This window comes from Collinsella aerofaciens, assembly GCF_001405375.1.
Taxonomy (GTDB): Bacteria; Actinomycetota; Coriobacteriia; order Coriobacteriales; family Coriobacteriaceae; genus Collinsella; species Collinsella aerofaciens_F.
Window position 1 is genome coordinate 200527 of record NZ_CYYP01000001.1, and the last position, 41946, is coordinate 242472.

Genomic DNA, 41946 nt, shown 5'->3' on the forward strand with positions numbered 1-41946 from the left:
CAACACCCCCATCATCACCACGAGTGACTGCGAGGGCGCCGGCGAGATGTTCCGCGTGACCACGCTCGACCCCAAAAATCCGCCCCTCACCGAGTCTGGCGAGGTCGACTGGAGCCAGGACTTCTTTGGCAAGCATGCAAGCCTCACCGTGTCCGGCCAGCTCAACGCCGAGAACTTTGCCATGGCCTTTGGCGACGTGTACACCTTTGGCCCCACCTTCCGCGCCGAAAACTCCAACACCACGCGCCACGCCGCCGAGTTTTGGATGATCGAGCCCGAGATGGCCTTCGCCGACCTCAACGACTACATGGACAACGCCGAGGCCATGCTCAAGTACGTCCTCAAGGACGTTATGGCCACCTGCCCCGACGAGCTCAATATGCTCAACAAGTTTGTGGACAAGGGTCTGCTCGAGCGCCTGGACCATGTCGCCAACTCCGACTTCGCCCGCGTCACCTATACCGAGGCCGTCGAAATCTTGGAGCAGGCCGTCGCCGCCGGTCACAAGTTTGACTATCCCGTGAGCTGGGGCATCGACCTGCAGACCGAGCACGAGCGCTTCCTGACCGAGGAGCACTTTAAGCGCCCGACCTTCGTGACCGACTACCCGGCCGAGATCAAGGCGTTCTACATGCGCATGAACGAAGACGGCAAGACCGTCGCCGCCGCCGACTGCCTGGTTCCCGGTATCGGCGAGATTATCGGCGGCTCCCAGCGCGAGGAGCGCCTGGATCTGCTCGAGGCCCGCATCAAGGACCTGGGCATGAATCCCGAGCAGTACAAGTACTACCTTGACCTGCGCCGCTACGGTTCCTGCAAGCACGCCGGCTACGGTCTGGGCTTCGAGCGCTTGGTCATGTATCTGACCGGCGTGGGCAACATCCGCGACGTCCTGCCGCACCCGCGCACCGTGGGCAACGCCGACTTCTAATCGTCGGACGCTAGCTCGCGTCGCCACACGCCAACGCTCATCGCACAAGCGCCTCTCGACATCGGTCGAGAGGCGCTTTTTTCAACAGCATCCGTCAAGCTTTTGGCAAGGTTTTGGTCAGTTGAGCAGGGCTGTTGAAAACTCGACCCGCCGTTTGCCGACGACTACCGACCGCCCAGAGCGCCCTGCGCCCCTGAGAAAGCCCCGCGTCCTAGGCTCCATACCGTCGCCACCCAAAACGGAAAGGACGTGGGCACCATGACCGAAGCCGCTGTTGAAACCTACGACACCACGACGAGAGGCGCCGCCTCGATGGCAGCCTATCGCGCCGTTCGCATCCTGCAACTATTAAGCGAAAACACCGGCGAGGACAAGGCCATGCTTTCCGATGAGTTGATCCGGCGCCTCGCCCATCCCGACGACCCCGCCCGCATGCCCATCTCGGCGGCGCGGCGCAGCATCTACACCGCCATCTCCGCGCTTCGCCATGCCGGATACGAAATTGAGTACAAACGCGGCGTGGGCTACAAACTTCTTACCCGCCCGCTCACCGATGAAGAGATCATCCGGCTCCACGGTATGGTCATGCGCAACCGCTCCACGCCTATCGCTATCCGCAAGAGCATGGCGCAGCACTTAGTTGCCATGGCGAGTGCCGACGTTCGCGGCTACCTCGATACACCCGAACCCGCTCCAAGCGCAGGCAGCAAGGCTACCAAGGCAACGCGCGCGCCCATCAAGCGCATCGACACGTGCGAGCTCGTCGAGCAGGCCATCGACCACGGAACCACGGTGAGTTTTGATATTTCGAGCGTCACGACACGCGGCGAAACCGAAGCAGCACGGATGACACTCCGTCCCTTTGCCATCAGGCAGCGCGATGGCATCTCGTATCTGCTGGGAACGGTCTACGACGCCCGAGGCACCGACGATACGCTGCGCACCGTCGAGATCGCCCGTATGAGAAACGTCAGCACGCGCCTGCTCGACGGCAAGAAGCTCTTCGCCGCCCTAGACGAAGACGACGCCTCCTCCGCCGCATAAGACCCTCCGCCGCCCATTCGACTACCCGTACCGCCCATCCGATTCTGTATTAAAAAACCCGCCAGGCTGTTGTAAAAATGGACATCAGCGCTACTATAGTTCCACTTGCACTTTGTCCCAGTGCAGTGTTTCCAGCCATTTTTATACTGGGGGTAATGATATGAAGGACATCACCATCAGCCGCAGGAGCCTTCTGGTCTCCGCCGGCCTGCTCGCACTCGCCCCGCTCGCCGGATGCAGCGGCAACTCTGGTTCCGGCTCTGCTGCCGCCGGTTCCGACTACACCATCGGCGTTCTGCAGCTCACCGAGCACTCCGCACTCGATGCCGCCAACGACGGCTTCGTCAAGGCCATCAAGAAGAACGGCCTTAAGGTCAAGATCGACCAGAAGAACGCCCAGAACGACCAGTCCACGTGTAAGTCCATTGCCGACAAGTTTGTGGGCGACAACGTCAACCTGATTTATGCCATCGCCACGCCCGCCGCGCAGGCTGCCGCCGGCGCCACGGCCGATATCCCCATCGTGGGCTGCGCCATCACCGACTACGCCGCCTCCGGCCTGGTCCAGGACAACGACAAGCCCGGCACCAACGTCACGGGCGCTTCCGACCTCACCCCGGTCGCCGAGCAGCTCGAGATGATGCAGAAGGTCCTGCCCGACGTTAAAAAGGTCGGCCTGCTCTACTGCACCGCCGAGTCCAACTCCGACGTCCAGATCAAGGCCGCCAAGAAGGAGCTCGACAAGCTGGGCCTCGAGTACACCGACTTCACCGTCTCGAGCTCCAACGAGATTCAGTCCGTCGTCGAGTCTGCCGTGGGCAAGGTCGACGCGCTGTACTCCCCCACCGACAACACCATCGCCGCGGGTGCCTCGCAGGTCGGCCAGATCTGCAAGGAAAACAAGCTTCCCTTCGTGACTGGCGAGGAGGGTATGTGCATGGCCGGCGGCCTGTTCACCCTCTCCATCAACTATGAGGACCTGGGCTACGCCGCGGGCGAGATGGCCGTTAAGATCCTGAAGGGCGAGGCCAAGCCCGAAGATATGCCGATCAAGCACCTCTCGAGCAAGGACCTGGTCGTCGTCAAGAACGACGAAATGGCCGAGGCCCTGGGCATCGACCTTTCCGCCCTGGACGCGTAATGCCATACGCGGCATGCGTCTAGAGCCCGTGCTCGCGCTTTAGCCGCGTTATTCAATATCTGAGCCACAGGGGCGGGCGCTGTAGACCGGCGTCCGCCCTGCTTGTTTCAGGTAAAACAAAACGTCTGTCCGTAACTCTTCTATGCATTGTTACCGCTATTATGGAAAATCACGTATCCACCCTATTCTAGGAGGTATGAAGCATGCTCATTGCATTGCAGGGCGCCGTTTCGCAGGGCGTCCTCTGGGGCATTATGGTGCTTGGCGTGTTTATCACGTTCCGCCTGCTCGACATTCCCGATATGACCTGCGACGGCAGCTTTGCCCTCGGCGGCTGTGTCTGCGCCGTACTCATCGTCAATAACAACGTCGATCCGCTGCTCGCCGTGCTGGCCGGCATGTGCGCCGGCGCCATCGCGGGCGCCGTCACGGGCATTTTGACCACCGTCTTCGAGATTCCCGCGATCCTCGCCGGAATCCTCACCCAGATCAGCCTGTGGTCCATCAACCTGCGCATCATGGGCAAGTCCAACACGCCCATCCTTGCCAAGGGCACCATCTTCTCGGCCGTCAGCAATATGACCGGTCTGCCGCAGTCCACCGTTGCCATCATCCTGGGCATCGTGTTGGCCGTGGCGATCGTTGTCATCCTGTACTGGTTCTTTGGTACCGAGATCGGCTCCGCACTGCGCGCCACCGGCAACAACGAGTACATGATCCGCGCCCTGGGCGTCAACACCAACTCCACCAAGATGATCGCCCTTGTGCTCTCCAACGCCCTCATCGGCCTTTCGGGCGCGCTCATCTGCCAGAGCCAGAAGTATGCCGACATTGGCATGGGCACCGGCGCCATCGTCATCGGCCTTGCCGCCATTGTAATCGGTGAGGTGCTCGGCCGCCTGCTGCCCGGCGGTCTGACGCAGTTCTCCGTCCGCCTGGCCTCTGCCGTCTTTGGCTCCGTGGTTTACTTCCTGATCCGCGCCATCGTGCTGCAGCTGGGCATGGATGCCAACGACATGAAGCTGCTCTCCGCCGTGATCGTTGCCGTGGCCCTGTGCGTGCCCGTGGTTTGGGAGCGCTACAAGCTCCGCAGCTCCTATACGAGGGGAGATGAGGCAGATGCTTAAGCTCTCGCACGTCAAGAAGACCTTTAACAAGGGCACCGTCACCGAGAAGCGCGCACTCACCGGCGTCGACCTCACCCTGAATGACGGCGACTTTGTAACCGTGATCGGCGGCAACGGCGCCGGCAAGTCCACGCTGCTCAACATGATCGCCGGCGTGTACCCGCTCGATTCGGGCGTTATTGAGCTCGACGGCACCGACATCTCGCGCCTGAGCGAGTCGCAGCGCGCCAAGTACCTGGGCCGCGTGTTTCAGGACCCCATGCGCGGTACCGCTGCCGACATGCAGATCGCCGAGAACCTGGCCCTCGCCAAGCGTCGTGGCCAGCGTCGCGGCCTTTCGTGGGGCGTCACCAAGGCCGAGAAAGATGAGTACGTCGAGCTGCTCAAGCGCCTGGACCTTGGTCTGGACACGCGTCTCAACGCCAAGGTCGGCCTGCTCTCGGGTGGCCAGCGCCAGGCACTCACCCTGCTGATGGCCACGCTCACCAGGCCGCGCCTGCTGCTGCTCGACGAGCACACCGCGGCCCTCGACCCCAAGACGGCCTCTAAGGTGCTTAACCTGACCGAGGAGATCGTCGACGAGAACCACCTGACCACGCTCATGGTCACGCATAACATGAACGACGCCATCCGTCTGGGCAACCGTCTGATCATGATGCACGAGGGCCATGTGATCTACGACGTGGCCGGCGACGAGAAAAAGTCACTCACCGTCGCCGACCTGCTCCAGAAGTTCGAGGAGGTCTCGGGCGGCGGGCTCGCCAACGACCGCATGCTGCTAAGCTAAACCTACCAAAAAGGGACAGGTTTATTTTGGCAGGTTTTATCCTCGCAAACGTCAAAACCGCCGCTAAGGGACAGGCGCCCTTGCGGCGGTTTTCGCATATTATGTCGATAATCCAGCGTCAGCAGGAACTACTGGTTAAGGACTAAGGAAACTGCCACGAGAAGCTCTCTTCCCCGTCTCGCCTTGACCGCCGCACTCCTTGCCGGCGTGCTCGCCGGCGCCCCAGCTTACGCCACCGCGGCCACCCCATCTCAAGTTATCGGCCCGTCCGAATTTGATCGGACGGGCTTCTTGGTGGGTATCATGGTTGGACGATCATAAGGAGGTTTTCCCTACATGGAATTGTTTGAGCCGATTCTTCATTTCTTTGAGCAACGGTGGGTCCACAACATCATCTGGGCCGTCATCTTGGCGATAGGCACCGCCGTCGCCGCCAAGGTCGTATCCAAGACCCTGAACCATCTGCTTAACCGAGACGATAACCCGCTTCCGGCATCGAGTATCTTCATCAACATCGCGCGCGCCGTCATCTGGATGATTGGCGGCAGCTTTATCCTCGATAACTGCTTTGGCATTAACACAAACGCGCTCGTCGCCGCCCTTGGCGTCGGCGGCATCGCCATCTCGCTCGGCTTTCAGGACACGCTCTCAAACCTTATCGGCGGCATGCAAGTGACCTTTATGGGCATCATCAAGCCCGGCGACAATATCGAGGTCGGCGGTGTGTCGGGCGTGGTCCAAGACATCACTTGGCGCCATACAACGATTGAGGATGCCTGTGGACAGACCATCATTGTGCCCAACTCCAACATCTCCAAGAACACGCTCGTGCATTTGATGCCCTTTGGACGCGTGGCCGTGCCCGTTGCCGTAAAGGACACGTCTAAGTGGGCTTCCCTTGACGCGCTGGCAGACGAGCTCACGAGCGCAACCAAAACGGCCGTCTCGCCCATCTCGGGCTTTGACAAAGAGCCCTACGTGCTCTTTAGCGAAATCGGCGACTTTGGCATCAAAGGAAAGATCATCTTTATCGTCAGCGACGACAGCACCACTTTCACCGCTGCCGACGCCTGCATCCGCGCCATCGCCCCCATCATCGCCTAAACCACCACAAAGGGGACAGGCACCTTTGTGGTGGTTTTCATTCGTGGTACCATGGTTTATATAGTTGTTTAAACGACTAAGGGAGCAACATCATGGAAGAGGCCTATCGTCAAGCACGCAAGCGCGGCGAGCAGGGACGCCGTCGCGCCATCAGCCAAAGCGAGCATCCATACCTTACGGACCTCGATAGCCTGGTTGCCCAGCTCCCCTTAGGTCAGCGAGAGAATGTCGGCCTAAGGGATATTCCGCTCGAAATGGTCGTCGGCACGGTCACCAAGGGCCGTCAGTCCGCCTTTTCGTGTAACTTTATGCCCCTGCTTCCGTTTAGCACCGAGTTCGCCCGCAAGTGGTCCAACCTCTACGATATCCAGGTAACCGAGGGCTATCGCGACCCCATCATCGTCACCGAGTTCATGCATCGGTTCTATGTCCAGGAAGGCAACAAACGCGTCAGTGTCCTCAAATTCCTAGACGCCCCGACGGTTTCGGCCAAGGTCACCCGTCTCTACCCCGGCAAATGGGATTCCGTCGAAAGCCGCCTGTACGGCGAGTTCTGCGCGTTTTGGCGCGTCTGCCCCCTATACGAGATCGAGTTCTCGCGTGAGGGAAGCTACGAAACGCTCGCGAAGATGCTCGGTAAGAACCTTATCGAAAAATGGCCGCAGAAAAAGGTCGACTACCTGCGCCACACTTTCCTGCTCTTTAAGCGTGCCTACCTTCGCGCAGGCGGCGATCACCTGGACATTACGCCCGCCGACGCCATGCTCGTCTACCTCAATGTGTACAACCAGGACCGCCTGCTGGATACGCCGACGGATATCGTCGTAAACCGCCTGTGCAAGATCTGGCGCGAGCTGGTCATTGCCGGCAAAAATGACGAGGACAAGGTCGATCTTGTCGAAGCACCGAGCGTCGACGAGGAGGAGACGCCCGCCAAGTCCACCTCTGGCGTGCTCAACTTCTTTATGGGCAAGACCGTCTACTCGACGGCCAACCCCCTGCGCATCGCCTTTATCCATGAGTTCCCCTGTGCGACGTCGAGCTGGGACAGCCTGCACGACCAAGGGCGTCAGTATCTCGATGAGCACTTTGGCGGTATCGTGCGCACCGAGGCGTTCGAGGACTGTCACGATCCGGATGTGTTCTACGCCGCCGTGGAAACGGCTGTCAAACATGGAGCAAACGTCATCTTCTCGACCTCGCACCGCCTGATGGAATACACGCTCAGGGCTGCCGTTGAGTATCCCCGGGTTCGGTTCCTCAACTGCTCTATCGGCCTTCCCCATCAAAGCGTCCGCTCGTACTTTGGCAAGATGTACGAGGCCAAGTTTCTGCTGGGCGCCCTTGCGGCCAGCATGGCGGACAACCACCGCATCGGTTACCACGCGTCGGTCTTCGCCTCGGGCGCACTCAGCGAGATCAACGCCTTTGCGATTGGCGCCTCGCTGCTCGACCCGCGCGCGCAGGTCATCCTCACCTGGGGCGATGTTCCCGCCGGTGGTCTTGCCGAAGCCATGTGCCGCGAAGGCGTAAGCGTCATGACCGGCGCTGACATGTCAAAGTCGCTCGAAGACCCAACGGCCTACGGGCTTCACCGCTTGGTCGACGGCAAAGTCACCGGCATCGCCATGCCCGTATGGAACTGGGGCCGTTACTACGAGCTCATCGTTCGCAGCCTTCTTCACGGCACGTGGGACGAGACCAGCGACGACAACCAAGTGCGCGCTGTCAACTACTGGTATGGCATGAGCTCCGGCGTTATCGACATCCGTTACGCTCCGGGCCTACCCTACCAAACGCGCAAACTCGTGCAGTTGCTCCGCAACGGCATTGTTGAGGGATCCATCAACCCCTTTGGCGGCGAGCTCCATAGCCAGAACGGCGTGGTACAGATTGAAGGCTTCCCTCCGCTGCCGAGCACACAGATTGTCGAGATGAATTGGCTGGCGGACAACGTGGTAGGCACCATTCCGCAGCTCGACGATGAGCCGAAAGTCCCTGCCCTATGAAAATCCTTGCCATAGCCGATACCGAAGAACGATGCCTTTGGGAGTGCTTTCGCAAGGAACGCTTTGAGGGTGTCGACCTGATTTTGTCCGCCGGCGATCTGGACCCGGACTATCTTGAATTTTTGGTTACGGTCATCAACAAGCCGCTCATCTACGTTCGCGGCAATCACGATGACCGCTACGCGCGTCATGCACCAGGCGGATGTATCTGCGTGGAAGACAGCGTGTACACGTACCGAGGGATTCGCATTGCGGGCCTTGGCGGGTCCATGCGTTATCGCGACGGCGCCAACATGTACACCGAACGCGAGATGTCCAAGCGTATGCGTAAGCTGTCGCGTAAGGTTAGGATGGTCGGCGGGTGCGACATTCTGCTTACCCATGCGCCCGCCGCCGGTATGGGTGATCTGGACGATCTACCGCATCGAGGGTTTGAGTGCTTTAACACGGCGCTTGAGTCCTGGGGAGCCGACTACATGGTACATGGGCATGTACACCAAAGCTACGGTTACGATTTTCAGCGCGAGCGGCAGCATGTGTGTGGAACGACGATCATCAACGCCTGCGGCTATACGCAGTTTGAGCTCGACCAGACGCGCTACCCCATCCGTGGCTGGCAGGCAGCCTGGCTCAATTCGCAAACCATGCGCCGCGAGCTCAAGCGCCACGATGCCATCGAGTCATCAACAGCCAGAACACCCTGGTAACCACCATAAAGGGGACACCGTCCCCTTTATGGTGCTTTTGAAGCGATAGCAAGAAACCCGGTCCTGCACGAGGCAGAACCAGGTTTCTTTAGCAATGCTTGCTTTGCTCAGGCAGTAACTAGCAGTTACTCAGCCAAGAAGTCACGCTGGACAGCGGGATCGACCTTGACGCCAGGGCCCATGGTGGAAGACACGGAGATGGACTTGACGTACTTGCCCTTAGCAGAAGAGGGCTTGACGCGCAGGATCTCGGTGTACAGGGCAGCGTAGTTCTCGACGAGCTGCTGCTCAGAGAAGGACTTCTTGCCCAGGGGCACGTGGCAGATGCCGTAGCGGTCGGCGCGGTACTCAACGCGGCCAGCCTTGAGCTCGGAGACCATCTTGGCGACGTCCATGGTCACGGTGCCGAGCTTGGGGTTCGGCATGAGGCCACGGGGACCAAGGATCTTACCGATGCGGCCAACCTTGGCCATCATGTTCGGCGTAGCGATAGCGGCGTCGAAGTTGATCTCGCCCTTCTGAATCTGGGCGACGAGCTCGTCGGAACCGATGATGTCGGCGCCGGCAGCCTCAGCCTCACGGGCCTTCTCGCCCTCGGCGAAGACGGCAACACGAACGGTCTTGCCGGTGCCGTGGGGCAGGGAGATGGAACCACGGATGTTCTGGTCAGCCTTACGAGTATCGATGCCCAGACGGAAGTGAGCCTCGACGGTCTCGTCGAACTTGGCGGTGTCGAGCTCCTTGATGAGCTTGGCAGCCTGAAGGGGGGTGTAGAGCGTGGCGCGGTCGATCTTCTCGGCAGCGGCGTTATAGCTCTTACCATGCTTAGCCATGTGCATTACCTCCTGTGGTTAAACGGGCGTGAGCCCTCCCACATCGTATCGTGTGCCCTATTGCACACATTTAACGGGCGCCCCGGTCGGAGCACCCGCCGTTACCATAAGAAATCGCTACTCAGCGATGGTGACGCCCATGGAACGGGCGGTACCGGCGATGATCTTCTTGGCGGCGTCAATGTCGTTGGCATTGAGGTCCGGCATCTTGATCTCGGCGATCTTGGTGAGCTGCTCCTGGGAGAGCTGACCAACCTTGTCGGCCTGGGGCTTAGCGGAACCAGACTTGAGGTTCAGCTCCTTCTTGATGAGGTGAGCCGCCGGCGGGGTCTTGGTGATGAAGGAGAAGGACTTATCCTCGTAGACAGTGATCTCAACGGGGATGATGTCGCCCTTCTTGTCCTGCGTCTCGGCGTTAAAGGCCTGGCAGAACTGCATGATGTTCACGCCAGCAGCGCCCAGGGCGGGGCCGACGGGAGGAGCGGGGTTTGCTGCACCAGCAGGAATCTGGAGCTTAATGACGTTGGCAACCTTCTTCTCAGCCATGGTCATTCCTTTCGAATCACGAGTGTGAAGTACTTGCTATATCGTAAGCACGCACGTGTTAGAAGCACTCCTGAGATGAGCAGTCACAGAAGAAGCACGCTCGCGCGAACGGACGAAAACTTAAGCGATGACAGCGACCTGGTTAAAGTCGAGCTCGACCGGCGTCTCGCGGCCAAAGATCATCAGCGTGACCTTGAGCTTGCCAGCCTCGGTGTTAACCTCGGAGACCTTGCCATCAAAGTCGGTAAGCGGGCCATCGGTGACGCGGACGGACGTGCCGACCTGAATATCAACCGAGGTGCGCTTGGGCGAATCGCCCTTACCGGGACGACGAGTCATCTTGTTGTACTCGTCGCGGGAAAGCGGAGCGGGCTTGCCGTTGCCGCCTAGGAAACCGGTGACGCCGGGCGTGTTGCGAACACACGTCCAAGCATCGTCATCCATCTCCATGCGGACCAGGACATAACCCGGGAAAATCTTGGAATCCTTGGTCTCGCGCTTGCCACCCTCTTTAATCTCGGTGACGCGCTCCATAGGAATCTCGATATCAAAGATACGGTCCTGCATGCCCATGGTCTCGATACGATGCTCGAGATCGGACTTTACGCGGTTCTCGTATCCGGAGTAAGTGTGAACGACGTACCAACGCTTAGACATGGTTTAGCCCCTCAATCCAGAGAACAGAGCAAGAGCCTCGCCAAAGCCAGCATCGAGCAGAGCGATGACGACGCCGACGACGACCAGAGAAGCGCAAACGACGACCGAGTAGTTCACGAGCTCCTTCTTATCGGGCCACGTGACACGCTTCATCTCGGACTTGACCGAAGCGAAATACTTCTTGGTGCGGGCGAAGAAACCAGGCTTCTCGTTCTTCTTGGACTTCGCAGCCTTCTCGTTCTTCTTGGCAACGGCCTTCTTGGCCTCAACCTTGGAGTTGGCGGCAGCTTTGTTGGCAGGTGCCGGCTGCTGAGCCTTCTTCTTGTTCTTCTTGTTGGCCATTTGGGTTACCTCCGCGCAATGCGCTTATACATGAGTAAACCGTAAGCCCCCAAGTGGGAGCTTACGGAATAATGACTGGCACGCCAGGAAGGACTCGAACCCTCAACACTCGGTTTTGGAGACCGATGCTCTACCAATTGAACTACTGGCGTATGTGACTAGAGACTAGCGAGTCTCTTTGTGCAGCGTGTGGTGACGGCACCAGGGGCAATACTTCTTGATCTCCATACGATCAGGCATGGTCGACTTGTTCTTGGTGGTCGTATAGTTGCGGCGCTTGCACTCAGTGCACGCAAGAGTAACTAGAGTACGCATGTATCCTGAACCTTTCATTTCCGCCCCGTACGGGCACGAGTTGTTACTTTATCAGCTCCACGTAAGTGCTGTCAATGAAAACCTCGAGTCAATTGGTTCTCGGTGGATCCATTCATATTTGGAACACATCAATGAAGCCATCGAGATCTAATCGACGGTGCATCCAGGACCATTATCGATCCTCTCGACACCAGCAACGGCTCAATATCCATTGCAGAAAAGAACCCGGCACCCATATAAGTGCCGGGTTCTCTAAGTCAGCTATATCAAAGAGCTAATTTACTCAATGATCGTGGAGACGATGCCCGAACCGACGGTGTGGCCACCCTCGCGGATAGCGAAGCGCAGGCCCTCCTCCATGGCGATCGGGTGGATGAGGTCGCCCTCGATGGTGATGTGGTCACCAGGCATAGCCATCTCGGTGCCCTCGGGGAGCTTGACCGTACCGGTAACGTCGGTGGTACGGAAGTAGAACTGAGGACGATAACCATCGAAGAACGGGGTGTGACGGCCGCCCTCCTCCTTGGTCAGAACGTAGATCTCGCCGGTGAACTTGGTGTGCGGGGTAACCGAACCGGGCTTGCAGAGAACCTGGCCGCGCTCGATGTCCTCGCGCTTGATGCCGCGGAGCAGCAGACCGACGTTGTCGCCAGCCTCGCAGAAGTCCATGGACTTACGGAACATCTCGATACCGGTAACGACGGTGTTCTGGGTATCCTTGATGCCGACGATCTCGACGGGCTCGTTGAGCTTGAGCTCACCGCGCTCGACACGGCCGGTAGCAACGGTACCACGGCCGGAGATGGTCATAACGTCCTCAACGGCCATCAGGAACGGGAGGTCGTTGTTACGAGCAGGCGTCGGGATGTACTCGTCGACGGCCTTCATGAGCTCGCGAATGGCGTCCATCCACTTGGCGTCGCCCTCGAGAGCGCCCAGAGCGGAACCACGGATGACGGGGATGTCGTCGCCGGGGAAATCGTACTCGGAGAGGAGCTCACGGGTCTCCATCTCGACGAGGTCGATGAGCTCGTCATCGTCGACCATGTCGCACTTGTTCAGGAAGACGACGATGTAGGGAACGCCGACCTGACGGGCGAGCAGGATGTGCTCGCGGGTCTGAGCCATGGGGCCGTCGGTAGCGGCGATGACCAGGATAGCGCCGTCCATCTGAGCAGCACCGGAGATCATGTTCTTGACGTAGTCAGCGTGGCCCGGGCAGTCAACGTGAGCGTAGTGACGGGCAGCGGTCTCGTACTCGACGTGGGAGACGGAGATCGTAATGCCGCGCTCGCGCTCCTCGGGAGCCTTGTCGATGTTCTCGAACGCAGTGAAGTCAGCCTTGCAGCCCTCGGTCTCGGAGAGAACCTTGGTGATGGCGGCGGTCAGCGTGGTCTTGCCGTGGTCGACGTGACCAATGGTGCCGATGTTAACATGCGGCTTAGTGCGCTCAAACTTCTCTTTGGCCATAAAGCCCTCCTCTTAACAGGTCGTCCCCGGACGGGACTTTGCCTTTATACCATAGTGGCCTCTCAACATACTATTGAGAAGCCACCGTGTTACCTATGGTAGCGGTGACTGGATTCGAACCAGTGACGCCACGGGTATGAACCGTGTGCTCTAACCAACTGAGCTACACCGCCGGATGGAGCCTGCAACCAGACTTGAACTGGTGACCTCTTCGTTACCAACGAAGTGCTCTACCGACTGAGCTATACAGGCACTTGACGGGTGGGAGCTATAGGATTCGAACCTATGTAGGCAGAGCCAACGGGTTTACAGCCCGTCCCCATTAACCACTCGGGCAAACTCCCAATCGTTCAAGTATCCGCAGGTTCTTTGGTCTTTTGGACCGCCGCCCCCGCGAACGAAAAAGATAATACGATGCAACCTTGGGGGCTGTCAACGAAAACCTCTAGATACACGGTTCCGGGCGTATCTATATACCTTTGACCTGCTGTTTTGTTGAGTTGGGATATGAGGGACGGTGGTTTTGGATACTGAGGTGACGTTTCCCAAGGTAACACTTTGCTGTAGTGGAGTACACCTTCAGTATCGAACTTCGATAACAGCCTATTTGCACCTATATATAGGTCGAGATCGGGCTTCCCAGACAGAAGATTGCTCTTCCCAGCAAAATCGAGCGTGGATATTCTCTCACTTTGCCGTGCCATCAAGTCCAAAGTGGCAGATTATCCACGTTCATTCTCCAGGCGAGAGAACTGTAAAGCCGCAACTACTCGGGCCAGGCCAAAGTAGACCCATAGAGCGGCTCCCCCTTGGTGCAGGGGTAGCGACTCAAGTAACACGACGATAGCAAGTCGAAAAAATAAGTCATGGCGTATTTCGAATAAACGCCGAGTCGGTCAATTCCGTTTCCCGCATTACCAAGACGATATACACGGTCAAAAGACCTCGATTTGTCATCGTTGCTAAACGCAGTAATTAGAATCTTCCTGCCCGAACGGCAATCAAGATACTCACGCGCCTGTGACGCAAATAGCCCGGAGACCGATACGAGAATTATCAATGACTGCGAAGCGTCTCCCATGTTTTTCAATTCCGCGACGTTAGCCCCAGCAACTATGCGAACTATCTTGCCCGCATAAAACATTTCCTGCTGAAATCGTACGAGATTGGCGCTCACATTATTGGTGCACCAGATTTCAACGTTTTTATGTCCATCAATTTCGTCGACAAGATGCTTAATAGCGATATCGGACACGCCGCTTTCAACCTCAGCGAACATCTCGATCATGCGAACGTCGAGCTCTGCCCTGTACTCCTCGTAGCCAAATTCCTCCTCTCGATGGCTTAAGTCGCTTGGAAAGACTGACTGAGTAAATGATTCTTTCAAATCGCTAAGAGACTGGTAGCCCAATCGATTGCAGAAACGACGAACAGCGGAACGGGTCACGAATGCATCGCGGGTTATTGCGGCAACATTGATTTCGCTCGAACGCCTAATGTGAGCGATGAGATATCGAGCGATGGCGGCATCGTTTGACCCAAACTCGCTGTTGATGATGGAGCTAATGCGATTGAGCACATCGAAGTCATTGATATTCACGTGATCTCTCTTTCCGCTCTCCTCGAAATCATAGTTCATTTATTGAATCAAACAGCTTTGGTCGTTCTCTTATGATTCAAATCAGTTGACGTCATCTTAATCGTAATTCCGCCACACGTATCCACCGTGTTGAATGATGGAAAGGGGATTCATGGGCAACGTGAACAACATCCCGTTTCTCTGGGGTTCCGCCACGGCGTCTTATCAGTGCGAGGGTGCCTGGAACGAAGACGGCAAAGGCCTTGGCGAGTGGGATTTCTTTAACCACACAAGCAATAAGAACATCAACCATGTTGACGGTGATGTATCTTGCGACTTCTACCATCGCTATGAAGAAGATATCCGCATGATGAAAGAAGGCGGACAAAACACCTATCGTTTCTCTCTTTCATGGAGTCGAATCATCCCCACGGGTATCGGCGAAGTGAATGAAAAGGGTATCGATTTTTATAATCGGGTCATTGATTGCTGCCTCGAAAATGGCATAGAGCCCAACGTTACGCTGTTCCATTACGATCTGCCATTCACGCTTGCTTGCAAAGGCGGATGGCTGAACAACGACATGGCAGAGTGGTTCTGCAAATACGCCAAGATTTGCTTTGAGCGCTTTGGAGACCGCGTCAAAATCTGGGCTACCGTTAACGAGCCGCATTTCTACAGCTACTGCGTAAACATGTTGGGCAACTATCCCCCCAATCGATCGCTCGACGTTCAGTCGTACATGCAGTTTCAGTACAACCTGATGCGCGCAAGCGCACTCGCAGTCCGAGCATATCGTCAAATGGGCTACGACGGCATCATCGGTGCCGTCCACGATGGCGGCGTTGTCGAACTCGACCCGGCAACCGAGCACCCCGATGACGTATTTCGATACGCAGACTTTTTCGCCAATCGCATGATTCTGGCACCAGCACTTCAGGGTCAACTGCCGCCAGAAATGGACGAAATCCTTGAAAAACTTGGCGTCACGCTCTATCGATCCCCAAATGACGTAGAAGAATTCAGAGACGGTAAAGTCGATTTTATTGGACTCAACGTGTATTGCCGAGAGTATGTAACCGACTGGCACGGTGGAGAGCTTGCCGTTTCGGCGAACAATAAGGGCGGTTCGAGCAAAAAGGTCGAAGGAAAATGCATTGCGCCCTTGTTTGAAAGCGCCCGCGACAGCAATGTTCCCCGCAATAAATGGGGCCGCGAAATACTCCCAAGTTGCATGTATTCAACCATCATGGATGTCCACGAGCGCTATGACGCGCCCCGCATCTTTATTACGGAAAACGGACATGGCGCCTATGAGCAACCAGACGCAGACGGAATGATCCACGATGATGACCGCATCGAGCTTCTGGGCCAGTTCATCGAGCACATGATGAGGGCTAAGCGCGACGGCGCGCGCGTTGAGGGCTACTACCTCTGGTCGACGATGGATCTGTATAGCTGGATCAACGGCTACGAAAAACGATACGGACTTGTCCATATCGACTTCGAGAACAATCTGGAGCGCACCCCCAAAAAGAGCTGGTATTGGTACCGAGACCTTATCTCGAAGTATCAGGAGCAGGAAGGTTAGGAGAAAGAGATGAAATATCAGGCAATGTCCGAAACAGTCCTAAAGGCTGTTGGCGGCAAAGAGAACATTACATCGGTAACTCATTGTGCGACGCGCCTTCGCATCGACGCACGAGACACCTCGATCATCGATCTCCAGCTCGCCAAATCGGCCGACCAGGCGCTCGGGGCAGTAGTCAGCGGTGGCCAGCTTCAGGTGATCATCGGCCCCAACGTCACCGAGGCTTACAACGACTTCCTCGACTTCGCTGGAATCGAAGTCGGCGGTGGCACGGTTGCCGACGATGCCCAAACCGCCAAAGACCTTGCAGAAGGCATTAAAAGCGGTAACACCGCCATGGGCTTGATTGAGAAATTCGGGAACGTCTCTGCACAGGTATTCATGCCCATCGTCCCGGCGCTCATCGTTGGCGGACTCATTCTTTCGATCAAGAATCTCCTGGTCAATTATTGTGGATTGAGCACCGATAGCGGAACCGCCCAGGTTCTGCTGGCGATCTTCAGCGCCTCATTTAGCTTCCTGCCCGTTTACCTCGGCTATCAGCTCGCCACCGTCATGAAGATGCAGCCTATCATGGGCGCACTGCTGGGCGCAATCATGATTAGCTCGTCTATTAGCGGTGCTGAGGGCCTCGACTTTCTTGGCATCCCCATCCCGACGAATGACTACTCGAGCACGGTGGTGCCAATCGTACTGGGCGTTGTGTTCATGTACTTTGTTGATCGCGGTCTTCAGAAAATCATCCCCGACATTACCAAACTGTTCTTGAAGCCGCTGCTCACCATGTTCATCGTCGTGCCTGTTGAGCTGATTATCCTCGGCCCCGCCGGCAGCATGATGGGCTACGCGCTGAGTGATGCCGCCACGTGGCTCATGGATAACGTGGCATTTATCGCTACTCCAATCCTTGCAGCCCTTAACCCCTATTTTGTCATGCTCGGTCTTGATAAGGCCTACATCGCGATCGAAGTTACGAGCTTGGCGCAGCTCGGCTGGGCGCCCATCATCTTTGGCTTCATCTCAAACCTCTGCATTGGCGGCACGAGTCTCGCCTTGGCAACTGCAATGGAAGGCAACAAGGAGAAGAGAGGTATGGTCACCACGGTTGCCGTCACCGCACTCTGTGGCGTAACCGAGCCCGCGTTTTACGGCTGCCTCATCGAGCGTCCCCGCCTGCTTGTCGGCACGGCAATCGGCGCCCTCTGCGCGGGACTCCCTGCAGGTATCTTCGTCCTGAAGGAGTATGTTGCGGGAGCATGCCCCGGTCTTCTTTCTGCGCTGATCTTTATCGCTCCCGATGGATCCATGGGCAACTTCGTACTGGCGTGCGTTGTCGCCGTCATCGCCATCGTCGTCTCGTTCATCGCTGCACGCGTGATCATCAAGAAGAATCCCAACTATATTGAGTAGATGCCCGCTGCTTGCATTGGGGACATCCTCGGCAGACCATTAGCAAGAACCCAAGAAGTCCCTTAGGAGCTCGATTAATCCATTCGGATTCCTCAGGCACAAACGACCCCGATTCCACAATGAAATCGGGGTCGTTGTTTCTAAAGCCTTCGATAGACAATCGGTGTTTACCTTAGCTCCCTATCCAAGTTAATTATCCACGCTCGTTCTCCGGTCGGAAGATTTTCTTCTCTCGCGTGTCCAGAAATCCACGCTCGAGCAGTACATCCAGGTCCGCACCCGCCCTTGTCTCGATCTGTAACAGCAAGAGGCCTATTCCGCTTCTACATGTTACAGATCAAGATATTCCTAAAACACCCTAAGTTTCATCTCAATCTGTAACAGTTAGATGCCAAATATCGGTCTTGGTGTTACAGATTTAGACAAACTGGAGGACGAGACAAACCAAAAACGGGATGGGCGCTAACCCGATGGCGCACCACCCAAATAGAAACGGGCCCTGTCCCACAAGGAACAGAGCCCGAAACTCTCATGGAGCCAGTGACAGGAATCGAACCTGCAACCCACTGATTACAAATCAGTTGCGCTACCGTTGCGCCACACTGGCACACTTGGCGCTTTCGCGCGAAGCCTGTTAAGAATAAAGGAATTACGGACGGGGCGCAACAGGCCACACGGCGTTATATAAATATGCAAAAACCAGCAACAACAGGTACCAGGCCCGTTCATTTCTGTCGGTTCGCCCTCAATCTCAAAACTATTCGTCAGAACGAATAGTTTTAATTACAATTGCTATATATAAAACTATTCGTTTTGACGAAGGGTTTCGTGATGCTTACTACCAAGGAAGCCGCCGAGCTGCTCGGCATCACTCCGCGCAGGGTGCAGGAGCTCATAAAAAACGGAGCACTTGATGCCCGCAAGGCTTCTGGTGTATGGCTCATCGACAAAGACAGCGTCGACACGCGACTCCGCTCCGTGACCAAAACGGGGGGACGTCCCCGCCGCGGCCACGGTAAGAGCGAGATCGCGTTCACCCTCATGAATCGCACGCACGAGGTCGCTCAGCTGGTCTACAGCACATCGCAAAAAGACTTTACCCACATCGGTGCCGACATCGATTACGCCCACGCCCCTATTGGAGTATTTGGCCCTAATAGCCCCATATCGCTCGACTCCTTCCGCATCTGGTGGCGCGGCCGCGGTATCCCGCTCGCACGCATTGGGCTTGCCTCCCTGCTTGCAAAAGCCGCAGTCGATGTTCCCGATGAACTCGTACAGCGAAATCTTGGCCTCTCCTTATCCGACCAGTATTGGATTAGGCCCCAAGACTCCGGCCTCGCGTGGGAAGATATCAATTTCTTCAATAATGCCTTTGATGACGTCTCGCTAACCATTGCACCCTTCGCCCCAGAGGGAAAAGTGGCTGCCGCAAAGCCCGACAACACCTCGGACGGCAATCTTCAAAAGTACTGGACATGCGAGGGCGGGCGTCGAATTCTGCATAAGGCAGGAGCGCACCTGAACCAGGAACCTTATAACGAGCTGGTGGCGACCACGCTCCACCGTCGCATCCTAAACACCTGCGATTATGTGCCTTACTCGCTCGAGGGCACGGGCACTTCCGCCCTGAGCATATGCGATGTCTTCTTAACTGATGAAGAAGAGTATGTCCCTGCGTTCTATGTAAACCAGTACGCGAACGCAGGTGAACGGCTAACCGACTACGAGCGATACGTAGCAAACTGCGAGGAGCTCGGGGTGACAGGCGTCAAGGATGCCCTTGACCGCATGATCGTGTGCGACGGCATCATCGCCAACTACGATCGTCATTGGCGTAACTTTGGCCTTGTGCGAAACGTAAACACGCTAGCCTGCAGACCTGCCCCCATCTTCGATTCGGGCTCATCGCTCTGGTGCAACATTTCTCTTGAGGAGCTTCGGGCAGGAGAGCACAGTTTTACCAGCGCACAATTTCATTCAAGCCCCGCCAAACAGATGTTGCTCGTCGAGGACATGGGCTGGTTTGACGGCGACAAACTCGAAGGCTTCGTTGACGAGGCAATCGAGATTCTGTCTAAAAACGATGCTCTAACAGCGAGACTGCCTTATCTAAAAGAGGCGCTAACGTGGCGCCTCAAAAGAATGATCGACATCGCTGAATGGAGTTAGCGAGACAGCATCGCCCCGCCAACTCCCCTACCTCCCGCGGAGGGCCTTGAGCTTTGCCAGCGCCTCGGGGCTCAGGCGACTGCCCAGAGTCATCTTGATCTGCGGGGCCTCTTCGGCCTCGTGAACGTCGTTATCGATCTGTTTGATCTCGTCCACCAGCATACGGCTCGAGATGCGCGTAACGCCCTTGCCCATGACGACGGCCTGGATCGTGCCGTCGCTCGATACCACGGAGCACGCGCGACCTTCCTCGCGTGCCTCGATGCAGAGCTTCTGTACCACGGTATCGGCAGAGACGCCCGTCGGCGAAAACTCGATGCGCACGCCGCGGGCCGGCAGGTTGGGGCGCTCGCTGGAGATGTTGCCCGCGCCGTCAAACACGATCACGGCCTCGTAGCGGCCCTGGGCAAACGCGGCGACGTCGTTGATGAGTGCAGTTCGCGCCATATCGTGGACGTCGCTGGAATACGGATCGTCGGAATGGTCGTAGACGAGCTTTTCGTAGCGCGGCGTGCAGTGAATCACGTTGTAACCGTCGACCACCAGCAGCTCGGGCTTGTTGGAGTGCACCGTCGAGACTGGGTCGGCGATAGCCTGCGCAAACGCATTGCCGCCCACGCCATAGGTCGCGGCCGAAACAATCGGCTTGGCCGAGCCCTCGCCAAAGCGCTTGGCCTTGGACTTGGCACGGTTCTTTTTGGACATGCGCTACTCCTCCCCCATCAGCTCGCCGGCGTTGCGGCGCAGCCACTCAAAGCACAGCGCCGTGGTCGCCTGGGCAACATTGAGGCTCTCGGTCATACCGCGCTGGGGAAGCTTGGTCAAAAAGTCGCATTTCTCGAGCACCAGACGCGAGATGCCGTCGCCCTCGGAGCCCATGACGAGCGCCACGCGGCCCTCGAAAGGAGCATCCCAGCAACTGCCTTCGGCGTGCTCGGAAGCACCGCCCACCCAAAAACCAGCGGCCTTAAAATCGTCGAGCGCACGGGCGATATTGGGAACCTGCGCGATAGGCAGATGCATGACGGCACCGGCTGAGGTCTTATAGCTGCCCACGGTCACGCCGGCGGCACGCTTATTGGCAATGACGACGCCCGCCGCGCCCACAACCTCGGCGGAGCGCACGATGGCGCCAAAGTTGCCGTCGTCAGTCACGTGGTCGAGCACCACGACAAGTGCCGGGCCCTCGCCTGCGCGGTCGAGAATATCGGCGACATCGGCATAGGGGAAGTTGCCAACCTCGAGCGCGATGCCCTGGTGAGCGCCGTGGCTCGACAGTGCGTCGAGCTGCGCGCGCGGCACATACTTAATGCGGACACCCACGGCGTTGAGGTCGTCGACCAGGCGCGACAAGGCGGCATCGCGCTCCCCGCCCTCGGCAATGAGCGCGCACTTGATGGGAAAACCAGTGCGCAGCGCCTCGGCGGCTGCACGACGACCTTCGATAAACTCGCCCTTGGGAGCCTGGACAGCGTCGCGGTTGCGATCGCGCTGCGGACGTGCGGCCTGGGTGCGATCGCGCTGGCCCTTGGGAGCGGCAGCGCGGTCATTGCGGCGAATCGGACGCGAGCCAGAAGCAGCCTGCTTGCCGCCACGAGGCGCACGCTTGCGATTGTCGGCCATAAAGTGACCTCCTAAATACAACTATCAAACGAAACAAAATAAACGACCGCCCATGAATATTAATTCGGGCGGTCGGTACGGGTTTTCCAAGTGCCCGAGATTGCCGTGAAAGAGGAGCGACGCGTACTTGAGTACGCGAGCGACGGTTTGAACGGCAAGGTCGGGTGCTTGGGAAACCCGCGGGGATTAGAGAGATTTGATACGAGTGCCGGCGGCGGTATCTTCAATCGTCAGGCCCAGGTCCTTGAGCTGATCACGGATGGCATCTGCCAGATCCCAGTTCTTGGCGGCACGAGCCTCGGCACGAGCCTCGAGAATCTTGGCAGCGGCCTCGTCCACGTCGTCGCCCGTGTAGGCAACCAAACCGGCGGCAACGCCCAGCAGGCCCAGCGGCAACTCGACCTTGGGCTCGGGAAGCTCAACGCCAAACGTATCGAGCAGCTCGGCCAGCGTATCGGCGGCAGCCAGGGCTGCGGCCTTGTCGGCAGCATCGCCCGCCTGCTCCAGATACTGATTGCACTCGGTGACAAAGCCAAAGACAGCACCCATGGCACCGGCGGTGTTAAAGTCGTCGTCCATGCACTCCTTAAAGGCGGCGCGGGTCTCGGCGGCCTTGGCGGAAAACGCCTCGGCGGCACCCGCATCGGCATCGGCCGTCGCATGGTTCGCAGCCCAACGAAGGTTCTCGACCGTACCGGCAATACGCGTGAGTGAGTTCTCGGCACCCTCCAGGCGCTCCCAGGAGAAGTCGAGCGGCGAGCGATAGCTCGTCTGCAGCATCAACAGGCGCAGGGCCGCGGCAGAGTGCTGCTCGAGCACCTCGGCCAGCGTAAAGAAGTTTCCGAGCGACTTGGACATCTTCTCGCCGTCAACCAGCAGCATGCCCGTGTGCATCCAGGTGTTGGAGAAGCCCTGGTGCCAGGCGCAGGTGGCCTGGGCGCACTCGTTCTCGTGATGCGGGAAGGCAAGGTCGGAGCCGCCGCCGTGGATGTCAATCGGGGTGCCCAGGTAGCGGTGTACCATGGCGGCGCACTCGGTGTGCCAACCGGGACGGCCCTCGCCCCAGGGGCTCGGCCAGCTGGGCTCGCCGGGCTTGGCGGCCTTCCACAGGGCAAAGTCGAGCGGGTCGTTCTTGTCCTCGTTCTCCTCGATGCGCGCACCCACCATAAGGTCATCGATGTTGCGGCCCGAGACCTGACCATAGTTGGGATCGCTGCGCACGGCAAAGTACACGTCGCCGTTATCGGCGGCGTAAGCGTGGCCCTGCTCGATGAGCGTCTTGATCATGGCGATCATGGGACCGATCTCCTTGGTGGCGCGGGGGCGCACATCGGGATCGAGCACGTTGGCGGCGCGCATGACGCCGATGAACTTGTCGGAGAACTCCGTCGCGACCTCGGCGGCAGTGCGGCCCTGCTCGTTGGCGCGCTTGATGATCTTGTCATCGACATCGGTGAGGTTCTGGGCGAACGTGACCTCGTAGCCGCTCGCGATGAGCCAGCGACGAATCACGTCAAAGCTGATGAACGTGCGGGCATTGCCGATGTGGATGTTGTCGTAGACCGTGGGGCCGCACACATACATGCGGACCTTGCCGGACTCGATGGGCTGGAACTCTTCCTTTTTATGGGTAGCGCTGTTGTAGATACGCATTCGTTACTCCTTAACGGTTTTCTGTAGCAGGCAAACGGCCCAGGCGCCGATTCCCTCGCCCTGGCCTTCCCAACCGAGCTTTTCGGTCGTAGTGGCGGCGACGCCCACGTTTTCGACGTCAACGCCCAGGGCATGGGCAAGGTTGGCGCGCATGGCATCGCGATGCGGGGTGATCTTAGGCTGCTGGCAGGCAATGGTGCAGTCGGCATCGACAAACTCAAAGCCCAGCTCACGCGCATAGTCCATTACGCGGGCAAGCAGCACCATCGAGTCGGCGCCCTCGTAGGCAGGGTCGGTATCGGGGAATAGCTTGCCGATGTCTCCCCCGCGGCAGGCGCCCAGAATGGCGTCGGCCAAGGCGTGCGCGAGCACATCAGCATCCGAGTGGCCCAGCAGGCCGCGCTCGTAGGGAATGTCGACACCGCCGATGATACATCGACGCCCCTCCACCAGACGGTGAACGTCGTAGCCATGGCCAATGCGCAGGTTACTGAACATGGGGAAGGTCCTCTCCCTCGGCCATGCGGCCAAGCAGAATCGCGGTTACGGGACGCAGGTCCTCGGGCACCGTCACCTTAAGGTTATCGCGTGGGCTCTGGACGCAGCGGACGCGCCCACCCATGCGCTCGACCAGCGACGAATCATCGGTACCGATAAAGCCCTCGGCAATGGCTGCAGCGTGGGCGCGCTTCATAGCATCGACGCTAAAGATCTGCGGCGTCTGCGCTGCCCAGTAGAACTCACGCGGCGGCGTCTCGACGATATTATCGCCGTCAACGATCTTGAGCGTGTCGATCGCGGGCTGACCGCACACGACACCGTCGAGGGCACGGTCGCTCACGAGCACGTCGATAGCGTGGTCGATGGCCTCGGTCGTAATGAGCGGACGAGCGCCGTCGTGGATGGCGACATATTCGAAACCCGCCGGAACCGCATGCACGCCGGCACGGGTGGAATCCTGACGGGTATCGCCGGCATCGGCAAAGCTGATGGGCGTGTCATAGTCAAACGGGTCGATGGCCAGGCGGCGCATCTCGGCACGGCGCTCGGCAGGGCAAACCACGACGATATGGCCGACCTTATCGCTACGATCGAACGCGCGGATGGACCAGCTCATGAGCGGACGGCCCGCCACATTAACGAGCTGCTTGCCGCCGGGATTTCCAAAGCGCTGGCCGCTGCCGCCGGCAACGACCACGGCGCATACGGGCGCCATTATGCGTTCCCCTGTTTGGTGCCCTTCATGCGGTACAGCGAGTCCGCAAGAATGGCAGGGTTGTTGACGCCAAAGTCGCCCAAGCGCTCCGGATCCTCGCTGATGTCGTCCATGAGCTCCTGCAGCGAGCCGTACTCGTCGACGATCTTCTCGGCCACGCCGTCGCGCACGACGGACACGCGCGAAAGCGTGCGCAGGCCCAGCGGCGTCATGACGGAGTCCTCGTCCAGGTCGTCGTAACCCAGAACTGCCGCCACGTGCTGCGGGTCGGATAGGTCCTTAGGCGTCATACGGGCAAGCTCGGCGCGGATCTTCTCGGCGTTTGCCTCGGAGGAATCGCTTGCGTAGTCGCGGATCATCAAGTCGTATTCGGTATCCATGCTGGAGCCCGCGAGCTGCTCGAGCTGCATCTGCACGAGCTTGCCCTGGTTGCCCAGCTTGACAATGCAATCCTTAAGCTCGGTCTTTGCCTGCTGCATGATCTCGAAGCTCGAGAAAATACCGGTAATGTCGGCGAGCGTGACGTAGTCGTCGAGCTCGAGGGCCGTCAGGCGCAGCAGGGAGCGGTCGAGCGACTGACGGGTAGTCTGGAGCGTGGCGACGAGCTGGTTGACCGAGCTCATGATGGTGGTGACGGGCTGGATCTCGTAGCTCTTGCCGTGAACGTACACGTTAACGACGGCGCGACGAGCCGAAACCGAGATCACGATGGCGTCGGTGAGCACCGACATGCGAGCGGCAGTACGGTGACGCATGCCCGTCTCACTCGTGGCAAGCGAGGGATCGGGATTGAGGTGGAAGTTGGCGCGCAGGATCTGGGTGAGGTCGCCATCGATAACGATGGCACCGTCCATCTTGGAAAGCTCGAACAGGCGGTTCGAGGTAAACGAAATGTTGAGCGGGAAGCCGTCGTTACCGGCAGCGAGCACGTTTTCGGTGTCGCCGACGCAGATAAGGGCACCCAGGTGACCGGCAATGATCATGTCGAGGGCGGTGCGGATCGGCTGGCCAGGTGCCGTCAGGCGAATGGCCTGTTCCATACGCTTTTGCAGCTCGTTCTTATCCAAGGCATCGCTCCCATCGTATACGCTCCATAAACGTCAATAAGTTTCTCACGGTTTGCCCCCGTGACGCCCGCAAAATCCGATGCTTACAGAATGAGCGAACACAGCTGAGAGCCCCAATCCAAATGAGCTGCTTATGTGGTAGCATCGGGATTCGCATAAATGAGGGAGTAGTCGCGTGACCGGGTTCGCCTCCGGTGGCGCGGCAAGTCAACATACTGGCCGATGCGGTCTGGCTTGCCTTAATGAACGAGACTCGTGGCTGTGCGCACAACGCGTACGCCACGGGTCTTTTTTGTTACTCCCCCAAGAGGTACACGCGGGCCCGCCCGCAGAAAGGGAGCCAGACTATGGGACTCGCAGAGCTCGTATTGCTCGCTATCGGCCTTTCGATGGACGCCTTTGCCGTATCCATCTGCAAGGGCCTTGGCATGAAGAAGATCAACCTTAAGGTCGCCGTAGTGCTCGGCCTGTTCTTTGGCGGCTTCCAGGCCGGCATGCCCGTAATCGGATGGGCGCTCGGCAGTCAATTCATGAGCATCATCGGACCCATCGACCATTGGATCGCCTTTATCCTTTTGGCCTTTATCGGCGGCAAAATGCTGTGGGAGGCCTTTACCGAAGACGAGGATGAGGACGAGAGCGACGGCAAGGATGCCGAAAAGATTGACCTGGGTGAGTACCTGATTCTTGCTATCGCCACCTCAATCGACGCCCTGGCCGTGGGCATCTCATTTGCTGCGCTCTCGGTTGACATCGTTCCCGCTGTATCGCTTATCGGAGTCACAACGTTTATCTTCTCCGTCGCCGGCGTAGCGATCGGCCACACCTTTGGCGAGCGCTACGAAAAACCCGCCACCATCGTGGGCGGCGTCGTGCTCATCCTCATCGGCCTCAAGATTTTGCTGGAGCACCTGGGGATTTTGGTGCTGTAAAACACCCTTCAAAACTAAACGTCCGTATGAGGCCTCATGCAGAGTTTTGCATGAGGCCTTTTCATGCAGACTTTTGCATGTCATACTGATATGCAAAAGTCTGCACGTTAGGAGATCGCCGTGGATATCCTTCCCATCACCACACCGCGCCAAGCTGGCATCTACGTGCGTCAGGCACGCGAGGCGCAAGGGATCACCCGTGCCGTCCTCGCTAAAAAAGCCGGTGTTTCGGAGCGCCTGCTCGCATCGCTCGAGCTAGGAGACGCCACCGGCATTCGACTCGACAAGTTGCTGACCGTCTTTAACGCACTCGGCATTGGTCTCTTCGCGCAAAGCGATAACGACTCCATCGCATCGCCCTCCGAACATCCGACGACGATAGTGAACCTCCCTATCGCGAACTCGAATACCCTGCCAAAGCCAAGCGCAGGCAGACGACCCACTCGACAAGGAACGCCATCTTCCTATGGTGCCTTGCTGGCCCAAATCGCAGCCGAGCAAGGCCTTTCCGGCACTTCAAACCTCTCCTTTGGCTGCAAGGTTGTGAAATAAATGGCAGAGATGGAGCTCGCGACCCTCATTTGTGGCGAAATCGCCGGCACTCTCCGCCAAGACGAGCATGGACTCTGCAGCTTTGCATACGCCCCAACCTATCGCGGAGCACCGTTATCGCTAACAATGCCGCTTTCCAATCGCACGTATGGCCATAGCATCGTCCGCCCGTTCCTATTTGGCCTTTTGCCCGACAGTCAAGAGCAGCGTCGCGCTATTGCCACCGAGCATGATGTTGCATCCAACAACCCCGTCGCCCTCTTGTGCCATATCGGTCTAGACTGCGCGGGGGCCGTTCAGTTTTGTCGAGCCGATCAATTAGACGCCGCCCGCGGCAGGGTCTCGGCATACCGCCCGCTTACCAATTCTCAAATCGCTCACAAGCTCAAAGCAATTCGCGATGACGAAAGAGAGACATGGATGGGCTCCAACGAAAGCTGGTCCCTGGGCGGCAATCAAGGCAAATTTGCACTAGCTTGGCATGATGGCCAATGGTGCGAATGTCTAGGGTCATCCCCCACTACCCATATCTTCAAAAATGGTGTCGTTGGGTTCAAACATCAGGCCTTAAACGAATTCGTCTGCATGAAAACGGCTCGGCGTGTTGGCATTCCAACTGCCAACGTCTCCTATTACACATTTGAAGACGAAGCCGCGCTCGTCGTTGAACGGTACGACAGAATGGTCAATAGCAGCGGAAATATCGAAAGGCTGCATCAGGAGGACTTTTGCCAGGCGCTCGGTGTATTGCCAATCCAGAAATACACCGCCGACGGAGGACCAACTACACGAGACATCCAAGAACGACTGATTAACACAGTCCCCCACCACATGAATCTTGTGCTTTTTACCTATATGTTGTTCTATAACGCCATTATCGGAGCGCCTGACGCACACGCTAAAAACTACTCGCTCATCCTTGGCAAAGGCACAAACGCGGCGCTCGCACCCATGTACGATGTCGCATCGGGGCTGGCATACGAGCGCATGCGCCGCCGGGCGCGCCTTGCCATGAGCGTTGGCGGCGAAAATCGTGTGGGGCGCATCGGTCCAGGCGCTATCCGCCGATACCACGGTATGGGCGACCCCGCGCTGGAGGCGGCACTCACCGATGCCGGGCTATCCGAGAAGTTTTGCTTTGCGACCATGATGGACCTCGCCTACGAGGTGCCCATTTGCATGGAAGAGGTCATGGACGAATACGCCGACCTGCCCGGCATGGCGGACCTGCGCGAGCATATGCTCGGCCCCGTCCGCGAAAACTGCCAGCGCACCCTCGACCTCATCAAGGCAGAAATGGACTAGGTGGCCTTAATTTCGCAATTATCAAACAAAAGAGAGGGGACACCCGTCGCAAAAGACCGGGTGCCCCCTCTCATAATGTCATTTGCAATCCGCTAGCACGTGGCTCGGACTGCTGCTAGCGCAACCTTTACGCAGCGAGGCGCTTGAGGACGTCGATGAGCAGCTCGTAGAAGCGCTCGGCAGAAGCGAGCTCCATGCTCTCGTCCGGGGTATGGACATCGGAGAGCGTCGGGCCCACGGCGATGGCGTCCAGGCCGTGCAGAGCCTCGGCAAACAGGCCGCACTCAAGGCCGGCGTGAATGGACTCGATGCGCAGCTCGGAGCCAAAGAGCTCTCGATAGCTCTCGACAAAGACTTCGCGGACCGGCGAATGCTCGGCATAGCTCCAGCCGGGATACTCGAACTCAAACTTGGCGTCGAAGCCCAGGACATCGGCAAGCGTCTGCAGGCGGTCCTTGAACTCGTTCTGCAGCGAGGTGATCGAGGAGCGCGGGGACAGCATAATCTTGACCTCGTCATCGGAGGTGGCGACCACGCCGATGTTGGAGGAAACCTCGACGGAGCCGTCGGTGGCGACGTTGCGGCGAATCACGCCGTTAGGGGCAAGACGCAGGGCGCGGATGAGGGCAAGCGCGGACTTCTCGTCCATGGCCTCGACCTCGGCGTCGTCGGCAATCTCGACGGTGCAGGTAAAGCCGGGGTCGAAGACCTCGAGCTCGGCAGTGACGTCGGCGATGATGCCCTTTGCGATCTGGGCCGCGGCCTCGGCGGCAGCGTGATCGGCATAGACCAGAACGGCCTTGCACTCACGGTTGATGGCGTTGTCCTTGGTGCCGCCGTTGAAGCTGACGATGGCGGGCTCGCCGGCGACCATCAGGCGGTCGATGATGCGGGCCATGATGAGGTTGCCGTTGCCGCGCTCCAGGTTGATATCACTGCCGGAGTGGCCGCCCAACAGACCGGAAATGTCGAGCGTGAGGGTGCTACCGGTCTTGTGCTCGCGCACGATGGGGCAGGTGTAGGTAACGACGACGCCGCCGGCGCAGCTGACGGTGGCAACGCCCTCCTCCTCGGAGTCGAGGTTGATCATGGTGCGGGCGCTGATCTGGGACTTGTCGAGCGTCTCGGCGCCAACCAGGCCGGTCTCCTCGTCGGTGGTGAACACGCACTCGAGGGCCGGATGGGCAATCGAATCGTCGTTGAGCACAGTAAGCATAAGCGCGACGGCGATACCATTGTCGGCGCCCAGGGTGGTGCCGTTGGCGGTAAGGACGCCGTCCTTGACGACCAGGTCGATACCATCGGTCGTAAAGTCGTGCTCAACGGAGCCCAACTTGTCGCACACCATATCGATGTGGCCCTGCAGCATCACGGTCGGGGCATTCTCGGCGCCGGCAGATGCGGGCTTGCGAATGATGACGTTGTAGACCTCGTCCTGATACACATCGAGACCGCGCTCCTTGGCAAACGCGACCAGGAAATCGCTGATGCCCTTCTCGTTGCCAGACCCACGGGGGATCGCGCTGACCTCCTCAAAGAAATGGAACAGCTGGGCGGGCTCGTAGCCGGTAATCTTGTAGTCCATGGTGCCTCCTTGGCGCAACTGGTTAGACAGTAAGACATGCGACTTGTATATTCCCAGACTTTGCGTGCATAAACCAGTCGAAAACGCCGAGCGCCCTCGCATCATCGGCTAACGGTGGACCGTATAGCGTAACGGTCACAACTTCCGCAGCTCTACAAATCGAGGCGCCCTTTCCGGAGCGCCTCGATTGCGCGTATCAAATTGTCGCCACGCCCTACAGCGCGCCGGAACCGGCTTGCATCATGCCGCCGGGGCCCGAGGTCACGCCGCCGCTCACGGGCGCGACGTTGCCGGTGTGCGGAGCCGCCGGGGCGGTATCGCCACCGAGCGTGCCCGCCGGACGCGGTGCCGGAATCTCGCCCGTGCCGTGACTAAAGACAAACTTGCCGTCGGCCACATCGCACTGAACGGTATCGCCCTCGCCCCACTCACCGGCCAGCAGTTCCTCGGACAGCGGGTCCTCAATGAGCTTTTGGATGGCACGGCGCAGCGGACGCGCGCCATTGGTGAGGTCGGTGCCCTCGGCCACAATCTTGTCGTAGGCCGCATCGGTGAGCTTGATGTTCATGCCGTTGGCAATCAGGCGTTGACGCAGGTCATCCACCAGCAGGTGCGCGATCTTGGTCAGATTCTCGCCCGAAAGCTTCTGGAACACCACGATGTCGTCGATACGGTTGAGCAGCTCGGGGCGGAACAGGCGCTTAAGTTCGCCCATCGCACGGCCCTTAATCTCGCTCGAGGTAAGGCCCTGCTCACCGGTGGTGCCAAAACCGACGCTCGCATCCTGCGCGATCTCGCGGGCGCCCACGTTGGACGTCATGATAATCACGGTATTGCGGAAGTCGACCGTCTTGCCCTGGCTATCAGTCAGGCGACCCTCCTCCAGCACCTGCAACAAAATGTTGAAGATGTCGGGGTGCGCCTTCTCGATCTCGTCGAACAGCACGACCGAGTACGGGTGACGACGAACGGCCTTGGTAAGCTGACCGCCCTCGTCGTGGCCCACGTAACCCGGAGGGCTACCGATGAGCTTGGAGACCTCAAACTCGCTACCGAACTCGGACATGTCGAAGCTGATGAGCGCGTCCTTGCTGCCAAAGAGGTACTCGGCGAGCGTCTTGGCGAGCTCGGTCTTGCCCGTGCCGGTGGGACCCAGGAAGATAAAGCTGCCGCCGGGGCGACGCGGATCCTTGAGCGGCGAGCGGCTGCGGCGCACGGCCTTGGCGACGGCCTCGACAGCCTCGTCCTGGCCGATGATGCGGGTCTTGAGCACGCTTTCGGTCTGCAGCAGGCGCCGGCTCTCGCTCTCGGTGAGCGAGGAAACCGGCACGCCAGAGGTCACGGACACGATGTCGGCAATCTGGGCGACGTCGATGGTGAGCGGGCTGGCGTCGAGCTCGGCGGTCCAGGCGGCCTTGGCCTCGGCGAGCTCAATCTCGGCGGCCTTCTGCTGCTCGGTGATCTCGGCGGCCTTGTTCATGTCGTCGCTCTCGGTGGCCTCCTGCGCGGCGGCCTTGAGCTCCTCTATGCGATGCTCGGCCACGCGCACCGGCTCGGGCGCGCGGTTGGCGGCGATGCGGGCGCGGGCGCCGGCCTCGTCAATGAGGTCGATGGCCTTATCGGGCAGGAAGCGATCCTGGATGTAGCGGTTGGAGAGGTTCGCGGCGGCCTCGATAGCACCCTGCGTATAGCGCACATGGTGGTGCTCCTCGTAGCGCGGCTTGAGCGCGGTCAGGATCTTGACCGTGTCCTCGACGCTCGGCTCCTCGACATCGATGGTCTGGAAGCGACGCTCGAAGGCCGGGTCCTTGGTGAGGTACTTGCGGAACTCCTCGGCCGTGGTGGCACCGATGATCTGGAAAGCACCGCGTGCGAGAACGGGCTTGAGCATGGAGCTCGCGTCGATGGAGCCCTCGGCAGAGCCGGCACCGATGATGGTGTGCATCTCGTCAATAAACAGGATGACGTCGTCAGCCTCGGTGGCCTCCTGGATCACGTTCTTGAGGCGCTCCTCAAACTCACCGCGATACTTGGCGCCCGCGACAAGACCCGGCAGGTCGAGCGTCCAGATATTCTGGTTCATGAGGTTCTCGGGCACGTTGCCGGCTGCAATCTGCTGAGCCAGGCCCTCGACGATGGCCGTCTTGCCCACGCCGGGGTCGCCCAGAATGAGCGGGTTGTTCTTGGTGCGGCGCGAAAGAATTTCCATCATACGCTGGACTTCCTTTTCGCGACCAATTACAGGGTCGAGCTCGCCATCGCGCGCCTTCTGCGTGAGGTTGGTCGCGAACTGCTTAAGCGTATCGGTGCCACTCCCCTTTTGCTGAGAGGCATCCGAGCCGCTAAAGAACGGCAGGCCCGCACCGGGGCGACCAGCACCGGCGCCGGCGAGCGGGCGCTTCTTGTCCTGGTCCTTGGCGGTGAGTTTCTCGATAGCCTTTTTGATAGAGGCGGACGACACACCCAGGCGCATGAGGATGTCCATGGCCATGCCGTTGCCCTCTTCGACGATGCCGATCAGCAAGTGCTCGGTCGACACGTAGGTCTGGTTATTCTCACGCGCCACGCGGAATGAACGCTCCATAACGCTAATGACGAGCGGCGTAAAGGCGAGCTTAGCCGCCTCGGTCTCCTCACTGGGCTCGGGAACCGTGGTCTGGACCTCCTTGAGGGTGTCCATGATGTCGTCGTAGGAGATATCAAGCGAGCGCAGTGCCTCGGCGGCAATGCCCTCGTCCTCCTTGGCAAGCGCGAGCAGCAGGTGCTCGGTGCCCACCTTATTTGAATGAAGATCGAGCGCCTCCTGTTTGGCCATCGACATGACCTTGCGCGCTCGATCGGTAAATCTATCTAACATGCTCGTTTCCTTACATGAGTTCATCGAAATCAAAACGCCCGCCCGTCGGCGGCGCTTTTGTCTCTTTACCCACAGGTTGTCTATGTTAACAGCTGGAGGAATATCTATAAACCCGGCTCACATGAATGCAGGTTATGACCGCATCGCGGGACTCACCGCGCGATGCGCGACAGGCGCCCCGCAAGAGAAACCCTAGGCGTCTTTCACCACGTCGGGACTCGTCGCACGCGATGCGCGATAGGCATCGGCCTCCTTGGAGACGCGTTCGAGCAGCTCGGATGTATCGACGCCCTCGACTTGCGCGACCGTTTCCACCGTCTGCATGGCGACCGCCCTCAGGTACGCGCACGCGCTGTCCCCCAGCTGCTCGAGGTCTATCTCCTCGCCGCCCTCCCGGGCAAAGCCGACCGCCATCACAAAGTCCATGATGCCCGAGACCAGAAAGCCCACCGCAAAGCTCGAATCCGCCTTGAGCTCTTCTCCGTCGGGGTGGACGATCTCTCTCACGCGGTCGATGATGATCGTATGGATGCCCTGCACGACCTGCTCGGCGGCACCCGCCCTCATGGTGATGACGATGCGCCGCAGCAGGCAGCGGACGTCGCGCCGGTCGAACGCCGAAAGGTCGCCCTCGCTCGAAAAATGCCAGAGGGCATCGGTGATGAGCTCGTTATCCTGCAGCAGCTGGGCTATGGCGATGGCGACGAGTTCATCGAAATCGTGAAAATAGTAGTAAAACGTTCCGCGATTGCACCGGGCGGCGCGGGTCACCTCGCCAACCGACAGCTCGAAGATGCTGTTGTTCTCGATGAGCTCCCAAAACGCCTCGATGATACGGGTGCGTGCATCGGGCGCATCGGCGTCCTTACGCGGTCTCGCCATGCGCCTCACCGCACCCCTGCGCCTTGGCGTTCATGATGAGCATCTGAAGACGGTTCTCCACGTTGGCGAAGCTCACGTCGGGATCGTAGTCGAGCGGCAGGAACTGCGCCGTGGGATACTGCTCCTTGAGCGCATGGATGAGCCCGCGCCCCACGACATGGTTGGGCAGACACCCGAACGGCTGCAGGATCACGAAGTTGCGGCAGCCGCGTTTGGCGTGCTCGAGGATCTCCGCCGGAATCAGCACGCCCTCGCCCGCATCGAACGTATGGTGCAGGATCTTATCGCTCGCGCGCACGAGCTCGGGCATGCGCGTCGGCGGCTCGTAGAGCGGGCTCGCCGCGCCCAGGCGGTCGCAACGGTCGTGCGCGAGCTCGAACAGGTTGTCCGCCGTGGCGTACCAGGCCTTTTCGGGCAGCGACAGGTCGACGTGGAACTCGCGCGACTGCGCATGCTTGTAGAAATAGGTCTTGCGGATCACGTCGGTCATGCGCGCCTCGATGACCTCGAGCCCGTTGTCCTCGAGGTAGCGCTCGATCTCGTGGTTGGCGCCGAGATGGAAATTGAGCAGGTACTCGCCCACGATGAGAACGGTCGGATGCGGGTTCGAGCGGTCGTACGGAACGGCGTCCATGATCGCAAGCGCGCGTTTGAAGCCCGTCGCCTGGCCTCTCAGCCCGGAGCGCTCCATGCCCTCGATAACCTCATCGAGCGCGCGGTCGAACGCAGCGTCCGCCGCGCCCTTCTCGAGCTCGTAGGGACGGATGCGCCTAAGCATGGCCTCGAGGGCATCGATCATGGGAAGACCGTAGGCGATCTGGATGCTCGGGCCAAGGCCGAGCTTGAAGCCCGGATGCGCATTGTGGGCATCGACGTCGTCGTTGGTGAGCACCGGGACATAGTCGTATCCCGCGTCGTCGAGCGCGCGGCGCAGCAGGGGCATGTAGTGCGTCAGGCGGCAGTCGCCGATATACTTGCCAGTCACCACGGCGACGTCGTGCGGGTCGTACTTACCGCTCTCGAGTGCCGCGAGCGCCTCGCCGATCACGATTTGCGCGGGGAAGCAGATGTCGTTGTGCACATAGCGTTTGCCCAGGCGGATGGCATCCTCGCGCCCGATATCAAGGGCCTCGGCGCGCACGCCCTGATTGCGCATCGCCGCGGTCATGAGCCTGCAGAACGCATGGGAGGTGTTGGGGACCAGCGCGATCTTGTCGTGCCGGTCGCGCTTGGTGTACTTGACCTTATACGGGTCGTCGAGCGGATGGACCGCGTGCACCCGGGCGCCCTCGGCACGCTCCTCCGCGCGACGACGGTTGACCGACTCAATAAACGAACGCACGCGAATGCCCATGGGACCGGCGACGTCGCTCTCATCGAGCTTGATCATCATCGGAACCTTGGAGCCCATCTCGCCCATCATGCGCGCGATCTCGTCGGTGAGATACGCATCGTGGCCGCAGCCGAAGCTGCCCATCTGCACGAGCTCGAGCTCGGGCGTCGATGCGACGATGACCGCGCACGACAGCATGCGCGCATGGTAGTTGTTCACGATGTCGATGCGGCTGTTGGAAAGGTCGACGTTGCAGACCCCCGGCACCGCATCGGGCGTCAGCACGGGGATGCCGCGCTCAGAGAAGAGCTTGGGCAGCCCGTGGTTGACCAGCGGGTCGTTGTGGTACGGGCGCGAAGCGATCACCACCGCGTAGCCGCCGTCCTCGCGCAGGTTCTCGAGCACCTGCCTGCCGCGCAGCTGCAGCTGGTTCTCAAACGCCTGCTGCGCGCGGTCCGCCTGCTCGGTCGCCTTGGCAACCAGGTCGGCATCGATATCGAAGGTCTCCTTGCACCACGCCTTGAGCTGGCGGTTTCGGTCGCCCTCGTCGTACCAGTGGAACAGCGGTGTATCGAACGGAACGCCGAAACGCTCCTCCGGGTTATCGGAATTGCGCATCACGTAGGGGTATCCCTTTACGACGGCGCACATCCACTCGCTGGTAGAGGCGGTGTTTTCGGTGGGCACCGTCGTGATGATGGGCATGAAGATGCGGTCGACGCCGGCGTCGACGAGATTGCGGATGTGCCCGTGGACGAGCTTGGCCGGGAAGCACACGGTGTCGGATGTGACGTGCGCCAGACCGCGCTCGTACATCGCCTTGGTGCTGCGTCCCGAGACGCGCACCTTAAAGCCGAGCGTGCTGAAGAACGTCGACCAGAACGGCATGGTGTCCCAGAACTCGAGCACACGGGGAATGCCGATCGTGACATCGCGCCCCCCGCAGACGGGAACCGTGGGGCACGACTCGAACAGCAGCTTCTCGCGGTCGACAAAGAGATTGGGGGCAGCCGCGGTCCGGTCGCGCCCCGTGCCGGGTGCCTGTGCCTCGCAAGCACCCTGCGGACGCAGCTCCTCCGCCGCGGGAACCTCGCGCACGAGCTCATCCCATGAGATGGCGCCGCCGCGCGGGCAGCGATTGCCCGTGACGTAAAGCGAGCCGTCGCCAAATGCCACGACCGCGCGCTGGCAGCGGTTGTTGCACCGACGGCAGGTAACGCCGCCGAACTCGCGATGCTCGAAGCGCTCCACGGCATCGAGCCCGATAAACGACGTGCCGGCGTCGCCCTTGCGGCATTCCTCGCGCGCGAGCAGGGCGATACCGATAGCGCCCATCAGCCCCGGGTGGGGCGCACGCGTGACGGGTTTGCCCAGATACTGCTCGAATGCGCGCAGCACCGCGTCGTTTCGGAACGTGCCGCCCTGGACGACGACTTTGTCGCCCAGACGGTTGAGATTTGAAACGCGAATGACCTTGGTGAACACGTTCTCGATAATCGAACGGCAGAGACCGGCCATGATGTCGCCCGGACCCTTACCGCGCCGCTGCTCGGAAACGACGCTGCTGTTCATGAACACCGTGCAGCGGCTGCCGAGAACGGCGGGGGCTTTGGACGAAAATGCCTCGGTCGCGATATCCTCAACGGCTATTCCGAGGTTTTTGGCAAAACCCTCGAGGAACGAGCCGCAGCCCGCAGAGCACGCCTCGTTGACGACGATATCGGTCAGCACGCCGTGGTTGAGCCAGATGGCCTTCATATCCTGTCCGCCGATGTCGAGCACGAAGGTCGCATCGGGAACGCATGCGCACGCGGCGCGGGCGTGCGCGACCGTCTCGACCGTATGGTAGTCGGCGTGGAACGCGCGCGCGAAAAGCTCCTCGCCGTATCCCGTGGTGCCCACGGCATCGATCGCAAGCGTGACTCCCGCTGTCTCCCAGCGGTTCTTCAAGCTGACAAGACCCTGTTGGGCGACGTCGAGCGGTCTGCCGTTATTAGACGCGTAGAACGAATCGACAAGCTCACCCGCCTCATCGACCAGGGCGAACTTGGTCGTCGTGCTCCCCGAATCGATACCGAGCGCCACACGCACCGTCTCTCCGGGCGCATACGCATCCGGACCCTTTGCCGGCGTCTCTTTGCCATGGCGTGCCGTAAAATCCGCCTGCTCGGCAGGTGTGGCAAAAAAGGGCTGGGCAAGACGTCCCTCCCCGCTTGCGGGCGCGACCGTCTCGAGCTTATCCAGCCGGACAAAAGCGTCGGGAAGGTCGATCGGTTGGGACGATGCGAACATGTCGGTCAGCGACAGGGCGGCACCGCGCGCGACCATGATCTGCGGATCGCGCGGGACGATAACCTGATCGTCCGATAGATTCAGTTGCTCCCGGAACACGCGGACCAGCGTGGGGTTGTAGGCGAGCGTACCGCCCTCGAAGATTACCGGCGGCTCGATGTCGATACCCTGGGCCAGACCGCCGATCGTTTGGCGGGCGACCGCGTGAAGCGCCGAAAGCGCCAGGTCGGTGGTAGGAATGCCCTCGTTGAGCAGCGGCTGGATATCGGTCTTTGCGTACACGCCGCAGCGGCCCGAGACCTCGTGGACGGTCGTTCCCCGGCTTGCGAGCTGCTCGAACTCGCCCGATTCGGTGCCGACCCCCATGAGCTTTGCCATCTCGTCGATAAATGCACCGGTACCGCCTGCGCACGAGCCGTTCATGCGCATGTCGGCAACCTCGATGTCTCCCTTATCGTTGGTGCGGAAGAAGATCATCTTGGCGTCTTGGCCGCCCAGCTCGATGGCGCAGCGCGTCTGCGGATAGAACCTGCTGATCGCGAGCGCGTTGGCGACCACCTCCTGAACGTACGAGGCGCCCAGCGCGGTCGCGATATCGCGCGCACCCGAGCCGGTCACCGCAACGCGCAGTGACTCATGGGGAAAGCGCTCGGCGAGCTCGCCGAGCATGGCGCGCACGCTCGCTGTCTGACACGCCCCGTGGCGGCGATATCCCCACCACGCCTCGGTCATATCCTCGTGCATCGCGTAAACTTTGGTCGTCGTCGACCCTACGTCCAGTCCTACTAGCAACGCCATAATGCTCCGTCTCTCGCATTTTTCCCGCTAGAGATATACCACTCTACGTAATACAACAGACTGTTGTATTTAAACTCCGTATAAAAAGCGGCTGCCGAAACGCTTCAGCAGCCGCCGAATGCACCAACAGATTGTTCTGCGCGCTAGCACGTCGGGCAACGGAGCAGCACGGGCCCTCCGGTCATGCGCACCGCTCACGCCCGCGATGTCGCCGAGAGAGCTATCCACGCTTAGGGCTCCAACCAAGCAAGTCGCCCGCGCTCAGCAGATCCCTAAGCGAGCTACTCGCACTCAGGAGCCATAGCCTGCTCCAAGAGCTCGGCATGCTCCTCCTCGAAAACCGTCCCCACAGGGAAGGCGCGACGGAAGACGAAGTGGGAAATCGGACCGGCTACCAAAAGGTTCCACGGCAGCGCCATCACAAAATTATGCGGGATGTTGATCATCCAGATCGCGGGCACGGAATACAGGTTCGCAAGGATGCCGCCGGGCATGTGCGTCAGACCCTCGCAGGCACCGTACAGTGACATGATGATAACCATGGGAACGACCATGCAGGAGCTGACGGCGAGCGTCATGGCAAGCGGCGAGCTCTTGCCCGGCGTGACCAAGTACTTAAAGGCGAAACCCTTGGCGAGCGGGCTGGCGACGAACCAGTCGCAGCACATGGCAAAAATGTAGGCAACGGGGAAGCCGAGCCACGCAGCGGCAACGACCTCGCCGTTGATGGCCCCGTGCTGCAGGGCAACGTTGTAGATGCTCATCCAGAGCACCATGCAAAAGCACATGATAAAGGTGAACAGCAGGCTCTCTCGTTTGTTGATAGGCATAAAGGGCAGATTCCTCTCTGTGTTGTACCGCGGCGCCACGCAACAAAAACGGGCGGGCAAGATGGAGCTGTTGGAACTTCATCTCGCCCGCCCGTGGTACGCGCGTCTGCGACTACTTATGTGGTGGAACCAGCCTAGCACGAAACGCATGCGCTTCGTAAGCGTTGAGTTTATGAAGATGCAGGGCACCGATAATCCCCCGACCCCATAAGTTGCGGTGGAATACGGACTGTTTTGACCCTTTAAGCAGCAATTCAGTCCCTATTTCACCGCAACTCATTTGGTGCAAAGTAACCTGTCCCCCTTGTACCAATTAGCTGGTGTGGCGCCAGCGAGGGTCGGTGAGCGTACGCGCCACACCCAGTCCAACGGGCAGAAACGCTACGATGAGCACTGCGCGCACAAACCAGCCGAGCATATTGACCGTGTCGAAGGTGCACATGTAATACATCGAGCGATACAGATACAAGCCCGGCACCATAATGACAATCGAAGGCACCGTGAGGGCGATGCGCGGGTAGGTGAGCTTGACTTCAGCCAAGCTTGCGAGCAGCCCCGATACCAGCGCGCCGATAAACGCTGCTGCCTCGGGAGGCATTCCCGTGCTGAGGCCCAGGAAGGGAATCATCGTCGGCGCATCGACAAGGGTCAGACGCAGGGTATTGGACACGGCGCCGATCAACCCAGCTGCCGCGGCCATCTTTACCGGGCTGTTGAACATCACCGAGAAGCCGAATACGCCAACGAAGCTCATCACCACGCGCAGGAGCGTAAGGGCAAGCGGCGAAAGGCCCAGTGGGGCAAAGTCGTCCGGCGCCAGGCCAACACACTCGGCAACCATCCAACCTACGAGGGTCGCCATCACAATAATCGATACGGCATATGAAAGGCGCTCGATACCGCTTCGCATGTCGAGCTTAGCGATGTCGAGGCCTGCCGTAATGAGTGGAAAGCCGGGAATCACAAAGAGCATGGCGCCGATATAGCCTTCTTGGTGCGACATTGCCCCCGGTATGACCTGGCCAAGGCCGAGCAATGCCAGCAGATACGAAACGCAAGCGAGCGCAACGCCGGTCGTCAGCGCGCTGAACTGACCAAGGCCTTGCTTGAGAATATGGGAGCGGGCAAAGTTGCCGACACCCGCGCCCACAAACGCGCAGGCCATCTCGATAGGGCCGCCGCCGAGCAAAAAGACGAAGGCGCCGCAAGCACAAGCTGCCGCAAGGCCCTGTTGCCAGGGAGAGTAATCGGGTTTTGAACTCTCAACGGTCTTGAGCATCTCGTGGTATTCGTGCACCGTGAAGCGACGACCATAGGTCTCGATTTCCTTGAGAAAACTCTCCATCATCCAAATGCGATGGGTATTGACGCCCGTTGTGGGCAAGCTGACAACCTCATTAAAGCAGTGGCCATCTTCGATGCAGGTGCACTCAAACGACAGAAGACTCAGGTCGACGTGAATCGTGACGCCCAGTACGGCAGCAACACGATTCATGGTATCGCGCACGCGCCAGGCACCCGTTCCGCTTGCCAGCATAAGCATGCCGGTGCGGCAGATGATGGATGATTTATCGGTGAGCGGCGCATCGACGGCAAGTTCATCGCCTGCCGTCACGATCTGGTGCCAGTCAGTTTTCATATGGAGCGCGCCGGCACGGACACCGTGGTGCATGGGGGCTCTCGAAAGCAGCGAGTCAAGGCGCGAAGGCTGTGAGGGCTCCGCCGATTCGCCCTCGTCCTCGTCGGGCTCTTCATCGACCAGATCAAAGGAATCAAGCGGCGCTGGCTCGCGACGATCGATTAGCTCCTCATCCTCATCATCAAAGTAATTGAACTGATCGAGCATGTCCTCTTCGATTGCACGCTCGCTCACATCGTCCATACAGGGGCTCCCTTCCTACCGACTAACCCCCATCCTAGGCAGCAACGGCTAAAGGAAACATAAAAGAGACGGCTGTCATGCGAGCCATGTGCACAATAGCCGTTGGGTAGTCGTTTAAGAACGTCCCCAATGACTACCAGTAACTCGACAAGGACTGTCCCCAAGTGCCGGCATAGACGATATGAGCAGGACATAAAAACATTGAGAGCCCCTGCTGCATGAAAGACCGCGGATTAGGCCGACAATGGTGAGTGTCTAATCCAACCGTGGCGGCCACGCCGCATTCATGGAAGGGGCTCCCATGCTCGATACTACCACCTTCATCGGCCTCGACGTCCACGCCCGCTCGATAAAGGCCGTCTCCCTCGACGTCATGACCGGGGAGGTACGTGCCGCGACCTTCGGCTACGACGCCGGCGCCGTCGCGGAGTGGGTCCGTTCCGTGGACCCCAGGGCCAGGTGCGTGTACGAGTCCGGGGTCACGGGCTTCGACCTGCAGAAGAGGCTTTCCGGCCTGGGGGTCGACTGCGTGGTCGGCGCCGTCTCGAAGATGATCAAGCCCAGCGCGGACAGGCGCAGGAAGAACGACCGCAACGACGCCGAGTTCCTCGCCCGCATGCTGTCGGTCGGCAACGTGGTCGAGGTGTGGGTCCCCGACGACGAGTGCGAGGCCGCCCGCGACCTGACCAGGGCGCTCGAGGACGCGAGGGACGACCTCTCGCGCTCGAAGCAGCGGCTCTCCAAGTTCCTGCTCAGGCACGGGCTCGCCTTCGACGAGAGGACGCCCACCGGCCGCAGGAAGGGCAACTGGACCCGGGCGCACTGGTCCTGGATCGAGTCGATAGGGTTCGCGGAGAGGGCCGACAACGACGTGCTCGCCTACTACGTCGACGCGGTCAGGCGGGCGGCGGAGGAGAAGGCGAGGCTCGAGGGGCTCGTCGAGGCCGAGGCCCGCAAGCCCAGGTGGAGGAAGAGGGTCGACTCACTCCGCTGCCTCAAGGGCGTGGACACCGCGTCCGCCGCCGACCTCGTGTTCGAGGCCGGCGAGTTCTCGAGGTTCAGGAACGCCCGCTCGTTCGCGGCGTGGGTCGGCCTGACGCCCTCCGAGCACTCCAGCGGGGAGAGCGACCGCAGGGGCGCGATCACCAAGGCCGGCAACAAGCACCTGAGGAAGACGCTGGTCGAGGCCGCGTGGCACTACCTGACGTGCTCGGGGCGGCCGAAGGACCTCGCCAGGGGCCAGGCCCCGGACCGGGGCCGCCCGGAGGCATGCCGCCAAGGGCGTGCGGAGGCTGGTCGAGAGGCGGGAGGCGCTGCTCGCGCGCGGGGTCCACGGCAACAAGGCGAACGTGGCCACGGCGCGCGAGCTCGCCC

34 protein-coding genes and 5 tRNA genes (1 of these 39 only partly in view) are annotated in these 41946 nt (G+C 59.6%); 15 read left to right on the forward strand and 24 right to left on the reverse strand.

Annotated features, from left to right (window positions below; all coding sequences use genetic code 11):
- The 8 genes from asnS to ARB25_RS00975 all read left to right on the forward strand — a co-directional run.
- Window positions 1-931, forward strand: the 3' portion of a protein-coding gene (gene asnS / locus ARB25_RS00940) for an asparagine--tRNA ligase (protein ID WP_055285210.1). The gene continues 473 nt to the left of window position 1, outside the view; the window shows 931 of its 1404 coding nt (coding positions 474-1404); the start codon falls outside the window, past its left edge; its stop codon occupies window positions 929-931.
- A gap of 258 nt (window positions 932-1189) precedes the next feature.
- Window positions 1190-1975 (forward strand): hypothetical protein, encoded by a 786-nt coding sequence (locus tag ARB25_RS00945; RefSeq protein ID WP_055285211.1) that lies wholly within the window; start codon window positions 1190-1192, stop codon window positions 1973-1975.
- Between the two features lie 160 nt (window positions 1976-2135).
- On the forward strand, window positions 2136-3116 hold the full coding sequence (locus ARB25_RS00950; protein ID WP_055285212.1) for an ABC transporter substrate-binding protein: 981 nt from the start codon (window positions 2136-2138) through the stop codon (window positions 3114-3116).
- Window positions 3117-3319: 203 nt separating this feature from the next.
- The gene (locus ARB25_RS00955; RefSeq protein WP_055285213.1) at window positions 3320-4243 is read left to right on the forward strand and encodes an ABC transporter permease; all 924 of its coding nucleotides are present in this window, start codon (window positions 3320-3322) and stop codon (window positions 4241-4243) included.
- Window positions 4236-5030, forward strand: a complete 795-nt coding sequence (locus tag ARB25_RS00960) for an ABC transporter ATP-binding protein (protein ID WP_055285214.1) — start codon at window positions 4236-4238, stop codon at window positions 5028-5030. The genes ARB25_RS00955 and ARB25_RS00960 overlap by 8 nt, the downstream gene beginning before the upstream one ends.
- A gap of 336 nt (window positions 5031-5366) precedes the next feature.
- Window positions 5367-6134 (forward strand): mechanosensitive ion channel family protein, encoded by a 768-nt coding sequence (locus ARB25_RS00965; RefSeq protein ID WP_055285215.1) that lies wholly within the window; start codon window positions 5367-5369, stop codon window positions 6132-6134.
- 92 nt (window positions 6135-6226) lie between these two features.
- Window positions 6227-8143: a BMP family ABC transporter substrate-binding protein gene (locus ARB25_RS00970; RefSeq protein ID WP_055285216.1), complete on the forward strand. Its 1917-nt coding sequence runs from the start codon at window positions 6227-6229 to the stop codon at window positions 8141-8143.
- Window positions 8140-8850 (forward strand): metallophosphoesterase family protein, encoded by a 711-nt coding sequence (locus tag ARB25_RS00975; RefSeq protein WP_006234987.1) that lies wholly within the window; start codon window positions 8140-8142, stop codon window positions 8848-8850. Before ARB25_RS00970 ends, ARB25_RS00975 begins: the two co-directional genes overlap by 4 nt.
- Before the next feature lie 125 nt (window positions 8851-8975).
- Here ARB25_RS00975 and rplA read toward each other — a convergent pair whose 3' ends face one another.
- The 11 genes from rplA to ARB25_RS01025 form a co-directional block, all read right to left on the reverse strand.
- On the reverse strand, window positions 8976-9683 hold the full coding sequence (gene rplA / locus ARB25_RS00980; RefSeq protein WP_022093892.1) for a 50S ribosomal protein L1: 708 nt from the start codon (window positions 9681-9683) through the stop codon (window positions 8976-8978).
- Window positions 9684-9800: 117 nt separating this feature from the next.
- Window positions 9801-10229, reverse strand: coding sequence for a 50S ribosomal protein L11 (gene rplK / locus ARB25_RS00985; RefSeq protein ID WP_055285217.1), 429 nt, complete (start codon window positions 10227-10229; stop codon window positions 9801-9803).
- 120 nt (window positions 10230-10349) lie between these two features.
- Window positions 10350-10886, reverse strand: coding sequence for a transcription termination/antitermination protein NusG (gene nusG, locus ARB25_RS00990; RefSeq protein WP_006234984.1), 537 nt, complete (start codon window positions 10884-10886; stop codon window positions 10350-10352).
- A gap of 3 nt (window positions 10887-10889) precedes the next feature.
- Window positions 10890-11228, reverse strand: a complete 339-nt coding sequence (secE, locus tag ARB25_RS00995; RefSeq protein ID WP_055285218.1) for a preprotein translocase subunit SecE — start codon at window positions 11226-11228, stop codon at window positions 10890-10892.
- A gap of 76 nt (window positions 11229-11304) precedes the next feature.
- Window positions 11305-11380 (reverse strand) — tRNA-Trp (locus ARB25_RS01000).
- Between the two features lie 13 nt (window positions 11381-11393).
- Window positions 11394-11543, reverse strand: coding sequence for a 50S ribosomal protein L33 (rpmG, locus tag ARB25_RS09700; protein WP_022093895.1), 150 nt, complete (start codon window positions 11541-11543; stop codon window positions 11394-11396).
- Between the two features lie 279 nt (window positions 11544-11822).
- Window positions 11823-13013: an elongation factor Tu gene (gene tuf / locus ARB25_RS01005; protein ID WP_035137538.1), complete on the reverse strand. Its 1191-nt coding sequence runs from the start codon at window positions 13011-13013 to the stop codon at window positions 11823-11825.
- 96 nt (window positions 13014-13109) lie between these two features.
- Window positions 13110-13186 (reverse strand) — tRNA-Met (locus ARB25_RS01010).
- Window positions 13187-13189: 3 nt separating this feature from the next.
- Window positions 13190-13265: transfer RNA gene (locus tag ARB25_RS01015), tRNA-Thr, on the reverse strand.
- A gap of 10 nt (window positions 13266-13275) precedes the next feature.
- Window positions 13276-13357 (reverse strand) — tRNA-Tyr (locus tag ARB25_RS01020).
- Between the two features lie 422 nt (window positions 13358-13779).
- On the reverse strand, window positions 13780-14613 hold the full coding sequence (locus ARB25_RS01025) for a MurR/RpiR family transcriptional regulator (RefSeq protein ID WP_070100711.1): 834 nt from the start codon (window positions 14611-14613) through the stop codon (window positions 13780-13782).
- Between the two features lie 151 nt (window positions 14614-14764).
- Between ARB25_RS01025 and ARB25_RS01030 the strand changes: the two genes are divergently transcribed.
- Window positions 14765-16183 carry a glycoside hydrolase family 1 protein gene (locus ARB25_RS01030; protein WP_055285220.1) on the forward strand — a complete coding sequence of 473 codons (1419 nt, stop codon included), beginning with the start codon at window positions 14765-14767 and terminating at the stop codon, window positions 16181-16183.
- Window positions 16184-16192: 9 nt separating this feature from the next.
- The gene (locus tag ARB25_RS01035) at window positions 16193-17593 is read left to right on the forward strand and encodes a PTS transporter subunit EIIC (protein ID WP_055285221.1); all 1401 of its coding nucleotides are present in this window, start codon (window positions 16193-16195) and stop codon (window positions 17591-17593) included.
- A gap of 532 nt (window positions 17594-18125) precedes the next feature.
- On the opposite strand, the gene ARB25_RS01040 is transcribed toward ARB25_RS01035, so the two are convergent.
- A tRNA-Thr gene (locus ARB25_RS01040) sits at window positions 18126-18200 on the reverse strand.
- A gap of 224 nt (window positions 18201-18424) precedes the next feature.
- Here ARB25_RS01040 and ARB25_RS01045 point away from each other — a divergent pair.
- Window positions 18425-19765, forward strand: a complete 1341-nt coding sequence (locus ARB25_RS01045; RefSeq protein ID WP_055285222.1) for a DNA-binding protein — start codon at window positions 18425-18427, stop codon at window positions 19763-19765.
- Between the two features lie 27 nt (window positions 19766-19792).
- On the opposite strand, the gene ARB25_RS01050 is transcribed toward ARB25_RS01045, so the two are convergent.
- The 6 genes from ARB25_RS01050 to disA all read right to left on the reverse strand — a co-directional run bounded on the left by ARB25_RS01050 (window position 19793) and on the right by disA (window position 25297).
- Window positions 19793-20470, reverse strand: coding sequence for an NYN domain-containing protein (locus ARB25_RS01050; protein WP_055285223.1), 678 nt, complete (start codon window positions 20468-20470; stop codon window positions 19793-19795).
- Between the two features lie 3 nt (window positions 20471-20473).
- Entirely contained in the window at window positions 20474-21388 is a 915-nt protein-coding gene (gene rlmB / locus ARB25_RS01055) for a 23S rRNA (guanosine(2251)-2'-O)-methyltransferase RlmB (protein WP_055250322.1), read from the reverse strand.
- 186 nt (window positions 21389-21574) lie between these two features.
- Window positions 21575-23041 carry a cysteine--tRNA ligase gene (gene cysS, locus ARB25_RS01060; protein ID WP_055250324.1) on the reverse strand — a complete coding sequence of 489 codons (1467 nt, stop codon included), beginning with the start codon at window positions 23039-23041 and terminating at the stop codon, window positions 21575-21577.
- A 3-nt stretch (window positions 23042-23044) separates the two neighbouring features.
- Window positions 23045-23539 (reverse strand): 2-C-methyl-D-erythritol 2,4-cyclodiphosphate synthase, encoded by a 495-nt coding sequence (gene ispF / locus ARB25_RS01065; RefSeq protein WP_006234975.1) that lies wholly within the window; start codon window positions 23537-23539, stop codon window positions 23045-23047.
- Entirely contained in the window at window positions 23529-24257 is a 729-nt protein-coding gene (gene ispD / locus ARB25_RS01070; protein WP_055285224.1) for a 2-C-methyl-D-erythritol 4-phosphate cytidylyltransferase, read from the reverse strand. Before ispD ends, ispF begins: the two co-directional genes overlap by 11 nt.
- A complete protein-coding gene (gene disA / locus ARB25_RS01075; RefSeq protein ID WP_006234973.1) occupies window positions 24257-25297 on the reverse strand; it encodes a DNA integrity scanning diadenylate cyclase DisA in 1041 nt (346 codons plus the stop codon). Before disA ends, ispD begins: the two co-directional genes overlap by 1 nt.
- 374 nt (window positions 25298-25671) lie before the next feature.
- Here disA and ARB25_RS01080 point away from each other — a divergent pair, with 374 nt between their 5' ends.
- From ARB25_RS01080 to ARB25_RS01090, 3 genes are all read left to right on the forward strand, one after another.
- Entirely contained in the window at window positions 25672-26256 is a 585-nt protein-coding gene (locus ARB25_RS01080) for a manganese efflux pump MntP (RefSeq protein WP_055250325.1), read from the forward strand.
- 120 nt (window positions 26257-26376) lie between these two features.
- Complete coding sequence (locus tag ARB25_RS01085; protein ID WP_055285225.1) at window positions 26377-26808, forward strand: helix-turn-helix domain-containing protein; 432 nt, start codon at window positions 26377-26379, stop codon at window positions 26806-26808.
- Window positions 26809-28113, forward strand: a complete 1305-nt coding sequence (locus ARB25_RS01090) for a type II toxin-antitoxin system HipA family toxin (RefSeq protein WP_055250328.1) — start codon at window positions 26809-26811, stop codon at window positions 28111-28113.
- 127 nt (window positions 28114-28240) lie between these two features.
- Here the strand turns inward: ARB25_RS01090 and ARB25_RS01095 are convergent, their stop codons facing one another.
- The 6 genes from ARB25_RS01095 to ARB25_RS01125 form a co-directional block, all read right to left on the reverse strand.
- Complete coding sequence (locus ARB25_RS01095) at window positions 28241-29698, reverse strand: aminoacyl-histidine dipeptidase (protein ID WP_055285226.1); 1458 nt, start codon at window positions 29696-29698, stop codon at window positions 28241-28243.
- Window positions 29699-29912: 214 nt separating this feature from the next.
- Window positions 29913-32555 carry an ATP-dependent Clp protease ATP-binding subunit gene (locus tag ARB25_RS01100; protein WP_055285227.1) on the reverse strand — a complete coding sequence of 881 codons (2643 nt, stop codon included), beginning with the start codon at window positions 32553-32555 and terminating at the stop codon, window positions 29913-29915.
- Between the two features lie 192 nt (window positions 32556-32747).
- Window positions 32748-33437, reverse strand: coding sequence for a TetR/AcrR family transcriptional regulator (locus ARB25_RS01105; protein WP_055285228.1), 690 nt, complete (start codon window positions 33435-33437; stop codon window positions 32748-32750).
- Window positions 33421-37860, reverse strand: coding sequence for an acyl-CoA dehydratase activase (locus ARB25_RS01110; protein WP_055285229.1), 4440 nt, complete (start codon window positions 37858-37860; stop codon window positions 33421-33423). The genes ARB25_RS01105 and ARB25_RS01110 overlap by 17 nt, the downstream gene beginning before the upstream one ends.
- A gap of 281 nt (window positions 37861-38141) precedes the next feature.
- Window positions 38142-38690 carry a DUF2798 domain-containing protein gene (locus ARB25_RS01115; RefSeq protein ID WP_055285230.1) on the reverse strand — a complete coding sequence of 183 codons (549 nt, stop codon included), beginning with the start codon at window positions 38688-38690 and terminating at the stop codon, window positions 38142-38144.
- Between the two features lie 313 nt (window positions 38691-39003).
- Complete coding sequence (locus ARB25_RS01125; protein WP_216595094.1) at window positions 39004-40572, reverse strand: threonine/serine exporter family protein; 1569 nt, start codon at window positions 40570-40572, stop codon at window positions 39004-39006.
- A gap of 301 nt (window positions 40573-40873) precedes the next feature.
- Here ARB25_RS01125 and ARB25_RS01130 point away from each other — a divergent pair.
- Window positions 40874-41946 (forward strand): IS110 family RNA-guided transposase (locus ARB25_RS01130; RefSeq protein WP_055285232.1); only part of this gene is annotated, 1073 nt, incomplete at its 3' end.

Excerpts from the sequence above, each read along its gene's own strand:
- ARB25_RS00950 (WP_055285212.1), top strand. The coding sequence starts at position 2,136 with ATGAAGGACATCACCATCAGCCGCAGGAGCCTTCTGGTCTCCGCCGGC.
- ispF (WP_006234975.1), bottom strand. The coding sequence starts at position 23,539 with ATGTTCAGTAACCTGCGCATTGGCCATGGCTACGACGTTCACCGTCTG.
- tuf (WP_035137538.1), bottom strand. The coding sequence starts at position 13,013 with ATGGCCAAAGAGAAGTTTGAGCGCACTAAGCCGCATGTTAACATCGGC.
- ARB25_RS01095 (WP_055285226.1), bottom strand. The coding sequence starts at position 29,698 with ATGGACTACAAGATTACCGGCTACGAGCCCGCCCAGCTGTTCCATTTC.
- ARB25_RS01090 (WP_055250328.1), top strand. The coding sequence starts at position 26,809 with ATGGCAGAGATGGAGCTCGCGACCCTCATTTGTGGCGAAATCGCCGGC.
- rplK (WP_055285217.1), bottom strand. The coding sequence starts at position 10,229 with ATGGCTGAGAAGAAGGTTGCCAACGTCATTAAGCTCCAGATTCCTGCT.
- disA (WP_006234973.1), bottom strand. The coding sequence starts at position 25,297 with ATGGAACAGGCCATTCGCCTGACGGCACCTGGCCAGCCGATCCGCACC.
- secE (WP_055285218.1), bottom strand. The coding sequence starts at position 11,228 with ATGGCCAACAAGAAGAACAAGAAGAAGGCTCAGCAGCCGGCACCTGCC.
- ARB25_RS01105 (WP_055285228.1), bottom strand. The coding sequence starts at position 33,437 with ATGGCGAGACCGCGTAAGGACGCCGATGCGCCCGATGCACGCACCCGT.
- cysS (WP_055250324.1), bottom strand. The coding sequence starts at position 23,041 with ATGCGTATCTACAACAGCGCTACCCATAAAAAGGAAGAGTTCCAGCCC.
- ARB25_RS00955 (WP_055285213.1), top strand. The coding sequence starts at position 3,320 with ATGCTCATTGCATTGCAGGGCGCCGTTTCGCAGGGCGTCCTCTGGGGC.
- ARB25_RS01030 (WP_055285220.1), top strand. The coding sequence starts at position 14,765 with ATGGGCAACGTGAACAACATCCCGTTTCTCTGGGGTTCCGCCACGGCG.
- ispD (WP_055285224.1), bottom strand. The coding sequence starts at position 24,257 with ATGGCGCCCGTATGCGCCGTGGTCGTTGCCGGCGGCAGCGGCCAGCGC.
- ARB25_RS01100 (WP_055285227.1), bottom strand. The coding sequence starts at position 32,555 with ATGTTAGATAGATTTACCGATCGAGCGCGCAAGGTCATGTCGATGGCC.
- ARB25_RS01115 (WP_055285230.1), bottom strand. The coding sequence starts at position 38,690 with ATGCCTATCAACAAACGAGAGAGCCTGCTGTTCACCTTTATCATGTGC.
- ARB25_RS01110 (WP_055285229.1), bottom strand. The coding sequence starts at position 37,860 with ATGGCGTTGCTAGTAGGACTGGACGTAGGGTCGACGACGACCAAAGTT.
- ARB25_RS01045 (WP_055285222.1), top strand. The coding sequence starts at position 18,425 with ATGCTTACTACCAAGGAAGCCGCCGAGCTGCTCGGCATCACTCCGCGC.
- ARB25_RS00975 (WP_006234987.1), top strand. The coding sequence starts at position 8,140 with ATGAAAATCCTTGCCATAGCCGATACCGAAGAACGATGCCTTTGGGAG.
- rpmG (WP_022093895.1), bottom strand. The coding sequence starts at position 11,543 with ATGCGTACTCTAGTTACTCTTGCGTGCACTGAGTGCAAGCGCCGCAAC.
- ARB25_RS00965 (WP_055285215.1), top strand. The coding sequence starts at position 5,367 with ATGGAATTGTTTGAGCCGATTCTTCATTTCTTTGAGCAACGGTGGGTC.
- ARB25_RS01080 (WP_055250325.1), top strand. The coding sequence starts at position 25,672 with ATGGGACTCGCAGAGCTCGTATTGCTCGCTATCGGCCTTTCGATGGAC.
- ARB25_RS01035 (WP_055285221.1), top strand. The coding sequence starts at position 16,193 with ATGAAATATCAGGCAATGTCCGAAACAGTCCTAAAGGCTGTTGGCGGC.
- ARB25_RS01125 (WP_216595094.1), bottom strand. The coding sequence starts at position 40,572 with ATGGACGATGTGAGCGAGCGTGCAATCGAAGAGGACATGCTCGATCAG.
- rlmB (WP_055250322.1), bottom strand. The coding sequence starts at position 21,388 with ATGGCCGACAATCGCAAGCGTGCGCCTCGTGGCGGCAAGCAGGCTGCT.
- ARB25_RS00945 (WP_055285211.1), top strand. The coding sequence starts at position 1,190 with ATGACCGAAGCCGCTGTTGAAACCTACGACACCACGACGAGAGGCGCC.
- ARB25_RS00970 (WP_055285216.1), top strand. The coding sequence starts at position 6,227 with ATGGAAGAGGCCTATCGTCAAGCACGCAAGCGCGGCGAGCAGGGACGC.
- nusG (WP_006234984.1), bottom strand. The coding sequence starts at position 10,886 with ATGTCTAAGCGTTGGTACGTCGTTCACACTTACTCCGGATACGAGAAC.
- ARB25_RS01050 (WP_055285223.1), bottom strand. The coding sequence starts at position 20,470 with ATGTCCAAAAAGAACCGTGCCAAGTCCAAGGCCAAGCGCTTTGGCGAG.
- ARB25_RS00960 (WP_055285214.1), top strand. The coding sequence starts at position 4,236 with ATGCTTAAGCTCTCGCACGTCAAGAAGACCTTTAACAAGGGCACCGTC.
- rplA (WP_022093892.1), bottom strand. The coding sequence starts at position 9,683 with ATGGCTAAGCATGGTAAGAGCTATAACGCCGCTGCCGAGAAGATCGAC.